The organism is Acinetobacter sp. A2, from assembly GCF_012371325.1.
Lineage (GTDB): Bacteria > Pseudomonadota > Gammaproteobacteria > Pseudomonadales > Moraxellaceae > Acinetobacter.
The window spans coordinates 1-57671 of the sequence record NZ_JAAZQX010000016.1; the positions used below are offsets into that span (position 1 = coordinate 1).

Below are 57671 nucleotides of genomic sequence, written 5' to 3' on the forward strand. Positions count from 1 at the left end.
TGTCCGCGAGTAGTGAAAATTAAAGCACAAAAATATCCAAGAAAATGCCAGTCAATTTCTTAACTGACTGGCATTACCCCGAAGGATGGTTTTTAGATTTGGGAATAATTAATTAGAAGCGGTAGCCCATTTTTAAACCGTAGCCAATCGCGTGGTTATCTGTGAACTCACCAACATTCGGGTTGGCAACTGTTAAAGCGGTTGCATCACCTAACCAAAAGTATTTAACACCACCCGCAATAAAGTAGTTTGGTGCAGGTGAGTATTGAACACCTAGACCTACATTCCAGTAGCCTTCAGTTGGTCCAAGAGTAGTTACAGGATTGTCTACGCCAGAATCCCAACCTACAGAGACATTTCCAGCCCACTTGTCAGTGAGTTTGCGCCCTACGCCCACAGTAGCAGACCATTGCTCTTCATTATATTCAACGAGGTTACCACCTTTTAATTGTGGCTGTTGCATCAAAGCTGAAGCTAGGTCAATAGCTTGTCCAAACTCTGTTGGGCGAATAGAGAAGTTAGACCAATCTACCCAACGTACGTTAGCAAAAGCAACTGTATCTGCCATAACACCAGTTTGAAAATCTAAATTAACAGATTGTGGGGTAGTTACTGCAGTTTTTCCTGGCTTAAATGCCGGAATTGCAGCAGGGTTTCCTTCTAAACCAACACCTAATGCCACATTTAATGGAACACCAGAATGGCTTTCTGTTGTAGAAAGCTCATGATCAATCTCAGAACGATAGGTTAAGGATGCTTTTAATGCAATTTCAGGAATTTGGAAAGCTACACCAGCTAACCAGCCGATTTCACTGTCTTCTTTCAAGGTTGCATCATATCCAGCGAACGCTGAATATGCTGCACCACGTAACGCAACATTACCTTTAGCTGTTTGGTAAACTGGACCCGCGTAAATATTCCAATTCTGCGTCGGCTGGAAACCAAATAAGAAAGTTAGGTTTTCAGTTTTAACTTCCGCACGAGTACCATCATTTCCTGTTGGGTTGAAAGCAGCGGATTGAGCAGTATATTCAGCTTCTGCGCCAAATGGCCGATCATAAATTACACCGAAAGAAAACTGATCGGTTACTTGTAATTTTAATGCAGCTGATGGGAAGTAATAATCACCCGCCATATCACCTGTTGCGTGTGATGGAATTTGCTGACCAGTAAGAGTGGTCATAGCTGTAGTTTTACCAGAAACAGAAGGATCCAGTACTGAAACACCAGCTTCAAAATAGTTACCCGGTTGTAGGAACGCAGCGATAGATTGACCAGAACGATCCATTGCTGCAGCAAAAGCACCTGTCATTGGTACAGTTGCTAAAATCATTGCTGTGCTTAGTGCTTTTAATTTCATTATACATTTCCCTTGGGCTATAAAGTCTTTTATGACAGTTTTTGTTGATGCTTTAAGCTTTCATCTAGGATGATTTCGGCTTGTATTCACCGAGACCATTTGTTACTCCATGTGACAAAAATATCACAATTAAAATAAGAGTAAATGCTCTAGGAAAAACTATTCAGTATAAAAATTAAACCAAATAGAGTATTTATTCTAATAAAGAGGTGTTTTTTATCTATAAGTAATTGATAAATAATAAATAAAATTAATAAATTTGCATTTGGTTGGGTGTTTTTGATTGATTAAAAAAAATACTATTTTTGTAGTAAAACCCATTGTCACTTGGTGTATTTCGCAACAATGGGACAGATCAACGTGTGGTTTTTCCAAGCTTTGCCAATAAAATAACAGGAATAAGACCGACCAATACAATCAACAAGGCGGCCACAGCACCATCTTCATAAGTTCCTCTAGAGGCTTCTGCATACAATTGGGTGGCGAGCGTTTCCATATTTAAAGGGCGGAGCAATAAAGTTGCAGGTAGCTCTTTCATACAATCTACAAAAATTAATAAGGCTGCAGAAATAATAGCAGGGCGCAATAACGGCAAATGCACACGCCATAATAAGGCAAGGTTGTTTTGTCCTAGGTTGCGTGCAGCATCATCAAAAACACCATGAATACGGTTATAGCCTGACTCAATGCCACCTACTGAAATTGCTAAAAAACGCACAGCATAAGCATAAATAAGGGTAAAACTCGTACCTAAAAATAATAAACCTGTATGAATGCCGAGTTTAAATTCTAAAAAATCTGCAATGGTGTGATCAATTTTGCCCAAAGCAAGCATGAGGCCAATGGCTAAAACTGTGCCGGGAATGGCGTAGCCTAAACTTGCAATTCGGCTAAACCAAGTCTGTTTGCTAAAACGTGTCGCACTGACAATAAAGAAACCAATCAAAATGGTGACGACAGTTGCAATGCTGGCAAGTAGCAAGGTATTGAGAGAGGCTTGAATGAGAAATTCAGAAAAACCTGCATATTGGATACGCTTGTAAGATTCCACAAGTAAGTGACTAGTCGGAATGAGAAAACCAATACAGACAGGAATCAAGCCTAAACCCAATAATACCAGTGCCTTAAAGCCTTTGACAGCTTGTGCAGGCATTAAACGGCTGCGTTGTGCAGAGTTCATATAGCGCTGTTTACGTCGACCTAAACGTTCCACCAAAACCAATAAGGTAATGATCATCAACATGAAAATGGCAATTTGCGCTGCGCCAGCTAAGTCAGATTGATTGGTCCAGGTTGAATAAATCGACAAAGTTAAGGTTTTAATGCCTAAAAATTCTGTTGCACCAATATCATTAATGGTTTCCATTAAAACTAGACTAGTACCCACAGCAATCGCAGGACGTGCTAATGGAATCGCAACACGTAAAAACACTTGATCGGGTTTTAATCCTAATGTACGTGCGACCTCAATTAAACTGGCCGATTGCATCAGAAACATTGCACGGGTGCTTAAATACACATACGGATACAGCACAAAGCTAAGTAAGAAGATGCCGCCCCAAACGCTACGAATATTGGGAAACCAAAACTGTTGTAATTCTAAATTAAACCAATCACGCAGAATGCTTTGCACAGGGCCAATTGGGTGCAAAATATCGATATAGCTATAGGCAATAATATAAGTTGGTACAGCTAAAGGCAGCAGTAAGGCCCAATCTAAAAATGCACGACCTCGGAATTGATACGCTGTTACAATCCATGCACTGCCTGTACCAATCAGGATGGTGAGAATTCCCACACCCAACAATAAAATCCCTGTTTCTGCCAACGTGTGTGGAATTACATAACGCAGCAGATGCCCCCAAATTTCACTATCACCTTGTAATGCTGTCCAAATTAAAGCGACCACAGGTAAACAGGCGAGTAGTGTCAATAACCCACTGAGCGAAAATAAAAAATTAAATTTATTTTTAAGCATTGCAATAGAGGTACTAAATAAGGGGGGAGGGAACAGCTGAGCATCTTACAGTGCAAAGCGCTGCACTGTAAGACAAAAGCAGAAAATTTAGCGGTTAAACTGGACTTTATCGACCAATAGGTTGGCGGCTTTACGGTGACGTGCAATATCGCTTAAGCGAATCGAGTCGATATTGAGTTTACCGAAGCTGGCAATAATAGGGTCAATTTTTACCCCTGGTTTTACTGGATATTCAAACCCATTTTGGGCGTAGATGGCTTGGGCATGATCTGAAGCTAAAAACTCAAGCAGTTGTACCGCTTCTTTGCGGTTTGGTGCATGCTTAGAGATCACTGCACCCGATACATTCACATGCGTACCACCATTTTTAAAACGTGGCAGCACGACATTAATGGCATTGCCCCAACGCTGTTGTTCAGCATCACCTGTACGCATGGTGCCAACGTAATAGGTGTTGGCCACACCAATATCACAAACTTTACCTAAAATATCACGGGCAACGTCACGGTCACCACCACTGGCAGGACGAGCTAAATTGGCTTTAACGCCACGCAACCAAGTCTCAGCTTGTTTTTCACCGTGATGCGCAATATAGGCAGCAATTAAAGCGGTGTTATAAGGATGGTTGCCTGAACGGATGCAGATTTTATTTTTCCATGTTGGATTAGCCAAATCTTCATAAGTGATGGCTTTTAAAGATGTACGGTCTTTAGAGGCATAGACTGCACGTGCACGCATCGATAGCGCATACCAATGTCCATTGGCTGCACGTAAGTTAGCAGGAATTGCACTATTTAATGTTTTAGAGCTAACTCGCTGGGTTAAGCCACCTTCTACCAAGTCCACTAAATTACCAAAATCTACGGTCAGCATGACATCGGCAGGTGAACGACGACCTTCTGCTTTTACACGTTCCAATAAACCATCTTTAATAAAAACAGTATTTACTTTTACACCTGTTTTTTGCGTGAATTCAGTTAATAACGTTTGAATTAAAACAGGTTCACGTGTGGTGTATAAGTTAACTTCTGCTGCTTGCGCCACACTTGCACCAAACGCAAGTAGACCTGTAACAACCAGCGATAATTTAGACATTGGTTTCATACGGTATTCCTAATCGAAAATTTAAACGTGAATAGCAGCTAAAGCAGAATCTGGTGTGGCTGATGATTGCTCATCAGATGCCAAGAAAAAACAGCTGTTTAAATCTACAGAAACATAGACTTGTTCAGCATGTTGGAAATCTTGAAGATGATTAACTTGTGCCAAAAGTGTGAGCGCATGATCTTGTAGTTTTAGACGTAGTTGCTGCGCGTGTCCCATAAAGCTTGAAGACATTACACTTGCTGGCAATGCACCTTCATTAGGGGTTTTGCTGACACGCACTTGATGAGGGCGGAAGCAGCATTGCACTTGTTTTTGCGTAGATAAGTCTTGTGCTAAATCCTGCTGACCAAGATCAACTTGACCAAAAATGGTGGAGATTGTTTGATTGTTGACTTGTGCAGGAATTTCATTCAACGCAGAAAAATAGCGTGCCGCAAACAACGTTTTAGGTTGTAGGTAGAGTTGCTTAGGCGAGCCAATTTGAATGATTTGCCCTTGATGCATCAAAATAATTTGATCGGCAATTTGCAGCGCTTCTTCAGGGTCATGCGTGACAATGACCGTAGTGGTTGCCGTTTGTTTTAAAATTTGAATGGTACTTTGACGGATTTGATCACGCAGGCGATGATCCAAATTGGAAAAAGGTTCATCCATAAGTAAAACTGGCGGTTTAGGGGCTAATGCACGTGCCAAAGCTACTCGTTGTTGTTCACCGCCTGAAAGCGTGTAGGGATAGCTGTCTTGATGATGCAGCATCGACACGTGTTCTAAGGCTTGTTTGGCAATTTCAGTACGTTGCGATTTAGGGAATTTCTTTAAGCCAAACATGACATTTTCCAGCACGCTTAAATGTGGAAAAAGGGCATAATCCTGAAAGACTAAACCAATGTTGCGTGATTCTGCGGGAATCTGTTGCTGTTCATCCCATAAGATATGCTGTTCGAGTTGAATAGAACCACTGCTTGGATTTTCCAAACCTGCAATTAAGCGCAGCATGGTAGTTTTGCCACATCCTGAGTGTCCCAGCAAACAGACAATCTGTCCACTCATGGCAGACCATGTTGCATTTTGCACAGCAAAACGCGAACCAAACTTTTTACTCAGCTGTTGGATGGTCAAGACATTGGCAGGTTGTGCAGCAAACGCATTCATGGATATTTCACACGACAAATTTTGTGCTCAAATAATAACTAAGAATTCTTCTCAAGTAGAGTCTTTTTATCATTTAGAATGTAAATGACCTTGGGGAGAGTATAAATTGGTTGAAATATCAAGAAAAACAGCAGTGTTTTGTTGGTTTATATTCTGAACGAGAATCCTACAGCAGGATTAAAAATTTGATGGTTTTATAACCACACTCTACTGAGAGTTGAACTTACAAGCGAAAAGACAAAATCGAGCTATAAAAAAAGTTACTGCCGAAGCAGTAACTTTTTTTAAACAGGGCGATATAAATATAGTCCAAATTAAGGTTTTTTAGAATTAAGCACCTTAAACAGAACAAACATTAAAACAATCCAGACTGGAATCATAATGACTGATTCTTTGAAGCCCTGTGTCCACATAATGTAAAGCACCACAGCAATGAAGGCCAACACCAGATAGTTACTAAATGGCGACCAAAGAGCAGGGAACTTGGTTGGAATAGCTAATTTTTTCAAAGTACTGCTGAATTTTAAGTGGGTTAAACTGATCATTGCCCAGTTTAGAACCAAAGCACCAACCACAATGTACATGAGGTGACTTAAGGCTTCTTCTGGTACAAAGTAGTTCAATAATACACAGCCAAAAATCAATACCGCAGAGAATAGAACAGCTGGAATTGGCACACCTTGTTTATTCACTTTTAGGAAAATTTTTGGTGCGTTACCTTGTTTGGCTAAACCGAACAACATACGGCTGTTGGCATACATCCCACTGTTATACACAGAAAGTGCAGCAGTCAGAATCACGAAATTCAGTAAGTGTGCAGCCCATTCAATCCCCATCTGACTAAAAATCATCACGAATGGACTTTTATCTAAACCACCTAAATCGAGCTGATTCCAAGGCACTAAAGACAACAGAATAGTGAGCGAACCGACATAGAAAATCAGGATACGGAACACCACTTGGTTAATGGCTTTAGGAATTGTTTTTTCTGGGTCTTGTGCTTCGGCTGCTGCCATACCAATCAATTCAATGCCGCCAAAGGCAAACATCAGGAAAGCCAACATAAAGAATAACCCTTCAAAGCCATGCGGGAAGAAGCCGCCATGTGCCCAAAGGTTGCTGAAAGAAGCAGTGGAGGTCGCATCTGCAGAAAGTAATAGGTATAAACCAAATACAATCATCGAGACTACAGCCGCGACTTTAATAATCGCCAACCAGAATTCTGACTCACCGTAGAACTTCACATTGCCCAAGTTAATAATGGTAATCACAATGAAAAAGAACAGTGTTGATGTCCATGCAGGAATATGCGGCCACCAGTAGTTAATATATTTCGCGACTGCGGTGAGTTCTGCCATGGCCACCAAAATATACAGAATCCAGTAATTCCAGCCAGCTAAAAAGCCAGGGAACTTACCTGCATATTTATAGGCAAAGTGACTGAATGACCCTGCAACGGGCTCATGAACAATCATTTCCCCCAATTGGCGCATAATTAAAAATGCAATAAGACCACCAATGGCATAACCCAAAATAATAGATGGGCCAGCAGATTGGATGACCTGCGCGGAACCTAAGAATAAACCAGTACCAATTGCGCCACCCATGGCAATCAATTGAATATGGCGGTTCTTTAAGCCACGCTGAAGTTGTGAAGACTCGTTGTTCAAAGTATTCAGCCCGACAATGAAAAAGTGACAAGATTGTAATAGATCAAATTTCATTAGCCTAGTAGCTATACATTTATGAATTAAATTTATGCAAATTATAAAAATAAGTTTAGCTGGCTTTTATTTTAAAAATTAGCGTAATCAATATATTAATTTTATTTTTGTCTTATAAATCAAGATGACTGGCTAGGGTAAATTTTACCAAATGTTGTTTTTTTATACTTAAGTCAAGACCACGATACCTTTTGAATAAAAACCGTTATCATGCAAAAGGGTCTTTTTATATTGACCATAACAATCAAAAACAAGGGAATAAAATTCATGCGTTTTGCACCACAAGTTAAAATTCCAGCGACTTATATGCGCGGCGGTACCAGTAAAGGCGTATTTTTTAAACTTGATGATTTACCTGTAGCAGCACAGCAGCCAGGCAAAATTAGAGATCAAATTTTATTGCGCGTCATTGGCAGTCCAGACCCTTATGCCAAGCAAATTGATGGAATGGGCGGTGCAACTTCAAGCACTAGCAAAACGGTAATTCTGGCGAAAAGTACGCAGCCTGATCATGATGTTGATTATCTGTTTGGACAGGTTTCAATTGATCAGCCTTTTGTAGATTGGAGTGGTAACTGTGGCAACCTCACGGCTGCGGTAGGTGCATTTGCCATTAGTAATGGTTTGGTCGATGCCAGCAAAATTCCAGAAAATGGTGTGTGCACAGTACGCATTTGGCAAAAAAATATTGAAAAAACCATTATTGCGCATGTACCTATGACCAACGGTCAGGTGCAGGAAACGGGTGATTTTGAGCTGGATGGTGTGACATTCCCAGCAGCAGAAGTCCAAATTGAGTTTTTAGACCCAGCCGATGATGGTGACGAGGGGGGGGCAATGTTCCCTACGGGCAATGTCGTGGATACTTTGGATGTGCCAAATATTGGAACATTTCAAGCTACATTTATTAATGCGGGTATTCCAACAATTTTCCTAAATGCAGAAGATATTGGTTATACCGGTACAGAATTGCAAGATGCGATCAATGGTGATGCACAGGCATTGGCACGTTTTGAAACCATTCGTGCTTATGGCGCCAAACAAATGGGGCTGATTCAGGAAATTGCCGAAGCTGAAAAGCGTCAGCATACCCCAAAAATTGCTTTTGTTTCTGCACCCAAAAGTTATGTTTCTTCAAGCGGAAAGCAAATTCAGGTAGCAGATACCGATTTATTGGTACGTGCTTTATCGATGGGTAAATTACACCATGCCATGATGGGCACAGCAGCTGTTGCAATTGGTACTGCTGCAGCTATTCCAGGAACTCTGGTGAACTTAGCTGCAGGTGGTGGTGAGCGTGAAGCGGTACGTTTTGGACATCCATCGGGTACGCTTCGCGTTGGTGCGCAAGCCGTGCAGGAAAATGGACAGTGGCAAGTAAAAAAAGCGGTAATGAGCCGTAGTGCACGTGTCTTGATGGAAGGCTGGGTGCGTGTGCCTGCTGAAACGCTTGAATAAATTGGTCACGAACCTGACATTTTAAATTTAAACAAAATTCAGCCTCTATTTCGATAGGGGCTTTTTTGTAGCTGAAATACTATATCGGTGCAGTTAAGGCTTAAAAAAAATTGAATTATGGGTACAATGCTGCAACAGACAAAGCAGCTTACTGCTTATCAGACATGAACCAACAATTCGAGGCGAATGTGTCATCACTTCACGATTTACAGGCGCATGCATTAACCGCAGCCCAACAACGTATTCAGCAAGACTTGCTTACCGCTTTAGAGGCCTTTGCATTGCCAGAACCGTTAAAGTCTGCTGTGCATCATGCCGTCATGTTGGGTGGTAAGCGTGTGCGTCCTGCTTTGTGTTATGCCACAGCTGCGTTAAGACCTAATCAGAATTATGCAGCAGTACGCCGTGCTGCAGTTGCAATTGAGCTGATTCATTGTTATTCACTGGCGCATGACGATTTGCCGTGTATGGATAATGACTTGTTGCGTCGTGGGCAGCCAACCTGTCATGCAGCTTATGGTGAAGATACAGCGTTGTTGGCAGGTGATATTTTACAATCGATGGCATTTGAAATTTTAGGCAGTCGTTTGTTTGATCAGTCTGCTGCGGTAGATCAAGGGATTGTACTCAAGCAGATGCAAATTTTAGCTACAGCATCATCAAAAATGGTGTGTGGTCAGGTTATGGATTTACAATCTGAAGGCAAACAAGTCGATCAGGCGACTTTGGAAAGTATCCATCGTAATAAAACAGGTGCCTTGATTTCTGCTGCAGTGATGATGGCTGCTGTGACCGTGTTTGATGGACGAGATAAAGCCATTCCACAACTGCGTGAATATGCACAAGCGATTGGTCTAGCCTTTCAGGTACAAGATGATATTTTGGATATTATTTCAGAGACTGAAGTGCTCGGTAAAACCGCAGGCAAAGATGAGCAGGTGGAAAAATCCACTTATCCTGCATTGATGGGGCTAGAGCAGGCACAAACTTACGCTCAACAGTTACATGATCAGGCTTTTGCTGCGTTGGCTTTTTTTGATACTGCTGCAGCAACAGAGCTACAGAAAATTTCAGAATTTTTACTGTCACGTAAAAGCTAATTGATGCTTTAGGTTTACTGATACCTTTAAATATAGTGATTTTTAATTGAAGTAAATTGGCGGTGTGCCAAAAAAATAAAAGCGAGCATTTGCTCGCTTTTTTATGTTGTTGCTTTGGAGTAAGTCTATTTTAAAATATTTACCGGTTTAAAATTTCACTCTTTTTTTGCTTTTTATTCCTGAAGTGTTGCATCCGGAGCAAGAATTGTTTTGCCTTGCTTTAAGCTATCTAAAGCCTCTCGGTTAAAATCGACCAAAAGAGAGTTGTTTTGTGGATCAATCGCATAGCGACTAATCAATTTTTGATCACCCTGTAAAGTTTCTATTCGGTATTCATCTGCAATATTCATAATGCCGTCTAAATTAATGGTGGCAGAAGCCTTGTCTTGACGAAATAACTCATAAACATCGCGTAGGTCAAAAATTGCATTTTGTGCATCGGGATGCTTTTCAAAATAATTTTGTAAATGACGAATAAATAATTGCGCAAACATAAAGTAATTCGGTTTGTGGGTATAGTCTAAGCTCATGTGTTTACTCCTTATTATTCAAATTTTTAATGCTTTATAGGAATAACACACTCTAGGCTAAAAATTAAAGAAACTCTGGGCTGAAGTTGCAAAAACTACACAAAGAATTTGATGCTGTGCACTAAGCTGAAACCTAAATTTGCCATGATCTGTTTAGAAATTAAAAAACTTTGTAACGAACAGCGCAGTTGGTGTTTTGGAAAAAATAATCATAAATGGTTTATCTATTCATTAAAGCGATTAATAGCCCTACAGAGTAGTGGAATTCTAAAATATCAAGTATTTGAATAAAAAATCATCCGAAAGACTAAGACTTATGAACTAGCAAGTGAAATCATAAATCAGGTACAATTGGCGTGATTAATTTTGTGTTTGGTGTATTTGAAGGCCAATACATACATTCTTTGTTAATAAATAGGCCTGCCAGGAGTTATCCCCGCATGAGTGCCATTACTCCATACGAATGGGCAATTATTGCCTTCGTGATCGGCGTTACATTTTTATGCGTCTTTATGCTAACCGTTCCTTTACTCCTTGGGGGTAAATCATGGGGACGTGCGAAGCAAGAGCAGTTTGAGTCGGGTGTTGTTGGTGCTGGTGGAGCACGTATCCGCTTATCTGCCAAGTTCTATTTGGTTGCAATTTTCTTCGTTGTTTTCGACTTAGAAGCACTTTATCTATATGCATGGGCAGCATCTGTTCGTGAAGTAGGTTGGGTGGGCTTTGCAACTGCTGCTGTATTTATTTTAGTTTTACTCGTTGGCTTAATTTATGAATTATCAACCGGCGCACTGAACTGGGCACCATCTGATAAGCGTAAAGCAGCAGGGATTAAACCTAAAATTGGTTCGCCAAATATGGATCTTGCAGAAATCACACGCTTTAACTCAATTGAAGAATTGGTAACGGACCCTACCGGTCAAATTCCAGCTCAATCCTCTGGTCGTGTAAAAAAATCTGCGACTACCTCATCTGACAAGGAGTAACTCGGGATGAAATATACCTTAACCCGTGCGAATCCCGATGCTGATCAATATCCACTTCAAGAGCGCCAAATCGTAACTGATCCGCTTGAAGAAGAAGTGAATAAAAATGTGTTTATGACTCGTTTAGAGGACTTGGCACATACAGCAGTAAACTGGGGACGTAAGAACTCAGTTTGGCCGTTCAACTTTGGTACATCGTGCTGCTACGTAGAGTATGCAACGACCTTAACAGGCGTGCATGACTTGTCACGTTTTGGTGCTGAGGTTATTCGTGCTTCACCGCGTCAGGCAGACTTGATGATTGTTGCAGGTACGTGTTTCGTAAAAATGGCACCTGTAATTCAGCGTTTGTATGAGCAAATGCTTGAGCCTAAATGGGTTATCTCAATGGGCGCATGCGCAAACTCAGGTGGTATGTACGACATTTATTCAGTTGTACAAGGTGTGGATAAAATCATTCCTGTGGATGTGTACATTCCAGGTTGCCCACCACGTCCTGAAGCATTAATTCAAGCATTAATGTTATTACAAGACCAAATTCAATTAGAGCGTCGTCCGTTGTCTGCGGTAATTGGTGATGATCTTAAGCCAGTGTATAAGCCAAAGATGATGCCAGAACGTGACCGTAAGAATGCACAGCGTATTGCGGTGAAAAACTTACGCTCTATGGATGAAATTAAATAATTTAAACGTACAAATATTGATGCACCCGAAGGGTGTAGTTGTCGTTTAGGTTGACTGAATTTGTATTAAATAGGAAGCCAAGCCAATGGCTGAAACTGACATTGCTATGCCAGAATCAACAGCAGTTGATTCACGCCCAGCATTTGCAATTGTAGAAGAACTCAAAACCAAATTTGGTGAGAACTTCTACGTGCAAACGACTTTTGAAGATTTTCCAACAGTCTGGGTTGAGCGCGCACGTGTACAAGAAGTTTTAATGTTCTTGCGTACAGTGTCACGTCCATACGTGATGTTGTTCGACTTGTCTGCGGTAGATGAGCGTTTACGTACTCACCGCGACGGTCTACCTGCGTCTGACTTTACAGTGTTCTATCACTTGTTATCGCTTGAGCGTAACACGGACATTCGTATTAAAGTTGCCTTGAATGAGAGTGATCTCAACATTCCTACAGCAACTAACATTTGGCCAAATGCCAACTGGTACGAACGTGAAGCTTACGATATGTTTGGTATCAACTTCGAAGGGCATCCAATGCTCCGTCGTATTTTGTTGCCAACATACTGGGAAGGTCACCCGTTACGTAAAGAGTATTCTGCACGTGCTACGGAATATACGCCGTACATGCAGAACCAAGCCAAACAAGACTTCGAGCAGGAACACCTACGCTTTGTGCCTGAAGATTGGGGCTTAAAGCGCGGTAATAAAGACGAAGACTTCATGTTCTTGAACTTGGGTCCTAACCACCCATCTGCACACGGTGCGTTCCGTGTAATTTTGCAGTTGGATGGTGAAGAAGTGAAAGACTGTGTGCCAGATATCGGCTATCACCACCGCGGTGTGGAAAAGATGGCTGAACGTCAAACTTGGCATTCATTCATTCCTTATACCGACCGTGTGGACTACTTAGGTGGTTGTGCCCAAAACATGCCGTATGTGATGGGTGTGGAACAACTGGCAGGTATTACTGTACCAGACCGCGCACAATGTATTCGTGTAATGATGTCGGAATTATTCCGTATCAATAACCACTTATTGTTCATTGGTACTGCAATTCAGGATGCGGGCGGTATGACCCCTGTATTCTATATGTTCGCAGACCGTCAAAAAATCTACGATGCGATTGAAGCCATTACTGGTTACCGTATGCACCCAGCATGGTTCCGTATTGGTGGTACCGCACACGACCTACCAAACAACTGGCAGCACCTGATTCGTGAAATCTTGGAGTGGATGCCAAAACGCATGAATGAATACTACACTGCGGCATTACGCAACTCAGTATTCATGGGTCGTACGCAAGGCGTTGCACAGTATGATGCGAAATCTGCTTTGGCGTGGGGTGTAACAGGTACTGGTCTACGTGCAACAGGTATTGACTTTGATGTGCGTAAATACCGTCCATACAGTGGTTATGAAAACTATGACTTTGAAGTGCCGGTAGAGTACGAAGGCGATGCTTACGCACGTGTATTGGTACACTTCCGTGAAATCGAAGAGTCATTGAAAATCATCAAACAATGTCTAGATAACATGCCTTCTGGTCCATATAAAGCGGATCATCCATTGGCTGTTCCACCACCAAAAGACAAGACATTACAAGATATTGAAACCTTGATTACACACTTCTTAAGCGTGTCTTGGGGTCCTGTAATGCCTGCTGGTGAAGCATCTGTAATGGCAGAAGTGGTGAAAGGTGCATCTAACTATTACTTGACTTCAGATAAGTCGACGATGAGTTACCGTACCCGTATTCGTACACCAACTTTCACGCATTTACAGCAAATGCCTTCTGTGATTAACGGCAGTCTGGTATCTGACTTAATCATTTATTTAGCGACCATTGACGTCGTAATGGCAGACGTGGATCGCTAAGGGGTAAACGCATTATGATGATTTTGACTGATAAAAAGCCACGTGTGAATGTTGAAGGGATTTTAACTGCAGAAGAAATCCATGAAATTGAACATCACATTGGCCATTATCCGTACCCACGTGCAGCATCTTTGGATGCCTTGAAGTGTGTACAGCGCCGTAATGGCTGGGTAGATGACGCGCAGTTAAATGCAATTGCACAGCTTCTCACCATCAGCGTTGCTGATTTAGAAGGTGTTGCAACTTTCTATAACCGTATTTATCGCCAGCCTGTAGGTCGCCACGTGATTTTATTGTGTGACTCGATTGCATGCTTCTTGATGGGTGCAGAAACACTGGCAGAAGCATTCCAGCGTGAATTAGGCATTCAGTTTGGTCAAACGACTGCAGATGGTCGTTTCACGTTATTGCCAATTTGCTGTTTAGGAAATTGCGACAAGGGACCAACCTTGATGATTGATGAAGATACTCACGGTTTAGTTGAGGTGACATCGGTGCAACAGTTATTGGAGAAGTATGTATGAATACCGAACCAAGACCAATTTATGGTGACGGTAACCCAGAAACGCATCCATTAACTTGGCGTTTAAGCAAGCAAGAGCACGTGCGTAATGCAGATGATTACGAAGCGCTAGAAGGTTATGCGGGCTTTAAGAAAGCGATTTCTATGCCGCCTAAAGATGTGCTTGAAGTCATTAAAGCTGCGACAGTAAAAGGTCGTGGTGGTGCAGGCTTCCCTGCAGGGATCAAATGGTCACTGATGGCGCCAAATGACAATTCTGGTCCACGTTACCTGATTTGTAATGCCGATGAGATGGAACCAGGTACTTTCAAAGACCGTTTGCTGATGGAAAAACTTCCACACCAACTGATTGAAGGTATGCTGATTGCTGCTTATACGCTTGAAGCAACACACGGTTATATCTTTATTCGTGGCGAATATATCGAAGCTGCACAGTACTTAAATGAAGCGATTGAGCAAATTCGAGCCAAAGGTTATTTGGGCGAAAACATTTTAGGTACAGGTTGGGGCTTTGAGCTATACGTGCACACAGGCGCTGGTCGTTATATCTGTGGTGAAGAAACTGCATTGATTAACTCGCTTGAAGGCCGTCGTGCTAACCCACGTACTAAACCACCATTCCCGCAAGTTGCAGGGGCATGGGGGCGTCCAACGATTGTCAACAACGTAGAAACCTATAACAACTTACCTGCAATTATGTTGCGTGGTGCAGAGTGGTATATCGGTTTATCTGCAGGCAAATCGAAAGATCCTGGCACAAAAATTTACGGTGCGTCAGGTAAGGTGAAATTCCCTGGTCTATGGGAACTTCCATTTGGTACGACTGCACGTGAAGTGATTGAAGACTATGCGGGTGGCATGCGTGATGGCTTGAAGCTAAAAGCATGGTTACCGGGTGGTGCGTCTACCGACTTCTTGGCGGCAGAACACATTGACTTGCCAATGGATGCAGAGAGCATCATGAAAGCAGGTTCACGTTTAGGTACGTGTTTGCTCATGGTAGTCGATGAAACTCAATGTATGGTTTCTGCAACCCGTAACTTAGAAGAATTCTTTGCGCGCGAATCATGTGGTTTCTGTACGCCATGTCGTGATGGCTTACCATGGGCTGTAAAAGCACTCAAAGCAATTGAAAATGGCGAAGGAAAAGAAGAAGACATTCAACATCTTCAAGAACTCACCAAAAAATTGTGGATTGGTAAGACCTTCTGTGCTCACGCACCAGGTGCGATGGAGCCATTAATGGGCGCACTCAAATATTTCCGTAGCGAGTTTGAAGCAAAAGTGGCAAATAGCCGTCCTGCTGCTCAAGCTAGCAACGTAGAACAAGCTTAAGGAATTCGACTATGGCTACAATTCATGTCGATGGAAAATCGTACGAAGTCAATGGCTCGGAAAACTTGCTGCAAGCATGTTTGAGCCTTGGGATCGACATTCCGTACTTTTGTTGGCATCCATCCTTAGGTTCTGTCGGTTCTTGCCGTCAATGTGCCGTGACCCAATATGCGAACCCTGAAGATACTCGTGGTCGCTTGGTGATGTCATGTATGACACCTGCTGCTGACAATACCTATATCTCTATTGAAGACAAGGAAGCGACTGAGTTCCGTGCTTCAATTGTAGAGTTCTTGATGACGAACCACCCACACGACTGCCCTGTCTGTGAAGAAGGTGGTCACTGTCATTTACAAGATATGACTGTAATGACGCAGCATGACCGTCGTCGTTACCGCTTCACCAAACGTACACACTATAACCAAGAGCTAGGTTCGTTCATTGCACATGAAATGAACCGTTGTATCGCATGTTATCGTTGTGTGCGTTACTACAAAGACTATGCAGGCGGTACAGACTTTGGCGTTTATGCCAACGCATCACGTGTGTACTTTGGTCGTCCTGAGTCGGGTACTTTAGAATCTGAATTCTCTGGCAACTTGACTGAAGTATGTCCAACAGGTGTATTTACCGACAAAACGCACTCTGCACGTTATAACCGTAAGTGGGATATGCAATATGCGCCAAGCGTATGCCAAGGCTGTTCTTCTGGCTGTAACATCTCTCCGGGTGAGCGTTATGGCGAATTACGTCGTGTAGAAAACCGCTTTAACGGTGAAGTTAACCAATACTTCCTGTGCGACAAAGGTCGTTTCGGTACAGGTTATGTGAACCGTGAAGATCGTCCACGTCAGCCACAGTTCCGTAATGGTGCGAGTGTAGAAACCATTTCTGTAGATACTGCACTTGATACGATTATTGCCAAAGTTCAAGGCAAAAAAGTTTTGGGTATTGGTTCGCCACGTGCATCGCTTGAATCAAACTTTGCTTTGCGTGAGTTAGTGGGTCAAGACAACTACTCAACAGGTTTATCGCAAAAAGAGCAAAACTTGGTAGAGCTTGCAGCTTCAATCATGCAAACCGAAGGTATTTACAACCCAGGTATGCGTGAAATTGAAGATTACGATGCTGTGTTAATTTTGGGTGAAGATTTAACCCAAACTGCACCACGTATGGCCTTGTCTGTTCGCCAAGCGGCGAAAAACAAAGCCAAAGAAATGGCTGCAGAGCGTCGTACCCCAGACTGGCTGGCTGAACCTGTACAACGTATCGCACAAGATGCAAAATCACCAATTTACATTTTGGCTGCAACGCAAACGCGTTTAGCCGATGTAGCAACCGGTGAAGTGGTTGCATCTCCAAACGACATCGCACGTTTAGGTTTTGCGATTGCAGCTGCAGTAGCAGGCGATGTAATCACTGGTTTAGATGACGATGCCAAAGCATTTGCACAAACTATTGCCGACACGTTAAAAGCTGCGAAAAAGCCATTGGTGATTTCAGGTACAAGCTTACAAGAAGCTGCCATTATGGAAGCGGCTGCACAAGTGGCACAAAACTTGGGTGAGAACGCAGGTTTAACCCTAACTGTGCCAGAAGTGAACTCAATGGGCTTGGCAATTTTAGGTGGTCAAAGCTTAGAGCAAGCATTTGCACAAGATTATGATGCTGTGATTGTGGTTGAAAATGACTTATACCGTCGTTTACCTGCGGCACAAGTTGATGCCGCTTTGGCAAAAGCACAAGATGTAATCGTGCTTGATCATGCTGAAACAGCAACAGTGCAAAAAGCCAACATCGTACTTTCTGCAGCAAGCTTTGCTGAAGGTGATGGTACTGTAGTGAGCCAAGAAGGCCGTGCTCAACGCTTCTTCCAAGTGTATGACCCAAGCTACTACAAACCTGAACTAGCAATCAAAGAATCTTGGCGCTGGTTACACGCACTTGAAACAGGCTTAAAAGGTAAAGCAATTTCTTGGACTGTTTTAGATGACGTGATTGAATCTGTTGCGAAAAATATTCCAGCACTTGAAGCAATTCAGGATGTTGCACCAGATGCAGGTTTCCGTGTACATGGCTTGAAAGTTGCGCGTGAACCACGTCGTTACTCAGGTCGTACTGCAATGCGTGCGCCGTTATCTATTCACGAGCCGAAACAACCGACCGATGTCGATTCTGCATTAACTTTCTCTATGGAAGGTTATGTTGGTAACCAAACACCATCGGCACTTGTACCATTTGCATGGTCTGCAGGTTGGAACTCACCACAAGCTTGGAACAAATTCCAAGACAATGTGGGCGGTCACTTAAAAGGTGGTGATTCAGGCATTCGTTTATTCGATCGCTTAGCAAAACGTCCTGCACGTAGCTATGTGGCACCAGCACCTGTGCTAGCTAATCCTGAAAGCTTCCGTTTAATTCCAATGCATCACATTTTTGCATCGGGTGAATTTACGGTGAAAACACCTGCAATGGAAACGCGTATTCCTGAAGCTGTATTTGCTGTAGGCACTCAAGATGCGCAGCGTTTGAATGTACAAGATGGTCAAACAATTACCGTACAAGCAGGTGAAACGTCTATCGTACTGCCAGTACAAGTGATTGAATATTTACCTACAGGTTATATTGGCTACCCAATTGGTCTTGCACCAACGGTATCTCTTGCAGAGCCTGTTTCAGTCGCGGTAGGAGTGTAATTCATGCAACAAGAATTAATCCGTCAGACGCCGCTGTGGGCTGAGAACTGGCCAATTGCCTATTCAGTCATTCAAGCGATTGTCATCTTACTGGTTGTAGTATTGATTGCTGCGCTCATGTCTTTTATTGAGCGTCGTTTACTGGGCTTATGGCAAGACCGTTATGGTCCGAACCGTGTAGGTCCAGGTGGTATGTTCCAGATTGTAGCCGACATGCTTAAAATCATGTTCAAAGAAGACTGGACACCTAAATTTGCCGACAAACTAACCTTCCGTATGGCACCAGCAGTTGCAATGGCAACTGCGGTACTGTCGTTCATGGTTATTCCTGTATCACCTTATTTAGGTGTTGCAGACATGAGCATTGGCCTGTTGTTCTTTATGGCAATGGCTGGTATTGCAGTCTATGCGGTGTTATTTGGTGGTTGGTCATCAAACAACAAATACGCATTGCTTGGTGGTCTACGTTCAGCAGCTCAAACCATTTCGTATGAAGTGTTCTTGGGTATTTCACTTATGGGTGTGGTTGCAATTGCAGGCTCATTCAACATGCGTGAAATTGTTGAAGCGCAACGTGATGTTTGGTTTGTGATTCCACAATTCTTAGGTTTCTTGATTTTCGTGGTTGCTGGTGTTGCGGTAACACACCGTCACCCATTTGACCAACCAGAAGCAGAACAAGAATTGGCAGAAGGTTATCACGTAGAATATGGCGGTATGAAATGGGGTATGTTCTTCGTTGCAGAATATGTCAACGTGGTACTGATCTCTGCGCTTATCGTGACTTTATTCTTCGGTGGATGGCTTGCGCCGTTTAACCTTGAAATTCCATTCATTCCAGCAGCTTTCTGGTTCATTATCAAAACAGCATTCTTTGTAATGATGTTTGTCTTGGCACGTGGTTCTTTAATGCGTCCACGTTATGACCAAGTGATGAACTTTGGTTGGAAAATTTGCTTGCCATTGGCGCTTGTTAACCTTTTGGTAACTGGTGCTGTGATTCTTATGAATCATTCGGCCTAAGACAGCAGGGAGAACAATATGTTTAAGTTTCTAGCTGGGTTTGGGTCAATTGTACGTTCACTGTGGATGGTTTTCTCACACGTGACACGTAAACGTGACACCATTTTGTATCCGGAAGTACCAGCCGAAGAAATTGTACCTCCACGCTTCCGTGGTCGTATTGTGTTAACACGCGATCCAGATGGCGAAGAGCGTTGTGTTGCATGTAACCTCTGTGCAGTTGCATGCCCAGTGGGTTGTATTTCACTACAAAAAGCAGAACAGGAAGATGGTCGTTGGTATCCGGAGTTTTTCCGTATCAACTTCTCACGCTGTATTTTCTGCGGTATGTGTGAAGAAGCATGTCCAACGACTGCAATTCAATTAACGCCTGACTTCGAGTTAGGTGAATATGTGCGTCAAGACTTGGTCTATGAGAAAGAAAACTTACTCATTTCAGGTCCTGGTAAATATCCTGACTACAACTTCTACCGTGTAACGGGTATGGCTGTTACAGGTAAAGACAAAGGTCAAGCGCAACGTGAAAGCGCACCTGTTGATGTACGGAGTCTATTACCATGATGTGGCCGTTTTATTTGATGGCACTAGTGGCCATTGTCTCTACGGTTCGTGTAGTCACTAACGCGAACCCAGTACATGCTTTATTAAGCTTGATCGTGTCATTGCTTGCAGTTGCAGGCATGTTCATGATCGTGGGTGCTCCATTTGCTGGCGCCTTGGAAATCATTGTTTATGCGGGTGCGATCATGGTCTTGTTCGTATTCGTAGTAATGATGCTAAACCTTGGTCAGCAAACCGTTGAACAAGAGCGTAAATGGTTGACTTCATCTGCTTGGGCATATCCAGCTTTGATGAGCTTCCTAATTGGTTTGGTTTTAGTGTGGTCATTAAGCTCAAACTACACCACACCAAGCGCTTTAATGGGCACTGAAATGGTTGGTCCAAAAGCGGTTGGTCAAGCACTCTTTACTCAGTACTTATTATTGGTTGAAGTTGCCGCAATGTTATTACTTGCAGCTTTAGTTGCAGGCTTCCACATCGGTAAACGTGAACCAAGTGCAGAAGAGGAAAAAGAATAATGGGCAACATCCCTTTAGAACATGGTTTGATTGTCGCGACCATTCTTTTTGCACTCGGTTTTTACGGTGTGATGGTGCGACGCAACCTACTATTTATTTTAATGGGCCTTGAAATCATGATGAACGCTGCGGCACTGGCGTTTGTTTTGGCTGGTAGTGCATGGGTACAACCAGATGGTCAGATCATGTTTATCTTGATCTTGACACTTGCTGCGGCAGAGGCGTGTATCGGTCTTGCGATCGTCCTTCAGTTCTATCATCGCTTCCATCATTTGGATGTGGATGCTGCTAGTGAGATGCGCGGATGAGTTATTTATATCTAACAGTATTGTTTCCGCTCATTGGTTTTATCCTTTTAGCGGCAGGGCGTAACAACTTACCTGAAAAAGTTGCTGCGATTATTGGCGTTGGCTCAGTGGGGCTGTCTGCATTATTCGCTTTAATTGCAGGCATGGACTTTGTGAACAATGGTTCGGTTGCAACAACTCAACACTTATGGACTTGGTTCAATGTAGGTGGTTTTGCGCCAGCAATTAGTTTGCACCTAGATGGTTTATCTTTACTCATGCTTGGCATGATTACGGGTGTGGGTTTCTTAATTCACATCTTTGCCTCATGGTACATGCGTGGTGAAGAAGACTTTGCACGTTTCTTCTCTTACTTCAACCTGTTCGTTGCGAGCATGTTGCTGTTGGTTTTAGGCGATAACTTAGCGTTATTGTTCTTAGGTTGGGAAGGTGTAGGTCTGTGCTCTTACTTGCTGATTGGTTATTACTACCAAAACCCTGCAAATGGTTTTGCGGCAATCAAAGCATTTACCGTAACACGTGTGGGTGACGTTTTCTTACTGATTGCATTGTTCTTGCTGTATCAACAATTCGGCACCTTGAATACGCAATACATCGTAGAAAATGCAGCCAATGTAATGACTCAAAGCTCATCCATCACCATTTGGACAGCGTTAATGTTGTTCTTAGGTGCTGCGGGTAAATCTGCACAAATTCCATTGCAAACTTGGTTAGCTGACGCGATGGCAGGTCCAACACCTGTATCTGCATTGATCCACGCTGCAACAATGGTAACTGCAGGTGTTTACTTATGCTGTCGTATGTTCAGCGTATTTGAACTAGCACCAGAAGTGATGTTGTTCATTTCTATTACAGGTGCGGTGACCTTACTAGTTGCTGGTTTTGCTGCATTGGTTCAAACCGACATCAAACGTATTTTGGCTTACTCAACTATGAGTCAGCTCGGTTATATGTTTATGGCGGTAGGTGCTGAAGCGTATCAGGCTGGTCTATTCCACATGCTAACTCACGCATTCTTCAAGGCATTATTATTCTTGTCTTCTGGTGCGGTGATTTTGGCTTACCATCACGAACAAAACATTTTCAAAATGGGCGGCTTGTTCTACAAGAACAAATTCCTATTTGCATGTTTCGCAATTGGTGGCGGTGCATTGGCAGCGATTCCATTCTTGACCATTGGTTTCTTCTCAAAAGACGCTATTTTGGCAGCAGTTTGGACGCAAAGTCATATTGCAGGTATTCCGTTATATAACACCTTATATTGGGTGGGTGTAGCTGGTGCATTCTTAACTTCAATTTATACATTCCGTTTAATTTGGGTTGTATTCTTTGGTAAAGAAAACACGCCATATCACGAAATCAAAGGCGCAACTTACTGGTTCCCATTGGCAGTGCTTGCAGTACTTTCAACTGGTTTAGCGATTGTATTAAAAGCGCCAGTGATGAGCATTCTTGATGCTGCAAAAATCCCAGCATTTGTGATTCCTGAAGCATTAGAAGCAGGCGCACATGGTGCAGAGTATGTTGCAATTGGTGTGGCTTTGGCTGGTTTAGCCGTAGGCGTGGTGTTATTTGCCTTCGCTTATAATGCTGTAAAAGGTTTTGCGCAAACTTCATTGGGTGCGGGCCTTGCCAACATTTGCCGTAATGCACTTGGTTTCGATGCGTTGTATGACATCGTATTTGTAAAACCATTCTTGCTGATTGCCAAACTATTAGGTCGTGATCCAGTTGATGGCATGTGGTTAGTACTGCCTGCACTGGTGAAAGGTGGTCATAGCTTCACAAGTTCACGTCAAACAGGTTCATTACGTGAGTACGCATCGAGTATGGCACTTGGTGTTGTGGTCTTACTAATGATCTTGATCGTGATTCAGGTCGTGGGGAAATAAGATGGACGCTCCAAACAATTTAATTCTACCCGCGCTGATCCTTGTTCCGTTCATTGCAGGTTTTATTTGCTGGTTGGTCGATAAACTCGACGATAAATTACCGCGTTACATTGCTTTAGTGGGTATGCTCGTAACTTTGGGCTTAACTATCGCATTGTGGCAAGGTGCCAGCTATAACTACGAATTAGGCGCTCAAGTTCCAACTTGGTCGGCTGAATTTATGTTGCCTTGGATTCAAACCCTAGGCATCAACATCCACTTAGCGGTGGATGGCTTATCTTTACTTATGGTCGGCTTAACTGCATTACTGGGTGTTTTGGCAGTAGGCTGTTCATTTGGTGAGATTCAAAAGAACGTTGGTTTCTTCCACCTTAACCTTTTATGGTCTTTGGGTGGTGTAATTGGTGTATTCCTTGCAATTGACTTGTTCCTGTTCTTCTTCTTTTGGGAGATGATGCTTGTACCAATCTACTTCCTGATTGCGTTATGGGGTCATAAAGGTTCAAATGGTCGTTCACGTGTTTATGCTGCAACCAAATTCTTTATCTACACGCAAGTTGCTGGTTTAATCATGTTGGTGGGTATCTTAGGTCTAGTGATCTATGGATACATGATGTCAGGTACGATTTCGTTCAACTACAACTATTTATTGGCTGTAGCGAATACGCTTGATGCACAGTTACCAGCAGTTGCTTATGCCTTCATGATCTGCTTATTCATCGGTTTTGCGGTAAAACTTCCTGTTTTCCCATTACACGGTTGGTTACCAGATGCGCATGCACAAGCGCCTACAGCGGGTTCTGTCGACCTTGCAGGTATTTTGATTAAAACTGCAGCGTACGGTTTACTACGTTTCGTAATTCCATTCTTCCCAGCGGCATCTGCTCAATTTGCAGACATTGCCATTATTTTGGGTTTAATTGGTGTGTTCTACGGTGCGTGGTGTGCTTTCCAGCAAACCGACATGAAGCGTTTACTAGCTTATACCTCTATTTCGCACATGGGCTTCGTATTACTTGCAATTTATGCAGGTAATATCCTGACTTACCAAGGCTTAATGATCATGATGTTAGCACATGGCTTGTCATCTGCAGCATTGTTCATTATGTGTGGCCAAATTTATGAGCGCGTACACACACGTGACATGCGTTTAATGGGCGGTATCCGTGGTCAATTCCAATACCTTTCATTCTTCCTTATGTTCTTTGTGGCAGCGTTAGTTGGTATTCCTGGTTTAGGTAACTTTATTGGTGAATTCCTGATTCTCATGGGTTCATTCGAGCAGTTCCCAGCCTTCACAATTATTGCGGCAGTGAGCTTGGTCTTTGCAGGTGTATACGGTTTAATCCTGATTCACAAAGCTTTGTTTGGTGTGCCAAATGAAGAGCAAAAACAGCACTATGCAAATCCGTTAAAAGATTTAAATGCACGTGAAGTTGTGATTCTTTTAATCTGTGCACTGGGTCTAGTATGGCTTGGTCTGTATCCACAAACCTTCCTTGATATTTCAAACTCAAGTATGGCGTGGTTAGCGAATAGCTACATCCCAGTTCAAGAAGTAGTTGAAGTTACTCATGAAGTAACAACTCAACTCGAAAATGTGGAGATCCAATAAGCCATGAACTTCACAATGTCATTTTCTGAGCTTATGCCTTTAGCTCCTGTGATGATCGTGGCCTTAACTGCGATTGTCGTGATGATTCTTACTGCAATTAAGCGTAATCATAACTTAATTGCAACGGCATCAGTTGTGGGTTTGAACCTTGCTGCTGCTTACCTTTTACTCATGATGTTTGGTGGGAATTTTGCGCCTACCAGCGTGATGGGTATGTTTATGATTGATCCGTTCACCTTGTTGTATCAACTGGTGATTCTGATTGCAGCGTTGGCGTGTTCGACTTTATCTCATGCTTATATTGAGACCTATAAAGACAACCGTGAAGAACTTTACATCTTAATGTTGTGTTCGGTTACGGGTGCCATGTTAATGGTGTCAAGCTCGCACTATGCGTCGTTCTTCATTAGCCTTGAGTTAATGTCAATTCCTGTTTATGGCTTATTGGCATACACTCACCAACGTTCTAAATCTTTAGAAGCAGGCGTGAAGTACTTAGTCTTGTCTGCAACTGCATCTGCAATGTTGCTCATGGGTATGGCGTACATTTATGCATACACTGGTTCATTGTCTTTCTATGACTCTGTACAAGCATTAATGCAAAATATCCAACAGCCATTGGTAGTTTTAGGTCTAGGCTTAATTGTCTTTGCTGTTGCATTTAAATTGTCGTTGGCACCATTCCACAAATGGACGCCAGACGTTTATGACGGTGCGCCTGCACCAATCGCAACCTTTCTTGCGACTGCAGCAAAAGTAGCAACCATTGGTTTGTTTGTACGTTACATTTTGGGTTCAGGTGCAATCCTGATCGACTCAATTGTAACCATCATGACCATTATTGCTGTGCTTTCAATTTTGGTGGGTAACTTCCTTGCTGTACGTCAAGTTAACTTGAAGCGTATTTTGGCTTACTCATCTATTGCGCACTTTGGTTATTTGTTGATTGGTTTAATCAGCATGACCTATGCAAGTTTGGGCAATGTCAGCGTATATGTGATCACTTATGTATTGACCACCATTGGTGCGTTCGGTGCAGTGGCATTAATGTCTAGCCCGTATAACAACGTAGCTGAAGCAGAAAGCTTAGCAGACTACCGTGGTTTGTTCTGGCGTCGTCCTGTATTGACTGCTGTATTAACTGTCATGATGCTTTCTCTAGCAGGTATTCCACTCACTGCAGGCTTCATTGGTAAGTTCTTGGTGGTGATGGCTGCTGTTACGACTCAGCACTGGTTCTTGGCTGCTATGATCATTGTGGGTTCAGGTATTGGTTTGTACTATTACTTACGTGTAATGGTGGTGATGTACATGACGCCACCAGACGAACCAAAAATGGATGCGGTCGATCACTGGGGTCAAAAAGTGGGTGGTATTATGGTTTTAGCTGCTGCATTGGCGGTATTGGTGATTGGTGTATATCCAGATCCAATTATCAAAATTGCGCTTGAAGCTGAAATTCTATCTCCAATCCATTTCATGCTGACTCAGCAATAATTTAAAAGAAGTTTAATCTTCAGTCAAAAAGCCTCCATAAATTGGGGGCTTTTTGGTTTAAATACCGTATAAAAACAGCATATAATAAAAAGCTATTTGCTTTTATTTCCTTTTAGGTGTTCTCCCGTGGCTATTCATGAAATTCGTCATCCACTTATTCGTCATAAATTAGGGCTGTTACGTCGTGCCGACATCAGCACCAAGAACTTCCGTGAATTGGCGCAGGAAGTCACCATGTTACTGACTTATGAAGCAACCAAAGATTTACCAATGGTTGAGCATGAAATTTCAGGTTGGAATGGGGCAGTCACTGTAGACCGTATTGCAGGTAAAAAGATCACAGTTGTGCCAATTTTACGTGCGGGTATTGGTATGTTGGATGGTTTCTTAAACCTGATTCCAAGTGCCAAAGTGTCGGTTCTAGGTTTAGAGCGTGATGAAGAAACTTTAGAAGCACGTACTTACTACAAAAAATTAGTACCCGATGTGCAAAACCGTATTGCGATGATTATTGACCCAATGCTGGCAACGGGTTCATCATTAGTGGCAGCTATTGATTTATTGAAAGCCAGTGGTTGTAAAGACATTCGTGTGATGGTGTTGGTTGCTGCGCCTGAGGGGATTCAGCGTGTTGAAGCTGCCCATCCAGATGTCATTATTTTCACTGCCTCTGTAGATCAGGGCTTAAACCAAGATGGCTATATTGTGCCGGGTTTGGGCGATGCGGGCGATAAGATTTTTGGTTCAGTACAAAAAGATTAACCTAAAATACAGCTTAGATTCTCAAATAAAAAAGAGGTATGGATAGCCTCTTTTTTTTATGTGCACTGTTCTAGCTTAAGCATACTAATGATTCGTTAAACAGCACATTCGAGTGATATACCTGAATCAAAAAGAGATAATAGTTTGGTTGATAAAACTACAATGCACAAGCAGATAAAATGACATCATTGATAAGGCATGGGCAGATCAACAACCCATGCCATAAGCGATTTAATTAATTGAATCATCTAAGTTTGGTGCTAACCAACGCTTGGCTTCATCTAAACTCCAACCTTTACGCTGTGCATAATCTTCAAGCTGATCTAGAGATATTTTACCTGCGTTAAAGTATTCTGAAGCAGGGTTGGCATAGTAGAAGCCACTGACAGAAGAAGGTGGCCACATTGCAAAGCTACTGGTGAGCTGTGTGCCAATCTTTTCAGTTGAACCTAACCAGTTAAACAAGGTAGCTTTTTCTGAGTGCTCAGGGCAAGCAGGGTAGCCTGGTGCAGGACGAATCCCTACATATTTCTCTTTAATTAACTCTTCATTGCTAAGTTGTTCGGTCGGTTGATAGCCCCAGAACTCTTTACGAATGCGCTCATGCAAATGTTCTGCAAACGCTTCTGCAAAACGGTCACCCAACGACTGTACCAAAATGGCAGAATAATCATCACCTTTGGCTTTAAACTCATTGGCCATTTCTTCTGCACCAAAAATGGATACGGTAAAGCCGCCCAAATAATCTTGTGCTTGGTCTGCAGTTGCTACAAAGTCTGCCAAAGACAAGTTTGGTTTGCCAGTCACTTTGTCTGACTGTTGGCGAATATGGTGGAATGTATGCGTCACTTGATCACGTGCTGCATCATAAACCTGTACCGAATCTGCCGCAGAACGGTTAGCTGGGTAGATACCAAATACCGCACGTGCATCAAAACGATTGTTGGCAATAATATCTTTGAGCATGGCTTGCGCTTGGTTATACAAATCAGTCGCAGCTTCACCCACTACTTCATCTTCCAGAATTTTCGGGAATTTGCCCGCTAAGCTCCAAGAAATAAAGAATGGTGTCCAGTCAAAATATGGCAACAAGGTTTCAAGAGGGTAGTTGGTAAGCACTTGCGTACCAATGAAATTTGGCACCGCAGGTGTATAGTTGGCCCAGTCAATTTTTAAACCATTGTCGATGGCTTCAGCATAAGACAATTTTGCGGCTTTCGGTTGCTTGTTGGCGATACGTTCACGAATTTTAGAGTATTCTGCACGATGCTCTGCAACAAAGGCCGGTTTCATTTCTGGAGAGAGCAAGGTTGTTGCAACACCCACGGCACGCGAAGCATCGGCAACGTAAATCACTGCATCATTTGAGAACTGTGGATCAATTTTAACTGCTGTATGTGCTTTAGATGTGGTCGCACCACCAATCAATAATGGAATATTAAAGCCTTTACGCTGCATTTCTTTGGCAACAAAAACCATTTCATCTAAAGATGGGGTAATCAGGCCAGACAAACCAATAATATCGACTTTTTCGTCAATAGCCGTTTGCAGGATTTTTTCTGCAGGTACCATCACGCCTAAATCGACAATATCGTAACCATTACAGCCTAACACCACGCCCACAATGTTTTTACCAATGTCGTGAACGTCACCTTTTACCGTTGCCATCAAAACTTTACCTTTAGACTGACCTTCGGTTTTTTCAGCTTCAATGTACGGGTTGAGCCATGCAACGGCTTGTTTCATCACACGGGCAGATTTCACAACTTGAGGCAGGAACATTTTACCTGCACCAAACAAGTCACCCACAACGTTCATGCCGTCCATTAATGGGCCTTCAATTACATCTAAAGGACGTTTGGCTTTCAGGCGTGCTTCTTCGGTATCTTCATTAATGAAGGTGGTGATGCCTTTGACTAAGGCATATTCAAGACGTTTTTCGACAGATTCATTACGCCATTCCAAGTTTTCTTCAGCTTTTTGCGCACCTGCTTGACCACGATATTTTTCGGCCACTTCCAGCAGTTTTTCTGTGGCGTCCTGACCAGTTTCACCTTGGTTTAGGTTCAAAATAACGGCTTCAACCGCTTCTTTAAGTTCTTTTGGAATGTCATCGTAAATGGCCAACTGACCTGCGTTGACAATCCCCATGGTCATGCCTTGCTGAATTGCGTGGTAGAGGAATACAGCGTGAATGGCTTCACGTACAGGTTCGTTACCACGGAAAGAGAAGGATACGTTCGACACACCACCCGAAATCATGGCGTGTGGCAAGTTTTGTTTAATCCAGCCTGTGGCTTCAATGAAATCAACAGCGTAGTTGTTGTGTTCTTCAATACCAGTAGCAACTGCAAACACGTTCGGGTCAAAAATAATGTCTTCGGCAGGGAAGCCAACATCATTGACCAACACATCATAAGAGCGTTTACAAATTTCACGTTTACGTGCTGCTGTGTCGGCTTGTCCTACTTCGTCAAAAGCCATCACAATAACGGCTGCACCGTATTGGCGACAGAGGCGGGCTTTTTCGACAAACTCATCATATCCTTCTTTTAAGGAAATGGAGTTAACAACGGCTTTACCTTGTACACATTTTAAGCCTGCTTCAATGATTTCCCATTTAGATGAGTCAATCATGATGGGTACGCGAGAAATATCAGGCTCAGAAGCCACCAAATTCAGGAAGTGCACCATCGCACCTTCTGAATCGAGCATGCCTTCATCCATGTTGATGTCGATGATTTGTGCGCCACTTTCGACTTGCTGACGTGCAACATCCAAAGCTTCGGCAAAATTTTCTTCACGAATTAAACGTAGGAATTTTTTAGAGCCTGTGACGTTGGTACGCTCACCCACGTTCACAAATAAAGAGTCGTCATAAATGTTAAATGGTTCTAAACCACTTAAACGACAGGCAGGTTTAATTTCTGGAATTTTACGTGGTGGAATGTCTTTTACTGCATTGTAAATTGCACGAATGTGGTCAGGCGTTGTACCACAGCAACCACCTGTAATATTGATGAGACCACTTTCTGCAAATTCTTTTAAGAAGGCTGCAGTTTGTTCAGGGGTTTCATCATAACCACCAAAGGCATTTGGCAAGCCTGCGTTCGGGTGGGCTGAAACAAATACATCGGCCACGTCTGAAACAGTTTTGACGTGCGGACGCATGGCATCTGCACCCAAAGCACAGTTAAAACCAATTGAAAGTAAATCACCATGACGTACCGAGTTCCAGAACGCTTCTGCAGTTTGACCCGTTAAGGTACGGCCTGAAGCATCAGTGATGGTGCCAGAAATCATTAATGGCAACTCACGACCGAGTTGTTTGAATACTTCTTTAACCGCAAAAATGGCAGCTTTACAGTTTAAGGTATCAAACACAGTTTCAATGAGCAGAATATCTGCACCACCTTCAATTAAGGCATGCGCAGCTTCAATATAATTTTCTTTGAGTGCATCAAACGTAATGTTACGGAATGCAGGGTCATTTACATTGGGTGAAATTGAACAAGTACGAGATGTCGGGCCGAGTACACCTGCCACAAAACGTGGTTTGTCTGGGGTTGAATATTTTTCGCAGGCCGCTTTGGCCAAACGTGCTGCTTCACGGTTAATTTCAGGAACTAAATCTTCCATGTGGTAGTCAGACATAGAAACCCGAGTGCCGTTAAAGCTGTTGGTTTCAATAATGTCTGCGCCTGCATCTAAATAGGCTTCGTGAATGCCCTGAATAATTTGCGGTTGGGTCAGTACCAATAAGTCATTGTTACCTTTAAGGTCATGTGCCCAATCTGCAAAGCGTTCACCACGATAATCGGCTTCTTCCAATTGATGGCGTTGAATCATAGTACCCATGGCACCATCGATAATTAAAATTCTTTGGGCAAGAAGCGCTTTCAGGGTGGTAAGCGTGGACATAAAAAACCCTTTATGACTGAATCCGAAATGAGCGCTATTTTAGCAGAGTTCGCTACGCTTTCGTGCACTTGAAACAGATACAGAGACAGGAAGTCTGAAAAATTGTGTATAAAGCAGTGATTTTGCAATTTTGCTTGGCTTTGAATTTGAAATACTTGAATAAAAGTGTTGATGAATCGCATTCCAATTTAGATTTCGTATTGAATCGTCATGGATTTGTCATATTGCTCAGGCAAAATTGGCTCACCATGAAATTTGTCTGAATTTTTAGACAAATATGACAACCGTGTAACAATCTAAATTAGAGGGAATGTCATAAGAAAAGTAGGTTTATTTAGTCTAAGTGTTTAAATTTAAATATTTATTTTATATTTATACACAAAAAACACAGTTTAAAATGTGAAAATAAAGTATGAAAGTTGCTTTATATAGCAGCTCTTTGTCATATAATTGTCACAATTTAATTGAACAATAAGGGGATTTTAAATCCTCTTTTCTGCTTGCATGAATTCTAATCCAACTCCTGTAGATTCAGCACACAAGTCGACCACTAAATCGACCAATGTTCATGTGCCTACACCGAAATTTTTTATGCCGGTGTTTTTAACGATCATCGTTTCTACCCTTATTTATATTGGTTTCCAATTGTCTGCGGACTTATCCCATGTACCTGCGTTAAGCATGTACTCGGTGATTTTATTGGCAACCGCTTTATTCATTGCTTTAGGCTTTGAATTTGTGAATGGTTTCCATGACACAGCCAACGCTGTAGCAACAGTTATTTATACCAATGCCTTATCTGCACCTGTGGCAGTAATGTGGGCAGGTTTCTGTAACTTCCTTGGGGTTATGGTGGCCAGTGGGGCAGTTGCCTACGGTATTATTGCTTTACTTCCAGTCGAGCTGATTATGAATGTCGGTTCGGGTGCAGGTTTTGCCATGGTGTTCGCCATGTTGATTGCTGCAATTGTTTGGAACTTGGGTACGTGGTTCTTTGGTATTCCTGCGTCAAGTTCACACACTTTAATCGGTTCGATTTTAGGTGTGGGTATTATGAACTACTTGCTCAATTCAGGAGCGGGTGCCAGTGGCGTAGACATGGAACAAGTGATGAAAGTCGGTAAGGCTTTATTGTTCTCGCCATTAATTGGTTTTGCCTTTGCTGCGATTTTGTTCTTCTTGGTGAAAAAAATCTTCAAGAAACAAATGGAATTGTTCCAGCCGCCTGAAGGCAATAAACCACCACCACCACTAATTCGTGCCATTCTTATTTTTACCTGTACAGGGGTAAGTTTTGCGCATGGTTCAAACGATGGTCAAAAGGGCATGGGTTTAATCATGTTGATTTTGATCGGGATTGTACCTTTGGCTTACTCGTTGAATAAAGAGTTAGACCAAAACCACATTCAATCGTTCCAACAGCTTTCAACTCAAACGGCCGATGTGATTTATACACAGCATGCAGATATGCCAGATGAGAAAGCACGTCAGATTATCACCAGTTATATTCAGACCAAAGAAATCACGCCTGAAGTGGTGCCTGCTTTGGCAAGCTTAACTGATCACTTGGGTGAGCGTGTTGGTCAGTACGGTAACTTAAAAGATGTGCCTGAAGCTGAAGTGGCAGAAATGCGTAATGACATGTATTTAAGTACCACTTCGTTCAAACGTTTAGACAAAGCCAATGCTTTGCCTGAAATGACTGATGAACAAAAGAAAGTGGTTAAAAGCTATCGCAGTCACTTAGATTCATTCTTACAGTACATTCCAACGTGGGTTAAAGTTGCAGTTGCTTTGGCACTGGGTCTAGGTACGATGGTTGGTTGGAAACGTATTGTGGTTACTGTGGGTGAGCGTATTGGTAAGCAACACATGACTTATGGTCAGGGGATGTCTGCCGAGCTTGTTGCAATGTCTACCATTGCTGCTGCAGATGGTTTGGGTATGCCAGTTTCGACAACACACGTATTGAACAGTGCGGTTGCAGGTACAATGGTTGCCAATAAATCAGGTCTGAATTTCCAAATGGTTCGCACCATTCTTTCTGCATGGATTTTCACGCTACCTGCAACGATTTGCTTATCGGGTAGCTTGTTCTGGTTATTCCTAAAAGTGTTTAACTAATATCAAACATTTGAGTGTTAAAAAAGCGCTGTAACGATACAGCGCTTTTTTTGTGCTTACAGATCAATTAAATGAAATATCTACAAGCAAGTTTTTAAAGTGAGGTCTCTGCTTTACTTTTTAAACTTAGCGATGACTTTGTCTAGCGGTAATTTATCTGCAGCAAAACCATATAGCGCAGCAAAAGGCAGTGCAGTGCGGGCTAAATATGCCACACGCCATAATCCACCGTGGTTAGCACCTTCCATCATCAATTGAAGAGGATGCTCAAGTTGCACAGCAGGGTTAGCCGCTGAATCCGGATTACGCAAGTCATGAATCCATAAGGCTGCCATAATGGCATTGGTGGTTTCAGGGCTAAACGCTTCTACATCAAACAAACTAGCACCGCTAAATGCAGCTTTCAGTAATGGATTTTTGGTGACTGAATGTGTGGTGGTTGAAGGTGCAATATTGATGCTGACACGCTGACCGTTATGACGGGATAAGATTGCGCGCCATTGTTGGATGCGTTTAGCTAAGGCATAGTTTGGGCCTTGTTCAACCACCAAACAGTCTGCAATGCCATAATGCTGCCCGTTGTCTGAAGCAATTAAATTGTGCAGATTTTTTTGGAAGAAATGACTGCGTGATATAGTGGAAATACTTTTGGTCAGTAATTTTTGCCCTTGAGAGCGTTGCTTAAACTTCTCTGCCGATGCGCTAACCACTTCTTCAGGCACAGCATAGACATCGGTTGGGGTGCACATAAACATCAGGCTGGTATCAGGCTTTTGTGCACTGACGTATTGCATTATAGCATCCATTGCCATGGCAACACGCACGTGTTTTTCACCATCTAAATAAGCAATCGCAGCAAGATCGAGTGTTTCAGATTTTTGCGCTAACCAATGCGCAATTTCTGGAGTTTGGGTTAGTAAGTTTGCCCCCAGTTTTTCCTGTAAAATATTCAACGGACTATCTGTTGGCAATGGCTCGGAACTAGGTGCATACAAGGTGGCATTACCTTGCTGAACCGTGGTTAAAATTTTGTTCCATACACGGCTATTGGGTAAATCGACCGCAATGATATTGGCTTTCCATTTGGCTAACCATGTCAGTGGGCCAGCTTCAGAAGCTGCACCAAATAGCACCGTATTACGGTCTGACAAATCAAACCATTCGGGATGCGCCACAGCTGCATTTAACGCAGCAGCATGACTTGGTTCAATAATCCCTGCAGCCAACCACGCTGCAATTTGATCCAACAAGGCTTGACCTTGTAATTTCTGCCCATGATAAGGCACATACCATTCAGGCTCAGCCTGACTAGTCCCTTGTAATTTAAAGGTATGCAAATTTTCAGTAGGCAGTTGCATGGCATCTTTCAGCACATGTTTTTGGCCATGACGATAAAACTCAAAACTTTGATGTGCTTTTCTTAAACCATCTTCTGCAATTTGAATAGGGTTGTGCTGGCTACGAATACCATGCTCGACCAAAGCTTTAAAATATTGCGGGTAGTGTTTACGCCAGTTTTTTTCAGCCAAAGCTTTGTTTGAACTTTCATGATCTACCGTGGCTAATGCTTCGGCAATAATTTGCTTACCAGTGCCTGATGTACTGGGTTTGTGATTTTCAGGATGAATTGGGAACTGTAGGCCATCGTAAGAAGTGGACATGCAAAAACTCGCAAACTAAATTGAAATTAATATACAGATGTATACATTATCTATGCCAAATTGCGAGTTTGGGTGGCATAAACTACCAAAATTGTATGAATTCTAAAGTAAAATTTGCATAAAAAACCTTCGTGGAAACGAAGGTTTTTAGCGAAGAACTTTTGGAAAAGTAGTAGTTTTTGAAGAAATGGCAGATTGCTTCAGCAAATTAACAGCGTCCTTTTTTAGCCTGACCAGGTGGGCAGAAGTCACCATTTGTATGTGGATGGCGGTGCGGAGAATAGCCTTTCGGATAAACGCTCCGATCTGGATCGACCACAATACTCCCTTCAGGGGTATGTACCGCACAGGCGCCTAAACTTAAACTGAGTAATATACTGCTCAGAAGTGCAATTTTTTTCATGCCACACTCCTTTTTTGTTTTATGTGTATTCAGTATAGGCTGAGGCTGGGTTACAGCGTGTTATTGCTTATCAGTATTATTGTGCAAAGAATGATCGGTTTATTTTGCGTAAAAAGCGACTCAATGCATATACATAGAGCCGCTGTATGCTGCGATGTGAGGTGACTAGAAAGGCAATTGAGCCAATTTATTCAAGAAATGTGGCAAGATGCGAGGCTCAATTAAAATAGTGACAACCACACCATAAGCTGCGCCCCATAAATGCGCACTGTGGTTAATATTAGAATTGCCTCGTTTACCTGACCAAATGCTATATGCCACGTACAGCACTGCAAAAATAATAGCCGGAACTGGAATGAAGAACACAAAAATCAACTTCCATGGCTCAAATAAAATATAGGCAAATAGCACTGCAGATACCGCACCCGAAGCGCCTAAACTGGCCCAGCGATGGTCATTTTTGTGTTTTAAATAGCTTGGAATAATTGCAGCAATTAAGCCGCCTAAATAGAACAGCACAAAGCCTAGATCATACAAATATTGACGATAAAAGCTTTCAATAATGCTCCCGAAGAAAAACAGCGTGATCATATTGAACAGCAAATGCGTACCATCGGCATGCACAAAGCCATGCGTGATAAAGCGGTCATATTGCCCACGTTGCATGGCAGGTGGCCAAAAGATCAGTCGGTTCATCAATTCTTGTTTGGAAAATGCCAGCAATGAGACAATGACCGTAATGATGATCAGAGTTACGGTATGATTAATGGGTAAATCGAGCATAAACGCCTATTCTTTTAATTGAATTCTGCTGTAATAATGCATCAAAACCAAGTTTGAGTCGAACTTTGTGAATAAATCCGACAATTTTGGTTGATTTTTTTTTATTACCCCGCATCTTCAGTTAAAATAGCCACTTCAGCTTGAGGAAATTATTGTTATGTCGACTGAGAACAGCAGCACAGCAGTTGTAGATGAAATTCCAAACTTATTGATTACGCCAACTGCTCAAGAGTATTTGAAGGATTTATTGGCAAAGCAAAACACACCGGGTATTGGTGTACGTGTTTTTGTGGAAAATCCTGGTACACCGCGTGCTGAATGTTGCATGGCTTATAGTGCACCTGATGAAGTTGTACCAACAGATTACAAACAGGAATACCCAGACTTTCCTGCATTTATTGACACACCGTCTATTCCATATTTATTGGATGCTGTGATTGATTACAACAAAGACCGTTTTGGCGGTCAGTTGACGTTTCGTGCACCGAATTCAAAAGTGCCACGTGTTGGCCCAGATGCTTCGGTAGAAGAACGTATTACTTATGTTTTACAGTCTGAAATTAATCCGGGCTTAGCAGGGCATGGCGGTAATTGTGCTTTGGTAGAAGTTGTGGAAGATGGAGAACATGGTTTAACAGCAGTGTTGAAATTTGGTGGCGGTTGCCAAGGCTGTTCAGCAATTGATGTGACTTTAAAGCAAGGTGTTGAAACTACTTTGAAGCAGCATGTACCAGAATTAATGCGAGTTGTGGATCAAACCGACCATAGCCAGTCTGACGGTGCTTACTTTAAATAAGTTGCTGATTTGAAAATAAAATAACCTCCTAAAACAGGAGGTTATTTTTTTATCTGAAATTAGAATTTAATTTGGTTGATCGGTTGGAAGGTTTAAAATTTGTTGTGCTTTTTCAGAATAATAAAACTTTTCTAAATAGTGACGTGCACGTTGTCTTAAATATTGCTCTGCAATCATTTTTTGAATAATTGGATACAGTAGGTTTTGCAATTGCTGCTGCACCAAAGCTTCATCAATATTCAAATCACGTAATAACAAGTCAAAAGGGCGAGCCTGATTGCGGACATACCATGCATAAACGCCGTCATGTACTTGTTGTTTTAAGTAATCACTTTGACGCAAATGATCCCAGATTTCATGCCCAAGATTCACGGTTTGGGGGAGGTCTTGAATCTCGATATAATTTTTTAAGGTCGAAAGTGGTAAATCTTTAATTTTATGCCATAAATTTGCCTGAAAATGATACAGCTTTTCATCATCAAAATGCTGATTAAGCACTGACTCACTCATTTGTGTCAGTTTTTGCACATTTTTTTGCAAATAATGCTGAATAGCATGATCCAAATTGGTATCGGTCACACTTTCTAAAACAGATTTACCCATTTTCATAAAGCGCGAAACACCAGGAACATTTTTGGCAATTACAGAGTTATCCAAATAGTCCTGAATTGAGTGCTGAATGAGTTGGGTAATCATGGCGGCAAAGGCAGGATTATTTACCACAGTTTTAATTAGGCGTTGGCGATGCCCACTTTTACTGGCAACGTATTGGGCAATTTTATCTATGGTCAAAACTGGGATGACATCGGAAATTTTGCTGTTGTCATTCGCAGGGTGTACCAAGGCAAAGCGGATATGCTCTGCAATTTGTTCAATTAAAAATGAGCTAGCTGGGGTATTTAAAATTTGTTGTTGAATAAGTGCGTAAATTGCTTCCGAGCGCCATAAGTCCTGTAATGTTTGTTTGCGGAACCATTGGTAAAATTGCACAAATTCCATTTGCACAGTTTCGGCTTGAGCAAATTCCTGATCCAAAAAATCTAGGTGAGCATCAATCAGTTGCTCAATCATCGAATGTTTTTGCATGATGGTTGATATAATAATTAATTTAAAGGAATCAGTTTATCAGCAAGTGGGTTTTTTAGGTTCTGTGTTTTAGACAGAAACGGCAAATAATATTGTGCTACTTGTTTTTCTGCTTCCAGTAAAGGCATGTGCCCGACATTATTCAAAATAACAGGTGTTTCCGCACGTTTTAATAATGATTGTAATTCTTTGGCCACTTCAACATTAATGATGCGATCTTGCTTACCCCACAAAATTAGGGTGGGTGCTTCGATAGATGCCGTTAAACGGGCAAAAGAGTCGGGGGTATAAATGCGGTTGAGTTTGACAATTTGCTCAATTGCTTTACGGGTTTGCGCTGAGCGAGAAATCAACACTTCTTCTTGTGCATGCTGAATTTGTGATGACATTGCAGGCGGGTTTTGCATGACTTGTCTGGCAACATCAGCTAAGTCCCCATGCTTGCTCACAATTAAATCATTTAAAGATAAAGGATTTTTGGCATAAGGCGTATTGGCATGTTTATAAATGCCTGCACTGTTGAGTAAAAATAGGCTTTGCGTGTCAAAAGGGTATTGTGCTGCGTAGACTGTTGCAATGGAGCCACCTAAAGAATGACCCGCAACGTGTAAGTTTTCTTCACAATCAATCGCTTCAATAAACTGACGTAATTGCGAGGTGACGTTGGGTACAGAATTGTCAAAATGTGATGGGGTTTTGGTGTCACCGCTATTGGGTAAATCTGGAATAATCACATGATAATCTGGGGTTAAAAATTGTGCCACACGGTTCCAATTGTCACGTGTGCCAGCTAAACCATGAATCAGTAAAATGGTCGGTTTGCTGCGTGAACCGCCCTCGTTATAGCTCCAGACCACATCGCCCACGCGAATATTTTTAGCGGTGAGCCCAGCTTGTTTACGCTGTTGCTGAAAGTGTTGCTGTAGCAATTGTAATTCGGTGCTGTTGGCACTGATTGAATTGTTGGTATTTACAGGAATGTTTTTATTTTGATTGGCACTTTGAGCGAAGCAGGACGCGCTTAGACCCAAAGTGAGCAAAGCCACTTGTAGATAGCGTGATCGTAAAAACTGCAACATGAAAAGTCTTCCCCTGACGAACCCAAACAGGCTCCAATGATTAAGGCATTAGATCTTAGGTCTAATTGCGAAAGATTATTGCTTTTATTGTAGATATTTCACCTAGAAAGTCACCCCTTACTTTTTTGATGGTATGGAAACAAATGGTAGAAAATGTGATACATCTCAAGAAAAATGGAAAAAATTTATAACAAAAATCATGAAATAAAAAAGCATAAGCTAATTTTTTGGCAAGTGACATTCACCCAGTCTGGCTTTAGAATATTGCAACTTCAAAGATCGGTGGTAAATCAAGAATGCTAACAGCTCAAGAAGCTTTAGAACGTCTTAAACAAGGAAACCAACGTTTTGTTTCTGGTGACACCAAACATCCTAAACAATTGTCGCACCAACAGCGTGCAGAAATGGCAGAAGACCAAAATCCATTCGCGATTGTTTTAGGTTGTTCAGACTCACGTGTACCAGCAGAAATGGTATTTGACCAAGGACTGGGTGATCTTTTTGTAATTCGTGTTGCGGGTAACGTGGTTGCGCCATCACAAGTGGGTAGCGTTGAGTTCGCAGCAGAGCGCTATGACTGTGCGGTTGTCGTGGTTTTAGGACACAGTCATTGTGGTGCGATTCAAGCCACAATTGATACTTTAATGTGCCCAGATTGTCCACCATCGGCAAATTTAATGTCGATTGTAAACCGTGTTCGTCCTTCAGTTGAAACCTTAATGCAGACTGAACTGAAAAATGACTTAGCAAAATTATCTAAGCATGCTGTACGTTCTAATGTGTTCGCATCGGTGAATCAATTACGTCATGGTTCAGCAGTTTTAGAAAATTTGATTGAACAAGGTCAGCTCAAAGTAGTGGGTGCAGAATATTCACTCGAAACAGGTGAAGTGGTCTTTTTTGATTTTTAATTAAAGCATCACAGCAAACAGATTGTTCTCAAAGGCGCTTACAAAGCGCCTTTGATATATGGATAAGCATTTTTGAGTAATATTGGCTGAGCTTTGGCATTAGGATGAATTAAGTCTTTTTGCATCAACAGTTTATTTCCTGCAACACCCTCTAAGAAAAACGGCAGTAGTTTGATTTTATACTGCTGACTGACCACTTTATAGTTGTTTTCAAAAGCCTTGCCATAGGCTGTGCCATAGTTTGGTGGCATCTTCATGCCAAAAATCACCACTTTTGCCTTAGCTTTTTGGCTGTGCTGAATCAGACTGGCTAAATTTTTTTGAATCATTTGTGGTGGCTGTCCACGCAAGCCATCATTACCGCCTAACTCAATCACCACAACGTCTGGACGATGGGTCTGCAGCAATTTAGGCAGGCGAGCCAAAGCGCCACTGGTGGTTTCGCCACTGACACTTGCATTGACCACTTTATGCTGTTTCGGATACTGTTGGTCTAAACGTTTTTGCAATAAGTGAACCCAACCTTGTTGTGGTTGTATGCCGTAACCTGCACTTAAACTGTCGCCCACAATCATAATGGTTTTTGCAGACAGCGTGAGCGGACTTAAGCATAGCCCAAGTAGTAGCACACGAGAAAGAACACGACTGTTTAGATTGCGATTTTGCATAATGGGAAACGTATGACTCAAAATACCGAAGAATCTAATATCATGCCACAAACCATCATTTCTGCCCAAAATTTGACACAAAAGATACAACTTGCACAAAAACAATTGACCATTTTTGAGAATTTAAACCTTGATATTCAGGCAGGCGAACAAGTGGCCATTACAGGTCGTTCAGGTTCAGGAAAATCAACCTTATTGGGTATTTTGGCAACATTAGATCAGGCCAGCAGTGGAAAATTGGTGGTGTGTGGCGAGTCGATTGCTGAGTTAAATGAAGAACAACGTGCACTTGTGCGTTTAAAGCATATTGGTTTTGTGTTCCAGTCATTTCAGTTATTGCCGCATTTGACAGCATTGGAAAATGTGATGTTGCCGCTACGTTTGCAGGAAAAATTTAAATATGCAGAAGCCGAACAAAAAGCCCTCAACTTGCTTAAACGTGTGGGTTTAGAACGACAGGCACAGCAAACACCGAAAGTACTCTCGGGTGGAGAGCAGCAACGTGTTGCCATTGCGCGTGCTTTAATTCGTGAACCCAAAATCATTTTTGCTGATGAACCAACTGGCAACCTTGATGGTGAAACTGCAACTGAAATTGAACAATTGTTATTTGAGTTGAACCGTGAATTGGGCACCACTTTGGTTTTGGTGACGCATGACCCTAAACTTGCTGCACAATGTCAGCGTCACTATGCCTTGATAGATGGTCAATTAATTGACCAGTCGGGAGGATGAAATGAATGCGCTGTTTCATCCTTTACTCAAGCAAAGCTTTAAAAGCAGCGGTGTGTATTTACTGATTATTGCACTGACTTTAGCTATTAGTGCGACGACTGCTTTAAAATTTAGTAATGAACAAATTCAAAATGCGGTGGCTTTACAGGCTGCTGAAATGTTGGCGGGTGATTTAGTCCTGAGTGACAATGAACCGATTGCACAAGACTGGCAAGATCAGGCCACAGCACAACGCTTACAACAATCGCATGTAACTGTTTTTAGTTCGATGGCACATACCCAAGACCAATTTGTGATGGTGAATGTAAAAGCCATTGATTCGAGCTTTCCGTTACGTGGTGAGTTAAGGGTGAGTCCTGCATCGGGCAAAATTCAGTCGGGTGAAATTTGGCTAAGTCAGCGCGCTATGGATTTGCTACAGGTCAAATTGGGTGAAACTGTAAATATTGCCGATGCTAGTTTTATCATCACTGCAAAAATTGAACATGACTCCAATCAGGAATTGGGCTTTTCAGGTTTTTCACCTACAGTAATTATTACACAGGCAGATGTGGCACGTACCAATGCAATACAAGTGGGTAGTCGTATTGATTACCGTTTGTTATTGGCAGGTGCAGCCCAAGATACCCAGCGGTTTGAACAGTATTTTAAAGCACATTCAGAACAAGCAGATCAGAACGAGCAGATTGAAAATACTGCTCAAAATATGGAAGAACCGAGCAGCTTAAGATTGCGTAATGCCAGTGAAGGCAACACCCGTTTAATGCGTCCAATTGCCAATTTAGATACCTTTTTGCAATTGGCCAATATCCTCACTATTTTACTGTGCGGCATTGCAATTGGTTTGACTAGTCAGCGCTATGTGCAACAAAATCAGGATCATATAGCCTTGTTACGTTGTATTGGTGCGAGTAAAAAGCAAATTTTAACAGCATATCTAGCTTTGCTTGGTTTGGTCTTACTTATTGCAATAGGTATTGGTAGCGGCTTGGGCATCGCTTTGGGTTATACTTTGCTGCAATTGATGTTGCAACTGATTCCACATTTACAGATTCAATTTTCTGCTTTGGCGATGTTGCTAGGACCATTGCCGATTGCCATGCTAACCAGTGCCGTCGTGCTGTTTGGTTTTGTTTTACCAAATTTACTGCAATTACTGAATACTGCACCAATACGGGTGATTCGTCAGCAAGACAAAAATATGCGTGCATGGTGGTGGATGCTGCTTACAGGCACACTCAGCCTGATTGTATTCTGTGTGGTGCTGACCGAGAGTTTATTGCTGAGCGCATGGGTGATTGGGGCAATTATTGGTTTGTGTATCCTGTTATATGCAGTGGTATGGGGAGTGTTAAAACTGCTGCGTAGTAGTAAGGGCAAAATAGCGGCTTATATTCGTGCACCTGCGACAACAGCATTTCAAATTACTGCATTGGCATTAGGACTCAGCTTGATTACGGTACTAGCGGTGTTACGTACCGATTTGCTCGATCGCTGGCAGCAACAGTTACCTGAAGGCACCCCAAATCAGTTTGTTTACGGTTTACCGCCTTTTGATATGCCTGAGCTAAAACAACAATTAGAGCAGCATCAATGGCACAGTACACCATTGTATCCAAATGTGCGTGGGCGTTTGGTCGCCAAAAATGATCAACCTTTTGCCGAAGCATTAATTCAACAGAGCAATACCTTAAGACGTGAACTGAACTTGACCCAATCAGACAGCTATCCTGCCGACAATATCATTGTAGACGGGCAGGCAGATTTCAGTGCTGTCGGACAGGTGTCGGTCGAGGCCAATACTGCAGCAGAACTTGGCATCCAAATTGGTGATCAGCTCAGTTTTAATTTGCCTGAAGGTATCCTACAAGCCAAAGTCATTAATCTGCGCACGGTGGAATGGGAAAGTTTTAGCCCTAACTTTTTCTTTATTTTTTCACCACATAGCATGGATGAAAATGCAGGTAGTTATTTGGGCAGCTTTTATGTGCCCGAGGCCGATAAGCCTAAACTGATTCAATTGATTCAGCAGTTTGCCAATACAGTTTTTATTGATGTCAGTTTAATTTTGGATGAAATCAAACGTATTGTGAATGTGTTGGTACAGATCATCACGATTTTAGCAATTTTGGTGAGTGTGTCCGGGCTGTTGGTTCTGGTGGCTTGCTTAAATTTACTGATGGATGAACGCAAACGCGAAGTTGCTTTGCTACGTTCTTTTGGTAGTTCTAAACAAAAACTGAAACGTATGCTGAGTTTGGAAATTGGCTTTATGGGCTTTATTGCGGGAATTGTAGCGTGTTTATTTGCCGAAGTGATTAGTGCCGTTGCCAGTTACCGTATGGATTTAATGCTACAACCACACTGGGAAATCTGGCTAATTTTACCTGTATTTATGACTGTGCTTTGTGCTGTGATTGGACGCTATCGTTTAAGTTATTTATGTGATATTCCACCACTGCAAAGTTTGAGGGAGATGAATCAGTCCTGATTCATCTCTTATTTGCCATTTCAGATTGCAATGTCGCTTATGTTGAACCTAAGCTGCGCTGCATCATGCTAAGCAACTCTTGCCAAAGTGGTTGAAGCGGGTCAATCAATTGTTGGCAATACCAATAAAAGACAGCACAAGCCACGAAGGCAATCAACATGCCAAATACTGTAAAGAATGTATTCTGTTGAGTACGTTGCCCCATGTGCCAAAGCAATGCCATTGCTGCGCCCATGAGCATGCCACCAATATGGGCAGCATTATTAATGCCGCTAATCATAAAGCCCATGCCTAAGTTCAGTGCCATCACGATGACCAAAGTTTTACGATCTAGCAAAAACTTTTGCCGTGGTAATTTTGGCAGTAAAGCGAATATAGTGAGTGCTGCTCCAAGCCCCATGACTGCACCAGAAGCACCTGCACCTACGCTAGGTAAAAGTTTAGGATTGGCAACACCTTGTTCAAGCAGGGTGTAACTGTCTTGAATACTGACATAGCCACTGAGCAGACTACCCATCAGCCCTGCGCAGAGATATAAAACTACGAAATAGGCACGCCCAAATAACTGTTCGCTGACGCTGCCAAAAATATACAACGCCCACATGTTTAACATTAAATGTACTAAACCAAAATGAAAAAACATACTGCTGAACAGGCGAATGGGTTCCGCCAAAAAGGTTAAAGGTGCATAATCAGCACCCCAGCGTATTGCATCTTGCGGGCTTGGATTGCTAATGTTCATACCGTTGAACACTTGCCATGCAAACAAAGCCACATTGACTGCAATCAGCAGTGCGGTAAACCACCACAAATGAATTTCAGGTTTATGCCGTACAGCAATCGGGGGATGTTGGGACATAGGCTTAAATAGGCTGTCAATAATTCTAAGCTTAACACGAAAAAATCACGCTTCAGGAGCAATGCACTGACATGAAAGCTTTTTTGATACGAACTTTGTTAATTCTTGTCAGCGTGGTGCTTTTGGTTCAATTATGGATTTTTACCAGCTTGGCATGGTGGCGTACACAGCCAGTGCAATCGACCATGATGATGCGCTTGGATTATTGGGCTGAACCAAGTAAACCGATCAAACACGAATGGCGTGACTATGACCAGCTCAGTGATAATTTAAAACGTGCTGTGGTGACTGCAGAAGATGGTAAGTTTATGCAGCATCATGGCTTTGACTGGGAAGGTATTCAGACTGCATTAGAGCGCAACAAAGACGAAGGTAAAGTTGTTGCGGGTGGATCGACTATTTCGCAGCAGTTGTCTAAAAATTTATTTTTATACAACAAGCGCTCTTTTTTGCGTAAAGGGCAAGAAGTGGTAGCCACTTGGATGATGGAACGTATGTGGTCAAAGCAGCGAATTTTGGAAGTTTATTTAAATTCGGTAGAATTTGGCGATAATATTTATGGTGCTGAAGCTGCGGCACAGCATTATTTTGGAAAAAGTGCCAAAAGTTTAAGTCGTGATCAGGCAATTTTCTTGGCGGCTATTTTAACCAATCCTAAATATTTTCAGGAACACCGAAATGCAGGTGCGCTAAAAGCCCGCAAACGTATGGTACAACGCTATATGCGCTATGCGGAAATTCCTTAAACAGCTCACCATTCAAATATAAATTGTGAAAATATCTATAAAGCCTAATTTTTTAGGCTTTTTTTATGAAAATGTCACAAAATTGAAGCATACTTGTAGCAATGCCAAACATTTTATAAAAGCATAGGTGGGTATGAATACGGCAACTGGCGCGACTCCTGCGCAAACAGAATATACATATAATGATCGCTACATTAACCGCGAACTTTCTATTTTAGACTTCCATTTGCGTGTGCTTGAGCAAGCTGTAGATCCATTGCATCCATTATTGGAGCGCATGAACTTCCTGTTGATTTTTTCGCGCAACCTAGATGAATTCTTTGAAATTCGTGTAGCTGGGGTCATGGAACAATTGGATTTGGGCAATGAAAGCCGTAGTCCAGATGGTTTAACACCAAAGCAGGTGTTAGATCAAATTTCTAAAACCGCACATGCTGCCATTGAGCACCAGTACCGTATTTTAAATCAGGAAATTTTGCCAAAATTACGTGAAGAAGATATTTGTTTCTTGCGTCGTGGTGAGTTAACCCCAGCACAATCGGCTTGGGTGAAAAAATATTTCCAAGAACAAGTTGCGCCTGTACTGACTCCAATTAGCCTAGACCCAGCCCACCCATTCCCACGTTTGGTCAATAAAAGCCTGAACTTTATTGTGACGCTTGAAGGGAAAGATGCGTTTGGTCGTCAAATTGATTTAGCGGTTGTGCCTGCGCCACGTTCATTACCACGTGTTGTACGCTTGCCAGATGAACTTACAGGCGGTAAAGAGCATCACGTGATGCTTTCTGCGATCATTCATGAACATGTGTCAGACTTGTTCCCGGGCATGACAGCAACAGGTTGCTATCAGTTCCGTGTGACACGTAATGCAGATTTGGCTTTAAATGAAGATGTTGAAGACTTGGCCAAAGCTTTAAAAGGTGAATTGAACTCACGTCGTTTTGGTCGTGCGGTGCGTTTGGAAGTCACACACAACTGCCCGAAACCAATTTACGAATACTTGCTGAATGAATTCGATCTTGAAGAAGAGCAACTCTATAAGGTCGATGGCCCAGTGAATTTGGCACGTTTACTGTCTAATTTTAAACGCCCACATTTACGTTATGATTCACATACACCTGCCATTCCAAAGGTGCTAAAAAAGTCTGAAAATATTTTTTCAGCAATGCAAAAACAGGACATCCTGCTACATCATCCGTTTGAATCTTTTGCACCAGTGATTAACTTGCTGCGTGAAGCCGCACGTGACCCTCAAGTACTAGCGATCAAACAAACCTTATACCGTAGTGGAGCAGACTCAGAAATTGTGCAAGTCCTTGCAGAAGCTGCACGTAATGGTAAAGAGGTTACTGCGGTGATTGAGTTACGTGCACGTTTTGATGAAGAATCTAACATTGCCGTGGCCAATGTACTCCAAGAAGCGGGTGCTGTTGTGGTATATGGCATTGTGGGCTATAAGACTCACGCCAAAATGATTTTGGTGGTGCGCCGTGAAAACAACAAATTGGTGCGTTATGTGCATTTAGGCACAGGTAACTACCATGCAGGCAATGCGCGTATCTATACAGACTATGGCTTACTGACCACAGACAAAGAGCTGTGTGAAGATGTGCATCGTATTTTCCAAGAGCTGACAGGCATGGGCAAAATGGCAAAACTGAAAAAGTTATTGCACGCACCATTTACCCTGCATGCACAATTGGTCAATTATATTGATGAAGAAATTGCCAACGCCAAAGCGGGCAAACCTGCACAGATTATTGTGAAAGTGAATGCATTGACCGAAATGCAACTGATCAATAAGTTATACGAAGCGTCTCAGGCGGGTGTGCAGATTGATTTAATTATTCGTTCAATTTGCTGTTTGCGTCCAGGTTTACCAGGGCTTTCTGAAAATATTCGTGTGCGTTCAATTGTGGGGCGCTTCCTTGAACATACCCGTGTATATTATTTCTCAAATAATGGTAATCCACGTATTTATTGCTCAAGTGCGGACTGGATGGATCGCAACCTCTTTAACCGTGTCGAAGCATGTTTCCCGATAGAAGATCCTGCATTGAAAAAGCGTATTTATGAACAAGGTTTGCTGACCTATATGCAGGATAATCAACAGGCATGGTTATTACAAGGCGATGGTACTTGGGTGCGTGCTCAACCTGCAGAAGGTGAAACGCCTCACAATGCGCAGCGCTTACTCACTGACAGTATTGTTTAATTCAAAACTTTAAATCAAAATCTGTAAAAAGAGCGATGTTGAACATCGCTCTTTTTTGATCTGAAATTATTTTTATTGGCTCTAGTAAATTGATCTACATTTCAAATATAAGTTTAAGCAAAACAGCAAGTGGCATCATCCACGTTCATGATTTTACGATAAATGCTTTTGACGTAACCATGCACTAATTGTTCTGAGGCATTTAAATTTTCTGCCACTTGTTGTGAGGGCATACCCTGACCAGAAAGCGCTAAAATATCATGCTCAGTTTTAGACAGTGCTAGGGAATGACCCAGAGAAATGATGTGCTGTTCGCATGCTAAGATTTCATTTGCAAGGGTGCGATCAAGCGGAGAGCCGCCCCGTAAGATGGTACGAATCTGCATTTGCATTTCTGCAAAACTCTGATCACAAAAGACATAGGCAGAAATACCTAAGTGAATCGCCTGTAACAATTGTTTGGGCATATTCGAGGGTAATACGGCAACCACTAATGTGTCTTTACGAAAGTGTTTTAAGTTTTGAATAAACTCAATATCTGCTTTTGACCAATCTTGCAGATTAATAAACACAATATTGGGTAAGTGATGCTGCACCATGAGAGTTGCATGCTGTAAAGAAGTACTGCTTAACAGTAATTCTTCTGGGTAGCCAAAATTCATTAAAATATCGCTTAAGTCGTTTAACTGCTCGACGGAATGATCAATCAGTAAAACAGGCACAGGCAAAATCAGATCTCTATGAATCATTGCAAGTACTCCTGTTTTGCTCAATGAAAAAATCTTGATTCTTAATTAACGCTATTTTGCAAAATATTAGGGAGTCTGAATATCCTTGAATATAGTGATTTTTAGCAAAAAAGGTAAATATAAATAATTGTTGTTGCGTATGTTTTTCTAAATATTGTAATTATGTGAGTTGTGTAACAATAATAGGATTCCTTTTAAAGATTTGCACCTAAATATGCAAAAATCAATAAAACAGCAATTTTTTATTTTATTTATATTTTTAAATCACTTAAATCCATAAAAAGGATTGGTGTTTGATAGGTATTATAACGAAGAATAAAAAAGGAGCCGTTTAGGCTCCTTGATTACAACAGCATTTTTATATTGTAGTTTGAGTGATCTTTTGTAAAATTTGTAGCAAAACGTCAAACTCACTGTGTAACGGTGTGCTTTTACGTGTTACCAAAGCTAAAGTACGGCTTGGTGCGGCTTCAATGCTTTTGATTTGTAAATCTGGATTCGATTTAATCATGGCATTATGAATTGCAATTTCAGGTAATAGGGTAAAACCTAAATTTGCAGATACCATTTCAACCAAGGTTGGTAAAGAGCTGGCTTTTAAACGGTGATCATTTTTGCGCTCACCAATTGGGCAGGCACTTAAAGTGTGGTCACGTAAGCAATGGCCTTCTTCAAGCAACATGAGGCGTGATAAATCCAGATCATCTAAAGAATTGGCCTGAGCTGATTTTTGGTCACCCTTGTGATAAACCAAGAATAAGTCTTCTTTCGAAATTTCAGCGACTTTTAAACCACGCGTATCGAATGGTAGTGCTAACACCACCATATCTAAATTGCCATGTTCCAGTTTTTCGACAATTTTCTCGCTTTGAGCTTCGTGCAAATGTAGCTGAATTTTAGGCAGTTGTTTATGCACTTCATCTAACAACTGCGCCAAAATAAACGGAGCAATGGTTGGAATTACACCGAGGTGTAAATCACCCGTGAGGGGTTCACTCATTTCACGGCTTAAACGCATTAAGTCCTGTGCATCTGCGAGCAGAACACGGGCGCGTGCTACGACTTGTTCACCCAATGGGGTTAAACGTACATTCTGTCGATCACGTTCAACTAAAACGCCGCCAAGAAGGCGCTCTAGTTCCATGATCCCGCCCGACAAAGTCGACTGAGTTACAAAAGAACGGCGAGCCGCTTCTGTGAAATGTAACGTTTCAGACAGTGTAACGAGGTATGACAGCTGTCTTAAAGATGGTAATGCAGCCATAGTGTCCTAATGATTATGATTTAAAGTGGTGAGCAAACAGTCCACTAAGATGAGGAATAAAGTGTGGGGGAATATCATGCCCCATTCCTTTAATTAACTCAAACTTAGCGCCCGGAATCGCTTTCGCAACAGCTTTACCATGCCCTGGTGGGAGCAAACGATCCTGCGAACCATGTACCACAAGGGTAGGGTGCTGAATTTGTTTGTCCAGTTGTAGCAACGAGCCTGTACATAATATTGCTAAAAACTGTTGAAGTACACCCGCTGGATAATAACTTCGTTGATATAATTTACGTGCGGTTTGCATGGCTTCGAGTTGGTTCACGTAGCCAGGTGAGCCTATCACCTTAAATAGTTTCAAACTATGATCAACAATACCATTTTCATCCTGCGATTTTGGTCTTTCTAGCAGACTGAACAGTTGTTTAGGAAAGGGTGGTGGTAAAAAAGGCTGATTGTTGCTGGTAAATAATAAGCCTAAATTATTCACTTTATCTGAATATTTTGCTGCAAGGATTTGCGCAATCATGCCGCCCATTGAAGCACCGATGACATCAGTCTTTTCAATGCCCAAGCGCTCTAAAAGTAGCGCTGCATCTTCCGCCATGTCATATAAATTATAAGGCGCGCCTTGGTTTTGTAGCCCTAAGCTAAAACGCCCCATCATTTTATAGGTATTTAGGCGTGGGCCTTTATGGCGAATTTTTGACGACAAACCAATATCCCGGTTGTCATAGCGGATCACCCGATAACCCTGATCAATTAAAGATTTACAGAAGAAATCGGGCCAATACAACATTTGCGCACCCAGCCCCATGATCAGTAAAATTGGCGGATCTTCAGTCTTACCGCCAATTTCGACATGCAACTCAATTCCATTGCCTAAATCGACCTTGGTTTCGTGCATAAATGCCGTATAAGGCGAAGTATTAAACTGAAGTGCGCTATTCATGTTGTTGTCCTCATTCAAGGCAAAGCCGAAGCCTTGCCCTTATTATTATTTTATTCTGTTATTGGCAATAAGTCTGGCACTAATTTAGTCAAACTCAAGCGTTGTTTAGCCGCAGTTGCTCCTAAAAGTACAAAGCCACGCAGGGTGTCAGTTTGGTCATAAGCTCTAGCAATCATGCCATCATCAAACTCTTCAGTATGCCAGTTCACATCTACCCCAAGTGGTGCAGGTAAAACAGTGAGTGGTGCAGCTGGTGTTTTAACCGCAACAGGCATGGCAGGGTAGTGCACCTGTGTGGTTTCACCATTTAAGGTTTTAGCTAAGGCACGTGCCTGCTGCATAATTGGCATTACATATGGCAAAAGAATTCCATTCACTTCGGCACAGTCACCCACTGCATAGATATCAGCTTGGCTGGTTTCGAGTTGTGCATTGGTCAATACACCACGGCTGGTTTCAATGCCTGCAGTTTTGGCCAGTGCAATATTCGGTTGTAAGCCAATTGCAGACAGAACGACATCGGCAATTAAAGATTGACCGCTGGTAATCGTCACTAAATAGTCGTCATTTTTAATTTTTGAAACTTTTTCAACAGTTGTGCCAAGTACAAAGTGAATGCCTGTTTCTTCTAAATTTTGTTTAAATGCGCTGGCAACATAATCAGGTAGTAAACGCCCAAGAGGTTGGGGCGCAAGGTCAATCACCGTGACTTGATGACCTGTTTGCTGTAAGTCGTTGGCAAATTCACAGCCAATTAAGCCTGCGCCTAAAATCACGACACGTTTGTCTTGGCGTTGTTCGAGCTGTTGGCGGAATGCTGTGTAATCACTTAAGTTATTTACAACATGAATGTCATCGCTGCCATCACCTGCAATGGCTAAACGTACAGGGTTAGCGCCCACTGCTAAAATCAGTTTGGAATAAGGCTGACGGCTGCTTACACCATCTTTTTCAATTTCGAGTACATGTGCTTCTGCATCAATCGCTTTTACCCAAGTCTGCGTTGCAATGCGCATATTGAGTTGGCTTGCCATTTTCTCTGCATCGCCCAAGGCAATTTGTGCAGGTGCTTTATTGCCTGCCAAAGCATTAGACAAGGTTGGTTTCGCATAGTTGGTGGCATCGTCTGCGCAGATCATGAGTAATTCATGTTCTGTATTGAGTTTACGGAATTCGCGAGCAACAGTATAACCTGCCATGCCTGAACCAATAATAACGATAGGATGCATAGGGTGTACTCCAAATTAGGGCATAGAAATAGGCGTTAAAAAAAGACCATGCGGCATGGTCTTTTAATGGTCTTAAACTTCAATCATTTCAAAGTCCGCTTTTGAAACGCCGCAGTCTGGGCAAGTCCAGTCATCAGGAATATCTTCCCACAATGTACCTGCCACAATACCGTCTTGAGGCCAGCCTTCTGCTTCGTCATAAATCCATCCACAAACGATGCATTGATATTTTTTCATTCAATTCTCCATAAACCGATCTTTAAATTTCTAGATCAGCAAAAACTTATCTACGACCAGATACATGATATGACTTTTAGTATATCTATTTGATTAAATTTTTACGCAGTTATACGGCTAAAGTAAAGTAAATAAGCGATTTTAATGTGCTGCACAGCAGATTGAATAGCAGCTGAGGACAAAACTCGACTGAAAAAGCCTGACTTGCCTTATTTTCTACAATGAATCAGGTGGTTTTATTGTGGAAAATTCATCTTATTTGGGTTTTTGTAGTTATTTAAGACCTTGGTCGTACAGAATATTAAGCGTGATTTTGATATTTTATAATTGAATTTCTATATGTTTAAATCTTTAAAACAATATATATCTAATTAAATCAATAATTTGTTTATTTGTTGGGTGCTGTGAATACTTGTCTTGCCGATTTGATCACTAGCCTTAATTGAAAATAAACGTTAAAATTCAACCATTCTTTAGTCACATTTCTGATCTTCCATGAGCAATTTGTCTACTTTTTTGTGGTCGCATATTCGTACTGTTCCTCATTTCCCAAAACCAGGCATTGATTTTTATGATTTAACGCCGTTGTTTATGAATAATTTGGATTCATTAACAGATGCGTTAATTGCCAGTATTCCTGCAGAACAATTGGCCGAAGTTGAAAGCTTTATTGCAGTTGAAGCACGTGGTTTTGTGTTGGCAAGTTTGTTGGCACAACGTACAGGTAAAGGTTTAGTACTTGTACGTAAAGCGGGTAAATTGCCGCCTCCAGTGGTAGGTGTAGGTTATAGCTTAGAATACGGTTTAGACCGTTTAGAAATGGCTGCCGATGTAAAATCACAAAAAGTGATTATTGTAGATGACGTACTGGCGACTGGTGGTACTTTAAAAGCAGTAAAACAATTGGCAGAAAAATGTAAGCATCAAGTATTGGGTGCAAGCATTTTCCTAGATTTACCAGATTTGCATAAAGATTTAGGTTTAGAGATTTGGTCTGTGTTAGACAACAAATCTAAACCTGAGCAAGCGGTGGCGTAATAGAAATAAGCATCGCTGCATTTTTTAAGTCATACCGTACTTAAAATGACAGAAAAAAGCCTGATCACTTTATTGGATCAGGCTTTTTTATGGAATCAATGAATAAAAAAGTTATAGCAAAACTATTTGCCCAAATAAGCTTGCTCAATTTGTTGAATACAAGGGTTGATATTTTCTGGATGCAATAAACGATGATGCCCTGACTCGAAGGTAGAGGTCTGCATATAGTTTTCTAAAAATTCTTGTGCTGCGTGCATATCCAGAATTTCATCGCCCAATTCCAAATAGGCGACTTGCGGAATATCGTGTTGTAAATCTGCATCGGAAATAGCAGGGTAATCATCACGAAAGCTTGGCGCTAAACTTGGATTAGCCACCACGCAAGGGATGTGATGGAACAAGGACATTTTGAGTGCCCAGTAGCCCCCTAAACTATGCCCAACCAGAATTTCAGGTTTAATTTTTTGGATGATGTTGTGGTAAAAATCTGCCACTGTTTGATAATTCAGGTTGCGATAATCGACGTTGATGCAAAATTTTTGCTCTGCATCAATGGCATGGAATTTGGTCGATTCCCGAGAGGAATCTAACCCATGTAAAAACAAGACTTTTAAAGCACATGTATTCATTGCCAGATTCACATAGTCGATTATTTTCATAGAACAGATTTCATAGTACAGATCGTGATTTTTAACTCGGTTTGGCTGAAACTAAAAATAGCGACCAAAAACGATCTTTTTCATCTATTTTCTGATCAATATTGTAGTGCGCTCGGGCAAAGAAAGAAGTTAGCTTTTGGTCTAAGTCAACAAAAAGCTATAAAAGCAAGGGGCAATTAAAAAAATATATAGACCGAGTTAGAGAAGGCATACGAAATCGTGTCTAAATCTGCTATTCTATTGAACTTCTTTTTTTAGTAATTATTCGAGGCAGAGATGACGCAACATAACGCTCAATCGACTTCTGAACCCATTATTTCCGAAAACGATTTAATTGCGCAGCGTCATGCCAAGTTAAAGCAAATTCAAGAACAAGCGCAGGCGAAGGGTACTAGTCCTTGGCCAAATACATTCAAGCGCGAACATTATGCAGAAGACTTACAGGCCCAATTTGCAGAAATTTCTAAAGAAGAAATTGAAGCAGGTGAAAAAGTTTATGTGTCTGTAGCGGGTCGTGTGATGCTGAACCGTGGTTCATTCATCGTGATTCAGGACATGACTGGACGTATTCAGTTGTATGTGGCTCGTAAAGAACTCAGTGCTGAAACCTTAGAGACTATTAAAAGTTTAGACCTTGGCGATATTATTGCAGTCAAAGGCTATATTGGTCGTTCAGGTAAAGGTGATTTATATGTTCATATCGAACATTTTGAATTGCTTACCAAATCATTACGTCCACTTCCAGACAAATACCACGGTCTAAGCGATACTGAAGCAAAATACCGTAAGCGTTATTTAGACTTGATCGTAAATGAAGATACACGTAAGACTTTTGAAATTCGTGCCAAAGTGGTTTCGGGTATTCGTGCATTCTTAACCGAACAGCGTTTTATGGAAGTTGAAACGCCAATGATGCATGTGATTCCAGGCGGTGCATCTGCGCGTCCATTTGAAACGCATCATAATGCTTTAGATATGCCATTATTCTTGCGTATTGCACCTGAACTATATTTAAAGCGTTTAGTGGTTGGTGGCTTTGAGCGTGTGTTTGAAATTAACCGTAACTTCCGTAATGAAGGGGTGTCTACGCGTCATAACCCTGAATTTACCATGATCGAATTCTATCAAGCTTATGCTGACTATAAAGACTTGATGGCATTGACTGAGCAAATGCTCGAAAAGTTAGCTTTGGATATTTTGGGTACTACAGATGTGCCGTATGGCGAAGAAGTGTATAGCTTCAAAGGTCCATTCAAGAAAATTTCTATGTTTGATGCCATTCTTGAGCATAACCCTCAGTTTACGCCAGACAATGTCAATGACCGTGAATTCTTGGCAAAATTTGTGCAGGAAGAATTAAAAGAGCAAGTGAAACCAGGTTTTGGTTTGGGTAAACTGCAAACCATCGTGTTTGAAGAAACGGTGGAAACACAATTACGTCAGCCGACTTTCATTACTGAATATCCTGCAGAAACTTCGCCTTTGGCACGTCGTAATGATGATAATCCACACATTACCGACCGTTTTGAGTTCTTCATTGGTGGTCGTGAATTGGCAAATGGTTTTTCTGAGTTAAATGACCCGATTGACCAAGCTGAGCGTTTCCAAGCACAGGTTGCAGAAAAAGACGCTGGTGATGATGAAGCAATGCACTACGATGCAGACTTCGTTGAAGCATTGGAATACGGCTTACCACCAACAGCGGGTGAAGGGATCGGGATTGACCGTTTGGTTATGTTGTTTGCCAACGCTGCCAGTATTCGTGATGTGATTTTATTCCCGCACATGCGTCATAAAAACTAAGTCTTAGATTGTTCTTGTCCAGATAAAAAATAACCTGCTGAAAAGCAGGTTATTTTTTGATTACAACTTAATAATTAAGCGCTTGCCACCAATTTTTTAATCGTAGGGCGTTGACGTTGGCTTGCAAGCCATAAATCATGCTGCATTTGTAAATTCAGCCAAAACTCTGGTGAGGTTTCTAAAGCTTCACTTAAACGAAGGGCCATATCTGCAGAAATTCCAGTATGACCATTCAAAATACGAGATAGGTTTGCACGCGTCACTCCAAGTGCTTGAGCCACCTCAGTCACAGAAGTTTCACCAATATATTCGCGTAACATTTCACCTGGATGAGGTGCATTAAACATCATATTCATCTTTGTACTCCTGCGCTAGAAGCTTAGTGATAATCCAAATAATCTACGATGTAGACATCACCATCTTCAAATTTAAAAATTACTCGCCAATTACCATTTACTGTTAGTGACCACTGATCTTGTAGATTCCCACTCAATTTATGTAAACGCCAATTGGGTGGGGTTCGCAAATCATTCACTGTAGATGCAGCATGTAATGCTGCAAGTATTAAACGTAATTTTGTAGAATGCGCTGCTTGAATACCTGCTGTTGAACCAGTTTGGAAAAAAGCCTGAAGACCTTTATGTTTAAAACTCTTAATCAAGCCTTTGTACCCAAATGTATTGTGTATATGAACAGTATACGTTAATTTCGAGTTTAATCAACCAACCTGTTCAGGGCTGTACTGTGAGGGATTCGCAGAATTTTAAAGTGAAGAGGCTTATAATAGTGCCGTCTGAATCCGTACTTTCATATCTAAAGTTTGTTGCAAAATATGCGCTTTCATCCAAGCCACTTGTTCGCCCATGGGGTTGGTTTTCATGGCTGTGTTTAAAAAATCGAGTTTCTGCTGCGTAAATAATTGCGTTTCAATGGCTTGGTATAGTTCTGCTGTGGTCGCATTTAAAGGCATTTCCACCAAATAAAACCCTTTAGGGTAATTATAAAAAGCATAGATCAGGTTAAAGGCTTTTTGGTCGGCCTTTAAATTACCTGCACCAATTTCATAACTGCGATCTTGGTTACTGTGCGTGATACCCAATAAAAAGGAAAGCTTATCTGCATGGCAGCGTAAACCAAATTGTAGGCCAATTTGATCTGCGCTGAGTTCGTGTTGCACAAACACGTTGAGCATGGAACCATCATCATTCAGTGGTTCCTGAAAAATCAAAAGCTCAGGGCTGTGCTGATAGAAAAAACCAGCCAATTTTGCCTGTTCAAGTTTGGATTTAATGGGTTCAATATGCGGCATGGGAGAATCTTAAAACTAAAAATATGGCTTTACTTTAAGCATTTTTTTAGCGGGGTAGAAGCGTTAGATTAGATGAATAATCTATTAACTTATTGGAAAAAGTGAGGCTAAAAAGTATAAAATTGACTGTGTTAATTTATTTCATTGGCATTAAAATTTGTAGCCATAAAAGAATAAATTACTGATTAAATAAAACTTATACTGCTTATTGGTTTTCTTTTATATGAGCTTTTTGCATATAAATATAATAAAACAAGCAATAGTTAGCATAACTAAATCACTATAATCAAGATCAAATTTTATCTGTGTTATTTGGACACAAGTTTAAGTATATCCGGTGTGATCAATGTCAATAAATCAGGAACGACTTACTCATCTTAAACAGCTTGAAGCTGAGAGTATTCATATTATCCGTGAGGTTGCAGCTGAATTTGAAAATCCAGTCATGCTGTATTCGATTGGTAAAGATTCTGCGGTAATGCTGCATTTGGCTTTAAAAGCATTCTACCCTGCAAAACTCCCATTTCCACTGTTGCATGTCGATACAGGCTGGAAATTCAAAGACATGATCACTTTCCGTGACAACATGGCAAAACAGCACGGTTTTGATTTAATTGTCCATCAAAACCAAGAAGGGGTAGATGCCAACATCAACCCATTCGATCATGGCAGTTCTAAATATACCGACATTATGAAAACCCAAGGCTTAAAACAGGCATTGGATAAATATGGTTTCGATGCCGCTTTTGGTGGTGCGCGTCGTGATGAAGAAAAATCACGTGCCAAAGAGCGTGTTTATTCATTCCGTGATGCCAAACACCGTTGGGACCCTAAAAACCAGCGTCCTGAGCTATGGAATTTGTATAACGGTAAAGTCAACAAAGGCGAGAGCATTCGTGTGTTCCCATTGTCTAACTGGACTGAATTAGACATCTGGCAATACATTTACCTAGAAAGCATTCCTTTAGTCCCATTGTACTTGGCTGCAGAACGCCCTGTGGTTGAGCGTAGTGGTACTTTAATTATGGTTGATGATGAACGTATGCCTTTACTTGAAGGTGAAGTTCCACAAATGAAATCGGTACGTTTCCGTACTCTGGGCTGTTATCCGCTTACGGGTGCAGTCGAATCAGCAGCAAATACCTTGCCTGAAATTATTCAGGAAATGCTATTGGCAACCAGTTCAGAACGTCAGGGTCGTATGATTGACCACGATGAAGCTGGCTCGATGGAAAAGAAAAAACAGGAAGGCTACTTCTAATTCATCTCCC

49 protein-coding genes are annotated in these 57671 nt (G+C 41.8%); 26 read left to right on the forward strand and 23 right to left on the reverse strand.

All coding sequences use genetic code 11. From position 1 onward, the window contains the following. Positions 1–112: 112 nt before the first annotated feature. The 5 genes from HHA43_RS07560 to HHA43_RS07580 all read right to left on the reverse strand — a co-directional run bounded on the left by HHA43_RS07560 (position 113) and on the right by HHA43_RS07580 (position 7267). Positions 113–1360, reverse strand: a complete 1248-nt coding sequence (locus HHA43_RS07560) for an OmpP1/FadL family transporter (protein WP_168542272.1) — start codon at positions 1358–1360, stop codon at positions 113–115. A 355-nt stretch (positions 1361–1715) separates the two neighbouring features. Next, positions 1716–3338: an ABC transporter permease gene (locus HHA43_RS07565; RefSeq protein ID WP_168542274.1), complete on the reverse strand. Its 1623-nt coding sequence runs from the start codon at positions 3336–3338 to the stop codon at positions 1716–1718. A gap of 87 nt (positions 3339–3425) precedes the next feature. Further along, on the reverse strand, positions 3426–4442 hold the full coding sequence (locus HHA43_RS07570; RefSeq protein ID WP_168542276.1) for an extracellular solute-binding protein: 1017 nt from the start codon (positions 4440–4442) through the stop codon (positions 3426–3428). A gap of 21 nt (positions 4443–4463) precedes the next feature. After that, the gene (locus HHA43_RS07575) at positions 4464–5597 is read right to left on the reverse strand and encodes an ABC transporter ATP-binding protein (protein WP_168542278.1); all 1134 of its coding nucleotides are present in this window, start codon (positions 5595–5597) and stop codon (positions 4464–4466) included. A gap of 314 nt (positions 5598–5911) precedes the next feature. Beyond that, on the reverse strand, positions 5912–7267 hold the full coding sequence (locus tag HHA43_RS07580) for an amino acid permease (RefSeq protein WP_171525719.1): 1356 nt from the start codon (positions 7265–7267) through the stop codon (positions 5912–5914). Positions 7268–7588: 321 nt separating this feature from the next. Here HHA43_RS07580 and prpF point away from each other — a divergent pair, with 321 nt between their 5' ends. Both prpF and HHA43_RS07590 read left to right on the forward strand, forming a co-directional pair. Then, positions 7589–8779 (forward strand): 2-methylaconitate cis-trans isomerase PrpF, encoded by a 1191-nt coding sequence (prpF, locus tag HHA43_RS07585; protein WP_168542282.1) that lies wholly within the window; start codon positions 7589–7591, stop codon positions 8777–8779. Between the two features lie 164 nt (positions 8780–8943). Further along, the gene (locus HHA43_RS07590; RefSeq protein WP_171525718.1) at positions 8944–9879 is read left to right on the forward strand and encodes a polyprenyl synthetase family protein; all 936 of its coding nucleotides are present in this window, start codon (positions 8944–8946) and stop codon (positions 9877–9879) included. Positions 9880–10052: 173 nt separating this feature from the next. On the opposite strand, the gene HHA43_RS07595 is transcribed toward HHA43_RS07590, so the two are convergent. Then, positions 10053–10409, reverse strand: coding sequence for a hypothetical protein (locus tag HHA43_RS07595; protein ID WP_154320444.1), 357 nt, complete (start codon positions 10407–10409; stop codon positions 10053–10055). 440 nt (positions 10410–10849) lie between these two features. On the opposite strand from HHA43_RS07595, the gene ndhC reads away from it, so the two are divergent. The 14 genes from ndhC to upp all read left to right on the forward strand — a co-directional run bounded on the left by ndhC (position 10850) and on the right by upp (position 26682). Beyond that, positions 10850–11395 carry an NADH-quinone oxidoreductase subunit A gene (gene ndhC, locus HHA43_RS07600; protein ID WP_004975445.1) on the forward strand — a complete coding sequence of 182 codons (546 nt, stop codon included), beginning with the start codon at positions 10850–10852 and terminating at the stop codon, positions 11393–11395. A gap of 6 nt (positions 11396–11401) precedes the next feature. Continuing rightward, a complete protein-coding gene (locus tag HHA43_RS07605) occupies positions 11402–12079 on the forward strand; it encodes a NuoB/complex I 20 kDa subunit family protein (RefSeq protein WP_004975447.1) in 678 nt (225 codons plus the stop codon). Positions 12080–12164: 85 nt separating this feature from the next. Continuing rightward, positions 12165–13952, forward strand: a complete 1788-nt coding sequence (gene nuoC, locus HHA43_RS07610) for an NADH-quinone oxidoreductase subunit C/D (protein WP_004975450.1) — start codon at positions 12165–12167, stop codon at positions 13950–13952. Between the two features lie 14 nt (positions 13953–13966). Next, positions 13967–14476, forward strand: a complete 510-nt coding sequence (nuoE, locus tag HHA43_RS07615; RefSeq protein ID WP_004975451.1) for an NADH-quinone oxidoreductase subunit NuoE — start codon at positions 13967–13969, stop codon at positions 14474–14476. Next, positions 14473–15810: an NADH-quinone oxidoreductase subunit NuoF gene (nuoF, locus tag HHA43_RS07620; RefSeq protein WP_104852364.1), complete on the forward strand. Its 1338-nt coding sequence runs from the start codon at positions 14473–14475 to the stop codon at positions 15808–15810. The genes nuoE and nuoF overlap by 4 nt, the downstream gene beginning before the upstream one ends. 11 nt (positions 15811–15821) lie before the next feature. After that, on the forward strand, positions 15822–18506 hold the full coding sequence (gene nuoG / locus HHA43_RS07625) for an NADH-quinone oxidoreductase subunit NuoG (protein ID WP_168418691.1): 2685 nt from the start codon (positions 15822–15824) through the stop codon (positions 18504–18506). Positions 18507–18509: 3 nt separating this feature from the next. After that, entirely contained in the window at positions 18510–19529 is a 1020-nt protein-coding gene (nuoH, locus tag HHA43_RS07630; RefSeq protein WP_004975457.1) for an NADH-quinone oxidoreductase subunit NuoH, read from the forward strand. An 18-nt stretch (positions 19530–19547) separates the two neighbouring features. Then, a complete protein-coding gene (gene nuoI, locus HHA43_RS07635) occupies positions 19548–20090 on the forward strand; it encodes an NADH-quinone oxidoreductase subunit NuoI (RefSeq protein WP_104852362.1) in 543 nt (180 codons plus the stop codon). Continuing rightward, positions 20090–20608 (forward strand): NADH-quinone oxidoreductase subunit J, encoded by a 519-nt coding sequence (gene nuoJ / locus HHA43_RS07640; protein WP_171501122.1) that lies wholly within the window; start codon positions 20090–20092, stop codon positions 20606–20608. Before nuoI ends, nuoJ begins: the two co-directional genes overlap by 1 nt. After that, complete coding sequence (nuoK, locus tag HHA43_RS07645; RefSeq protein WP_004975463.1) at positions 20608–20916, forward strand: NADH-quinone oxidoreductase subunit NuoK; 309 nt, start codon at positions 20608–20610, stop codon at positions 20914–20916. Before nuoJ ends, nuoK begins: the two co-directional genes overlap by 1 nt. Beyond that, positions 20913–22808 carry an NADH-quinone oxidoreductase subunit L gene (nuoL, locus tag HHA43_RS07650; RefSeq protein WP_168461369.1) on the forward strand — a complete coding sequence of 632 codons (1896 nt, stop codon included), beginning with the start codon at positions 20913–20915 and terminating at the stop codon, positions 22806–22808. The genes nuoK and nuoL overlap by 4 nt, the downstream gene beginning before the upstream one ends. Before the next feature lies 1 nt (position 22809). After that, a complete protein-coding gene (nuoM, locus tag HHA43_RS07655) occupies positions 22810–24423 on the forward strand; it encodes an NADH-quinone oxidoreductase subunit M (RefSeq protein WP_167846183.1) in 1614 nt (537 codons plus the stop codon). Positions 24424–24426: 3 nt separating this feature from the next. Next, on the forward strand, positions 24427–25920 hold the full coding sequence (nuoN, locus tag HHA43_RS07660; protein WP_168542284.1) for an NADH-quinone oxidoreductase subunit NuoN: 1494 nt from the start codon (positions 24427–24429) through the stop codon (positions 25918–25920). A gap of 126 nt (positions 25921–26046) precedes the next feature. Further along, complete coding sequence (gene upp / locus HHA43_RS07665) at positions 26047–26682, forward strand: uracil phosphoribosyltransferase (RefSeq protein WP_168418694.1); 636 nt, start codon at positions 26047–26049, stop codon at positions 26680–26682. 231 nt (positions 26683–26913) lie between these two features. Here upp and metH read toward each other — a convergent pair whose 3' ends face one another. Next, entirely contained in the window at positions 26914–30603 is a 3690-nt protein-coding gene (metH, locus tag HHA43_RS07670) for a methionine synthase (protein ID WP_168542286.1), read from the reverse strand. 504 nt (positions 30604–31107) lie between these two features. Here metH and HHA43_RS07675 point away from each other — a divergent pair. Then, positions 31108–32727, forward strand: coding sequence for an inorganic phosphate transporter (locus HHA43_RS07675; protein WP_168418696.1), 1620 nt, complete (start codon positions 31108–31110; stop codon positions 32725–32727). Between the two features lie 113 nt (positions 32728–32840). Here HHA43_RS07675 and HHA43_RS07680 read toward each other — a convergent pair whose 3' ends face one another. The 3 genes from HHA43_RS07680 to HHA43_RS07690 all read right to left on the reverse strand — a co-directional run bounded on the left by HHA43_RS07680 (position 32841) and on the right by HHA43_RS07690 (position 35574). Next, positions 32841–34388 (reverse strand): hypothetical protein, encoded by a 1548-nt coding sequence (locus HHA43_RS07680; RefSeq protein ID WP_168461372.1) that lies wholly within the window; start codon positions 34386–34388, stop codon positions 32841–32843. Between the two features lie 208 nt (positions 34389–34596). Beyond that, a complete protein-coding gene (locus HHA43_RS07685) occupies positions 34597–34791 on the reverse strand; it encodes a hypothetical protein (RefSeq protein WP_168461374.1) in 195 nt (64 codons plus the stop codon). Between the two features lie 165 nt (positions 34792–34956). Further along, on the reverse strand, positions 34957–35574 hold the full coding sequence (locus HHA43_RS07690; protein ID WP_136144417.1) for a rhomboid family intramembrane serine protease: 618 nt from the start codon (positions 35572–35574) through the stop codon (positions 34957–34959). Positions 35575–35731: 157 nt separating this feature from the next. Here HHA43_RS07690 and nfuA point away from each other — a divergent pair, with 157 nt between their 5' ends. Beyond that, the gene (nfuA, locus tag HHA43_RS07695; RefSeq protein ID WP_168524992.1) at positions 35732–36370 is read left to right on the forward strand and encodes a Fe-S biogenesis protein NfuA; all 639 of its coding nucleotides are present in this window, start codon (positions 35732–35734) and stop codon (positions 36368–36370) included. Between the two features lie 66 nt (positions 36371–36436). Here the strand turns inward: nfuA and HHA43_RS07700 are convergent, their stop codons facing one another. Further along, positions 36437–37456: a hypothetical protein gene (locus HHA43_RS07700; RefSeq protein ID WP_168418700.1), complete on the reverse strand. Its 1020-nt coding sequence runs from the start codon at positions 37454–37456 to the stop codon at positions 36437–36439. Between the two features lie 17 nt (positions 37457–37473). After that, positions 37474–38535: an alpha/beta fold hydrolase gene (locus tag HHA43_RS07705; protein WP_168418701.1), complete on the reverse strand. Its 1062-nt coding sequence runs from the start codon at positions 38533–38535 to the stop codon at positions 37474–37476. 296 nt (positions 38536–38831) lie between these two features. On the opposite strand from HHA43_RS07705, the gene HHA43_RS07710 reads away from it, so the two are divergent. Continuing rightward, entirely contained in the window at positions 38832–39446 is a 615-nt protein-coding gene (locus tag HHA43_RS07710; RefSeq protein WP_168418702.1) for a carbonic anhydrase, read from the forward strand. 38 nt (positions 39447–39484) lie between these two features. On the opposite strand, the gene HHA43_RS07715 is transcribed toward HHA43_RS07710, so the two are convergent. Further along, a complete protein-coding gene (locus HHA43_RS07715) occupies positions 39485–40114 on the reverse strand; it encodes an arylesterase (RefSeq protein ID WP_168418703.1) in 630 nt (209 codons plus the stop codon). A 12-nt stretch (positions 40115–40126) separates the two neighbouring features. Between HHA43_RS07715 and HHA43_RS07720 the strand changes: the two genes are divergently transcribed. Beyond that, a complete protein-coding gene (locus HHA43_RS07720; protein WP_168418704.1) occupies positions 40127–40849 on the forward strand; it encodes an ABC transporter ATP-binding protein in 723 nt (240 codons plus the stop codon). Between the two features lies 1 nt (position 40850). Then, positions 40851–43340, forward strand: a complete 2490-nt coding sequence (locus tag HHA43_RS07725) for an ABC transporter permease (RefSeq protein ID WP_168524990.1) — start codon at positions 40851–40853, stop codon at positions 43338–43340. A gap of 37 nt (positions 43341–43377) precedes the next feature. Here HHA43_RS07725 and HHA43_RS07730 read toward each other — a convergent pair whose 3' ends face one another. Then, a complete protein-coding gene (locus HHA43_RS07730) occupies positions 43378–44199 on the reverse strand; it encodes a rhomboid family intramembrane serine protease (protein ID WP_168418706.1) in 822 nt (273 codons plus the stop codon). Positions 44200–44270: 71 nt separating this feature from the next. Between HHA43_RS07730 and mtgA the strand changes: the two genes are divergently transcribed. Together mtgA and ppk1 are read left to right on the forward strand one after the other, a co-directional pair. Continuing rightward, entirely contained in the window at positions 44271–44945 is a 675-nt protein-coding gene (gene mtgA / locus HHA43_RS07735; RefSeq protein ID WP_168418707.1) for a monofunctional biosynthetic peptidoglycan transglycosylase, read from the forward strand. A 133-nt stretch (positions 44946–45078) separates the two neighbouring features. Further along, a complete protein-coding gene (gene ppk1, locus HHA43_RS07740; RefSeq protein WP_168461790.1) occupies positions 45079–47160 on the forward strand; it encodes a polyphosphate kinase 1 in 2082 nt (693 codons plus the stop codon). A 113-nt stretch (positions 47161–47273) separates the two neighbouring features. Here the strand turns inward: ppk1 and HHA43_RS07745 are convergent, their stop codons facing one another. The 5 genes from HHA43_RS07745 to rubA form a co-directional block, all read right to left on the reverse strand. Next, complete coding sequence (locus tag HHA43_RS07745) at positions 47274–47909, reverse strand: LuxR C-terminal-related transcriptional regulator (RefSeq protein WP_168524989.1); 636 nt, start codon at positions 47907–47909, stop codon at positions 47274–47276. Positions 47910–48267: 358 nt separating this feature from the next. Next, entirely contained in the window at positions 48268–49173 is a 906-nt protein-coding gene (gene oxyR, locus HHA43_RS07750) for a LysR family transcriptional regulator OxyR (RefSeq protein ID WP_168524988.1), read from the reverse strand. A gap of 13 nt (positions 49174–49186) precedes the next feature. Further along, the gene (estB, locus tag HHA43_RS07755; protein ID WP_216075476.1) at positions 49187–50125 is read right to left on the reverse strand and encodes an esterase EstB; all 939 of its coding nucleotides are present in this window, start codon (positions 50123–50125) and stop codon (positions 49187–49189) included. Positions 50126–50175: 50 nt separating this feature from the next. Beyond that, positions 50176–51354, reverse strand: coding sequence for an FAD-dependent oxidoreductase (locus HHA43_RS07760; protein ID WP_168419321.1), 1179 nt, complete (start codon positions 51352–51354; stop codon positions 50176–50178). Between the two features lie 72 nt (positions 51355–51426). After that, positions 51427–51591 carry a rubredoxin RubA gene (gene rubA, locus HHA43_RS07765; protein WP_004972007.1) on the reverse strand — a complete coding sequence of 55 codons (165 nt, stop codon included), beginning with the start codon at positions 51589–51591 and terminating at the stop codon, positions 51427–51429. A gap of 495 nt (positions 51592–52086) precedes the next feature. Between rubA and HHA43_RS07770 the strand changes: the two genes are divergently transcribed. Beyond that, positions 52087–52629 (forward strand): adenine phosphoribosyltransferase, encoded by a 543-nt coding sequence (locus HHA43_RS07770; protein WP_168419322.1) that lies wholly within the window; start codon positions 52087–52089, stop codon positions 52627–52629. Between the two features lie 122 nt (positions 52630–52751). On the opposite strand, the gene HHA43_RS07775 is transcribed toward HHA43_RS07770, so the two are convergent. Next, complete coding sequence (locus HHA43_RS07775) at positions 52752–53258, reverse strand: YqiA/YcfP family alpha/beta fold hydrolase (protein WP_168419329.1); 507 nt, start codon at positions 53256–53258, stop codon at positions 52752–52754. A gap of 306 nt (positions 53259–53564) precedes the next feature. On the opposite strand from HHA43_RS07775, the gene lysS reads away from it, so the two are divergent. Continuing rightward, the gene (gene lysS / locus HHA43_RS07780; protein ID WP_168461791.1) at positions 53565–55091 is read left to right on the forward strand and encodes a lysine--tRNA ligase; all 1527 of its coding nucleotides are present in this window, start codon (positions 53565–53567) and stop codon (positions 55089–55091) included. A gap of 74 nt (positions 55092–55165) precedes the next feature. Here the strand turns inward: lysS and HHA43_RS07785 are convergent, their stop codons facing one another. From HHA43_RS07785 to HHA43_RS07795, 3 genes are all read right to left on the reverse strand, one after another. Further along, on the reverse strand, positions 55166–55447 hold the full coding sequence (locus HHA43_RS07785) for a HigA family addiction module antitoxin (RefSeq protein WP_136144789.1): 282 nt from the start codon (positions 55445–55447) through the stop codon (positions 55166–55168). Between the two features lie 23 nt (positions 55448–55470). Continuing rightward, positions 55471–55752, reverse strand: a complete 282-nt coding sequence (locus HHA43_RS07790; RefSeq protein WP_168419323.1) for a type II toxin-antitoxin system RelE/ParE family toxin — start codon at positions 55750–55752, stop codon at positions 55471–55473. A 117-nt stretch (positions 55753–55869) separates the two neighbouring features. Continuing rightward, positions 55870–56400: a hypothetical protein gene (locus HHA43_RS07795; RefSeq protein ID WP_168542288.1), complete on the reverse strand. Its 531-nt coding sequence runs from the start codon at positions 56398–56400 to the stop codon at positions 55870–55872. A gap of 352 nt (positions 56401–56752) precedes the next feature. Between HHA43_RS07795 and cysD the strand changes: the two genes are divergently transcribed. Next, positions 56753–57661 carry a sulfate adenylyltransferase subunit CysD gene (gene cysD / locus HHA43_RS07800; protein ID WP_171458961.1) on the forward strand — a complete coding sequence of 303 codons (909 nt, stop codon included), beginning with the start codon at positions 56753–56755 and terminating at the stop codon, positions 57659–57661. Positions 57662–57671: the final 10 nt, after the last annotated feature.

Bases quoted from the DNA above. Each gene is read 5' to 3' on its own strand.
- HHA43_RS07675 (WP_168418696.1), top strand. From the start codon at position 31,108: ATGAATTCTAATCCAACTCCTGTAGATTCAGCACACAAGTCGACCACT.
- lysS (WP_168461791.1), top strand. From the start codon at position 53,565: ATGACGCAACATAACGCTCAATCGACTTCTGAACCCATTATTTCCGAA.
- nfuA (WP_168524992.1), top strand. From the start codon at position 35,732: ATGTCGACTGAGAACAGCAGCACAGCAGTTGTAGATGAAATTCCAAAC.
- HHA43_RS07605 (WP_004975447.1), top strand. From the start codon at position 11,402: ATGAAATATACCTTAACCCGTGCGAATCCCGATGCTGATCAATATCCA.
- HHA43_RS07595 (WP_154320444.1), bottom strand. From the start codon at position 10,409: ATGAGCTTAGACTATACCCACAAACCGAATTACTTTATGTTTGCGCAA.
- HHA43_RS07680 (WP_168461372.1), bottom strand. From the start codon at position 34,388: ATGTCCACTTCTTACGATGGCCTACAGTTCCCAATTCATCCTGAAAAT.
- nuoI (WP_104852362.1), top strand. From the start codon at position 19,548: ATGTTTAAGTTTCTAGCTGGGTTTGGGTCAATTGTACGTTCACTGTGG.
- nuoC (WP_004975450.1), top strand. From the start codon at position 12,165: ATGGCTGAAACTGACATTGCTATGCCAGAATCAACAGCAGTTGATTCA.
- oxyR (WP_168524988.1), bottom strand. From the start codon at position 49,173: ATGGCTGCATTACCATCTTTAAGACAGCTGTCATACCTCGTTACACTG.
- HHA43_RS07715 (WP_168418703.1), bottom strand. From the start codon at position 40,114: ATGCAAAATCGCAATCTAAACAGTCGTGTTCTTTCTCGTGTGCTACTA.
- HHA43_RS07725 (WP_168524990.1), top strand. From the start codon at position 40,851: ATGAATGCGCTGTTTCATCCTTTACTCAAGCAAAGCTTTAAAAGCAGC.
- HHA43_RS07720 (WP_168418704.1), top strand. From the start codon at position 40,127: ATGACTCAAAATACCGAAGAATCTAATATCATGCCACAAACCATCATT.
- HHA43_RS07710 (WP_168418702.1), top strand. From the start codon at position 38,832: ATGCTAACAGCTCAAGAAGCTTTAGAACGTCTTAAACAAGGAAACCAA.
- nuoG (WP_168418691.1), top strand. From the start codon at position 15,822: ATGGCTACAATTCATGTCGATGGAAAATCGTACGAAGTCAATGGCTCG.
- ppk1 (WP_168461790.1), top strand. From the start codon at position 45,079: ATGAATACGGCAACTGGCGCGACTCCTGCGCAAACAGAATATACATAT.
- HHA43_RS07570 (WP_168542276.1), bottom strand. From the start codon at position 4,442: ATGAAACCAATGTCTAAATTATCGCTGGTTGTTACAGGTCTACTTGCG.
- HHA43_RS07770 (WP_168419322.1), top strand. From the start codon at position 52,087: ATGAGCAATTTGTCTACTTTTTTGTGGTCGCATATTCGTACTGTTCCT.
- HHA43_RS07575 (WP_168542278.1), bottom strand. From the start codon at position 5,597: ATGAATGCGTTTGCTGCACAACCTGCCAATGTCTTGACCATCCAACAG.
- HHA43_RS07775 (WP_168419329.1), bottom strand. From the start codon at position 53,258: ATGAATACATGTGCTTTAAAAGTCTTGTTTTTACATGGGTTAGATTCC.
- HHA43_RS07785 (WP_136144789.1), bottom strand. From the start codon at position 55,447: ATGAATATGATGTTTAATGCACCTCATCCAGGTGAAATGTTACGCGAA.
- ndhC (WP_004975445.1), top strand. From the start codon at position 10,850: ATGAGTGCCATTACTCCATACGAATGGGCAATTATTGCCTTCGTGATC.
- nuoJ (WP_171501122.1), top strand. From the start codon at position 20,090: ATGTGGCCGTTTTATTTGATGGCACTAGTGGCCATTGTCTCTACGGTT.
- nuoM (WP_167846183.1), top strand. From the start codon at position 22,810: ATGGACGCTCCAAACAATTTAATTCTACCCGCGCTGATCCTTGTTCCG.
- rubA (WP_004972007.1), bottom strand. From the start codon at position 51,591: ATGAAAAAATATCAATGCATCGTTTGTGGATGGATTTATGACGAAGCA.
- HHA43_RS07690 (WP_136144417.1), bottom strand. From the start codon at position 35,574: ATGCTCGATTTACCCATTAATCATACCGTAACTCTGATCATCATTACG.
- nuoK (WP_004975463.1), top strand. From the start codon at position 20,608: ATGGGCAACATCCCTTTAGAACATGGTTTGATTGTCGCGACCATTCTT.
- HHA43_RS07560 (WP_168542272.1), bottom strand. From the start codon at position 1,360: ATGAAATTAAAAGCACTAAGCACAGCAATGATTTTAGCAACTGTACCA.
- estB (WP_216075476.1), bottom strand. From the start codon at position 50,125: ATGAATAGCGCACTTCAGTTTAATACTTCGCCTTATACGGCATTTATG.
- HHA43_RS07760 (WP_168419321.1), bottom strand. From the start codon at position 51,354: ATGCATCCTATCGTTATTATTGGTTCAGGCATGGCAGGTTATACTGTT.
- metH (WP_168542286.1), bottom strand. From the start codon at position 30,603: ATGTCCACGCTTACCACCCTGAAAGCGCTTCTTGCCCAAAGAATTTTA.
- HHA43_RS07700 (WP_168418700.1), bottom strand. From the start codon at position 37,456: ATGCAAAAACATTCGATGATTGAGCAACTGATTGATGCTCACCTAGAT.
- nuoL (WP_168461369.1), top strand. From the start codon at position 20,913: ATGAGTTATTTATATCTAACAGTATTGTTTCCGCTCATTGGTTTTATC.
- HHA43_RS07685 (WP_168461374.1), bottom strand. From the start codon at position 34,791: ATGAAAAAAATTGCACTTCTGAGCAGTATATTACTCAGTTTAAGTTTA.
- nuoH (WP_004975457.1), top strand. From the start codon at position 18,510: ATGCAACAAGAATTAATCCGTCAGACGCCGCTGTGGGCTGAGAACTGG.
- HHA43_RS07590 (WP_171525718.1), top strand. From the start codon at position 8,944: ATGAACCAACAATTCGAGGCGAATGTGTCATCACTTCACGATTTACAG.
- prpF (WP_168542282.1), top strand. From the start codon at position 7,589: ATGCGTTTTGCACCACAAGTTAAAATTCCAGCGACTTATATGCGCGGC.
- HHA43_RS07565 (WP_168542274.1), bottom strand. From the start codon at position 3,338: ATGCTTAAAAATAAATTTAATTTTTTATTTTCGCTCAGTGGGTTATTG.
- HHA43_RS07745 (WP_168524989.1), bottom strand. From the start codon at position 47,909: ATGATTCATAGAGATCTGATTTTGCCTGTGCCTGTTTTACTGATTGAT.
- nuoF (WP_104852364.1), top strand. From the start codon at position 14,473: ATGAATACCGAACCAAGACCAATTTATGGTGACGGTAACCCAGAAACG.
- nuoN (WP_168542284.1), top strand. From the start codon at position 24,427: ATGAACTTCACAATGTCATTTTCTGAGCTTATGCCTTTAGCTCCTGTG.
- mtgA (WP_168418707.1), top strand. From the start codon at position 44,271: ATGAAAGCTTTTTTGATACGAACTTTGTTAATTCTTGTCAGCGTGGTG.
- HHA43_RS07730 (WP_168418706.1), bottom strand. From the start codon at position 44,199: ATGTCCCAACATCCCCCGATTGCTGTACGGCATAAACCTGAAATTCAT.
- HHA43_RS07705 (WP_168418701.1), bottom strand. From the start codon at position 38,535: ATGTTGCAGTTTTTACGATCACGCTATCTACAAGTGGCTTTGCTCACT.
- nuoE (WP_004975451.1), top strand. From the start codon at position 13,967: ATGATGATTTTGACTGATAAAAAGCCACGTGTGAATGTTGAAGGGATT.
- HHA43_RS07795 (WP_168542288.1), bottom strand. From the start codon at position 56,400: ATGCCGCATATTGAACCCATTAAATCCAAACTTGAACAGGCAAAATTG.